General features: G+C 29.3%; 41 protein-coding genes, 3 tRNA genes and 3 pseudogenes. 9 read left to right on the forward strand and 38 right to left on the reverse strand.

Going from position 1 to position 49,357, the window contains the following annotated elements; translation table 11 throughout:
• Positions 1-280 precede the first annotated feature (280 nt).
• Entirely contained in the window at positions 281-730 is a 450-nt protein-coding gene (dtd, locus tag OCV55_RS09750; protein WP_147580499.1) for a D-aminoacyl-tRNA deacylase, read from the reverse strand.
• Positions 731-807: 77 nt separating this feature from the next.
• On the opposite strand from dtd, the gene OCV55_RS09755 reads away from it, so the two are divergent.
• The gene (locus OCV55_RS09755; protein ID WP_147580500.1) at positions 808-2,076 is read left to right on the forward strand and encodes a replication-associated recombination protein A; all 1,269 of its coding nucleotides are present in this window, start codon (positions 808-810) and stop codon (positions 2,074-2,076) included.
• Here the strand turns inward: OCV55_RS09755 and miaA are convergent.
• From miaA to fucO, 17 genes are all read right to left on the reverse strand, one after another.
• Positions 2,073-2,996 carry a tRNA (adenosine(37)-N6)-dimethylallyltransferase MiaA gene (gene miaA, locus OCV55_RS09760; RefSeq protein ID WP_032089562.1) on the reverse strand — a complete coding sequence of 308 codons (924 nt, stop codon included), beginning with the start codon at positions 2,994-2,996 and terminating at the stop codon, positions 2,073-2,075. The two genes, OCV55_RS09755 and miaA, sit on opposite strands and share 4 nt — an antisense overlap.
• Positions 2,996-4,801 carry a DNA mismatch repair endonuclease MutL gene (mutL, locus tag OCV55_RS09765; protein WP_147580501.1) on the reverse strand — a complete coding sequence of 602 codons (1,806 nt, stop codon included), beginning with the start codon at positions 4,799-4,801 and terminating at the stop codon, positions 2,996-2,998. Before mutL ends, miaA begins: the two co-directional genes overlap by 1 nt.
• A gap of 9 nt (positions 4,802-4,810) precedes the next feature.
• Positions 4,811-7,318: a DNA mismatch repair protein MutS gene (gene mutS, locus OCV55_RS09770; RefSeq protein WP_119362845.1), complete on the reverse strand. Its 2,508-nt coding sequence runs from the start codon at positions 7,316-7,318 to the stop codon at positions 4,811-4,813.
• A gap of 54 nt (positions 7,319-7,372) precedes the next feature.
• Positions 7,373-7,852 carry an outer spore coat protein CotE gene (cotE, locus tag OCV55_RS09775; RefSeq protein ID WP_032089559.1) on the reverse strand — a complete coding sequence of 160 codons (480 nt, stop codon included), beginning with the start codon at positions 7,850-7,852 and terminating at the stop codon, positions 7,373-7,375.
• A gap of 56 nt (positions 7,853-7,908) precedes the next feature.
• On the reverse strand, positions 7,909-9,411 hold the full coding sequence (locus OCV55_RS09780) for an IMP dehydrogenase (RefSeq protein ID WP_032089558.1): 1,503 nt from the start codon (positions 9,409-9,411) through the stop codon (positions 7,909-7,911).
• Positions 9,412-9,501: 90 nt separating this feature from the next.
• The gene (locus tag OCV55_RS09785) at positions 9,502-9,837 is read right to left on the reverse strand and encodes a YlbF family regulator (RefSeq protein ID WP_107030555.1); all 336 of its coding nucleotides are present in this window, start codon (positions 9,835-9,837) and stop codon (positions 9,502-9,504) included.
• On the reverse strand, positions 9,821-11,263 hold the full coding sequence (gene miaB, locus OCV55_RS09790) for a tRNA (N6-isopentenyl adenosine(37)-C2)-methylthiotransferase MiaB (RefSeq protein WP_119364319.1): 1,443 nt from the start codon (positions 11,261-11,263) through the stop codon (positions 9,821-9,823). Before miaB ends, OCV55_RS09785 begins: the two co-directional genes overlap by 17 nt.
• 90 nt (positions 11,264-11,353) lie before the next feature.
• Positions 11,354-11,599 (reverse strand): hypothetical protein, encoded by a 246-nt coding sequence (locus tag OCV55_RS09795; protein WP_032089556.1) that lies wholly within the window; start codon positions 11,597-11,599, stop codon positions 11,354-11,356.
• A 73-nt stretch (positions 11,600-11,672) separates the two neighbouring features.
• On the reverse strand, positions 11,673-11,933 hold the full coding sequence (locus tag OCV55_RS09800) for a stage V sporulation protein S (RefSeq protein ID WP_022000710.1): 261 nt from the start codon (positions 11,931-11,933) through the stop codon (positions 11,673-11,675).
• Positions 11,934-11,992: 59 nt separating this feature from the next.
• Positions 11,993-12,778: a TIGR00282 family metallophosphoesterase gene (locus OCV55_RS09805; protein ID WP_032089555.1), complete on the reverse strand. Its 786-nt coding sequence runs from the start codon at positions 12,776-12,778 to the stop codon at positions 11,993-11,995.
• 64 nt (positions 12,779-12,842) lie between these two features.
• A complete protein-coding gene (gene rny, locus OCV55_RS09810) occupies positions 12,843-14,399 on the reverse strand; it encodes a ribonuclease Y (protein ID WP_032089554.1) in 1,557 nt (518 codons plus the stop codon).
• Positions 14,400-14,585: 186 nt separating this feature from the next.
• Entirely contained in the window at positions 14,586-15,617 is a 1,032-nt protein-coding gene (gene recA / locus OCV55_RS09815) for a recombinase RecA (protein WP_032089553.1), read from the reverse strand.
• Between the two features lie 48 nt (positions 15,618-15,665).
• Positions 15,666-16,124 carry a CinA family protein gene (locus tag OCV55_RS09820; protein ID WP_032089552.1) on the reverse strand — a complete coding sequence of 153 codons (459 nt, stop codon included), beginning with the start codon at positions 16,122-16,124 and terminating at the stop codon, positions 15,666-15,668.
• Entirely contained in the window at positions 16,124-16,717 is a 594-nt protein-coding gene (pgsA, locus tag OCV55_RS09825) for a CDP-diacylglycerol--glycerol-3-phosphate 3-phosphatidyltransferase (protein WP_022000715.1), read from the reverse strand. Before pgsA ends, OCV55_RS09820 begins: the two co-directional genes overlap by 1 nt.
• On the reverse strand, positions 16,717-17,721 hold the full coding sequence (locus OCV55_RS09830; protein ID WP_147580502.1) for a helix-turn-helix domain-containing protein: 1,005 nt from the start codon (positions 17,719-17,721) through the stop codon (positions 16,717-16,719). The genes pgsA and OCV55_RS09830 overlap by 1 nt, the downstream gene beginning before the upstream one ends.
• Before the next feature lie 160 nt (positions 17,722-17,881).
• On the reverse strand, positions 17,882-19,237 hold the full coding sequence (locus tag OCV55_RS09835) for a sodium-dependent transporter (protein ID WP_032089549.1): 1,356 nt from the start codon (positions 19,235-19,237) through the stop codon (positions 17,882-17,884).
• Between the two features lie 141 nt (positions 19,238-19,378).
• Complete coding sequence (gene fucO, locus OCV55_RS09840) at positions 19,379-20,524, reverse strand: lactaldehyde reductase (protein WP_147580503.1); 1,146 nt, start codon at positions 20,522-20,524, stop codon at positions 19,379-19,381.
• 147 nt (positions 20,525-20,671) lie between these two features.
• Here fucO and OCV55_RS09845 point away from each other — a divergent pair, with 147 nt between their 5' ends.
• From OCV55_RS09845 to istB, 5 genes and pseudogenes are all read left to right on the forward strand, one after another.
• On the forward strand, positions 20,672-22,261 hold the full coding sequence (locus OCV55_RS09845; RefSeq protein WP_147580504.1) for a ribonuclease H1 domain-containing protein: 1,590 nt from the start codon (positions 20,672-20,674) through the stop codon (positions 22,259-22,261).
• Positions 22,262-22,403: 142 nt separating this feature from the next.
• Positions 22,404-22,463: pseudogene (locus OCV55_RS14110) on the forward strand (ATP-binding protein); the annotation flags it as partial.
• 179 nt (positions 22,464-22,642) lie between these two features.
• Positions 22,643-23,434, forward strand: coding sequence for a hypothetical protein (locus OCV55_RS09850; RefSeq protein ID WP_267309898.1), 792 nt, complete (start codon positions 22,643-22,645; stop codon positions 23,432-23,434).
• Complete coding sequence (locus OCV55_RS09855; RefSeq protein WP_267309899.1) at positions 23,415-24,200, forward strand: Mu transposase domain-containing protein; 786 nt, start codon at positions 23,415-23,417, stop codon at positions 24,198-24,200. The genes OCV55_RS09850 and OCV55_RS09855 overlap by 20 nt, the downstream gene beginning before the upstream one ends.
• Complete coding sequence (istB, locus tag OCV55_RS09860) at positions 24,193-24,918, forward strand: IS21-like element helper ATPase IstB (protein WP_147580505.1); 726 nt, start codon at positions 24,193-24,195, stop codon at positions 24,916-24,918. Before OCV55_RS09855 ends, istB begins: the two co-directional genes overlap by 8 nt.
• Positions 24,919-25,295: 377 nt before the next feature.
• Here the strand turns inward: istB and tnpA are convergent, their stop codons facing one another.
• The 3 genes from tnpA to OCV55_RS09875 all read right to left on the reverse strand — a co-directional run bounded on the left by tnpA (position 25,296) and on the right by OCV55_RS09875 (position 29,884).
• Positions 25,296-25,550, reverse strand: a complete 255-nt coding sequence (gene tnpA, locus OCV55_RS09865) for an IS66 family insertion sequence element accessory protein TnpA (protein ID WP_394802864.1) — start codon at positions 25,548-25,550, stop codon at positions 25,296-25,298.
• Positions 25,551-25,982: 432 nt separating this feature from the next.
• Entirely contained in the window at positions 25,983-27,722 is a 1,740-nt protein-coding gene (locus OCV55_RS09870) for a UvrD-helicase domain-containing protein (RefSeq protein WP_147580507.1), read from the reverse strand.
• 8 nt (positions 27,723-27,730) lie between these two features.
• Entirely contained in the window at positions 27,731-29,884 is a 2,154-nt protein-coding gene (locus OCV55_RS09875; RefSeq protein ID WP_147580508.1) for an ATP-dependent nuclease, read from the reverse strand.
• A gap of 177 nt (positions 29,885-30,061) precedes the next feature.
• Between OCV55_RS09875 and OCV55_RS09880 the strand changes: the two genes are divergently transcribed.
• Positions 30,062-31,318: a transposase gene (locus OCV55_RS09880; RefSeq protein ID WP_147580509.1), complete on the forward strand. Its 1,257-nt coding sequence runs from the start codon at positions 30,062-30,064 to the stop codon at positions 31,316-31,318.
• A 1,082-nt stretch (positions 31,319-32,400) separates the two neighbouring features.
• Here OCV55_RS09880 and OCV55_RS09885 read toward each other — a convergent pair.
• The 14 genes and pseudogenes from OCV55_RS09885 to OCV55_RS09945 form a co-directional block, all read right to left on the reverse strand.
• A complete protein-coding gene (locus OCV55_RS09885) occupies positions 32,401-32,937 on the reverse strand; it encodes a hypothetical protein (RefSeq protein WP_147580510.1) in 537 nt (178 codons plus the stop codon).
• Positions 32,938-33,021: 84 nt separating this feature from the next.
• Positions 33,022-33,267 carry a hypothetical protein gene (locus OCV55_RS09890; protein WP_147580511.1) on the reverse strand — a complete coding sequence of 82 codons (246 nt, stop codon included), beginning with the start codon at positions 33,265-33,267 and terminating at the stop codon, positions 33,022-33,024.
• A 145-nt stretch (positions 33,268-33,412) separates the two neighbouring features.
• On the reverse strand, positions 33,413-35,155 hold the full coding sequence (locus OCV55_RS09895) for a hypothetical protein (RefSeq protein WP_147580512.1): 1,743 nt from the start codon (positions 35,153-35,155) through the stop codon (positions 33,413-33,415).
• Between the two features lie 62 nt (positions 35,156-35,217).
• Positions 35,218-36,288 (reverse strand): dsDNA nuclease domain-containing protein, encoded by a 1,071-nt coding sequence (locus OCV55_RS09900; RefSeq protein WP_147580513.1) that lies wholly within the window; start codon positions 36,286-36,288, stop codon positions 35,218-35,220.
• A 147-nt stretch (positions 36,289-36,435) separates the two neighbouring features.
• Entirely contained in the window at positions 36,436-36,987 is a 552-nt protein-coding gene (locus OCV55_RS09905) for a VanZ family protein (RefSeq protein WP_267309900.1), read from the reverse strand.
• A gap of 157 nt (positions 36,988-37,144) precedes the next feature.
• On the reverse strand, positions 37,145-37,693 hold the full coding sequence (locus OCV55_RS09910) for a VanZ family protein (protein ID WP_147580514.1): 549 nt from the start codon (positions 37,691-37,693) through the stop codon (positions 37,145-37,147).
• 20 nt (positions 37,694-37,713) lie between these two features.
• Positions 37,714-38,598 (reverse strand): annotated as a pseudogene (gene galU, locus OCV55_RS09915) (UTP--glucose-1-phosphate uridylyltransferase GalU).
• A 472-nt stretch (positions 38,599-39,070) separates the two neighbouring features.
• Positions 39,071-39,466 (reverse strand): DUF4143 domain-containing protein, encoded by a 396-nt coding sequence (locus OCV55_RS14115; protein ID WP_394802861.1) that lies wholly within the window; start codon positions 39,464-39,466, stop codon positions 39,071-39,073.
• Positions 39,467-39,501: 35 nt separating this feature from the next.
• Entirely contained in the window at positions 39,502-40,095 is a 594-nt protein-coding gene (locus OCV55_RS14120) for an ATP-binding protein (RefSeq protein WP_256187431.1), read from the reverse strand.
• Positions 40,096-40,208: 113 nt separating this feature from the next.
• Positions 40,209-42,188 (reverse strand): bilirubin reductase, long form, encoded by a 1,980-nt coding sequence (gene bilR, locus OCV55_RS09925; RefSeq protein ID WP_147580515.1) that lies wholly within the window; start codon positions 42,186-42,188, stop codon positions 40,209-40,211.
• A gap of 4 nt (positions 42,189-42,192) precedes the next feature.
• Positions 42,193-44,103: an oxidoreductase gene (locus tag OCV55_RS09930; protein WP_147580516.1), complete on the reverse strand. Its 1,911-nt coding sequence runs from the start codon at positions 44,101-44,103 to the stop codon at positions 42,193-42,195.
• A 138-nt stretch (positions 44,104-44,241) separates the two neighbouring features.
• Positions 44,242-45,207: a hypothetical protein gene (locus tag OCV55_RS09935; protein ID WP_147580517.1), complete on the reverse strand. Its 966-nt coding sequence runs from the start codon at positions 45,205-45,207 to the stop codon at positions 44,242-44,244.
• Between the two features lie 101 nt (positions 45,208-45,308).
• Positions 45,309-46,355: a helix-turn-helix transcriptional regulator gene (locus OCV55_RS09940; RefSeq protein ID WP_267309901.1), complete on the reverse strand. Its 1,047-nt coding sequence runs from the start codon at positions 46,353-46,355 to the stop codon at positions 45,309-45,311.
• Between the two features lie 45 nt (positions 46,356-46,400).
• Positions 46,401-47,504, reverse strand: coding sequence for a GGDEF domain-containing protein (locus OCV55_RS09945; RefSeq protein WP_267309902.1), 1,104 nt, complete (start codon positions 47,502-47,504; stop codon positions 46,401-46,403).
• Positions 47,505-47,975: 471 nt separating this feature from the next.
• Here OCV55_RS09945 and OCV55_RS09950 point away from each other — a divergent pair, with 471 nt between their 5' ends.
• Entirely contained in the window at positions 47,976-48,155 is a 180-nt protein-coding gene (locus OCV55_RS09950) for a hypothetical protein (RefSeq protein WP_147580520.1), read from the forward strand.
• Positions 48,156-48,194: 39 nt separating this feature from the next.
• Positions 48,195-48,557 (forward strand): annotated as a pseudogene (locus OCV55_RS14125) (transposase); the annotation flags it as partial.
• A gap of 472 nt (positions 48,558-49,029) precedes the next feature.
• Here the strand turns inward: OCV55_RS14125 and OCV55_RS09955 are convergent.
• From OCV55_RS09955 to OCV55_RS09965, 3 genes are all read right to left on the reverse strand, one after another.
• A tRNA-Asp gene (locus tag OCV55_RS09955) sits at positions 49,030-49,106 on the reverse strand.
• 15 nt (positions 49,107-49,121) lie between these two features.
• Positions 49,122-49,197: transfer RNA gene (locus OCV55_RS09960), tRNA-Phe, on the reverse strand.
• A gap of 6 nt (positions 49,198-49,203) precedes the next feature.
• Positions 49,204-49,280, reverse strand: a tRNA-Asp gene (locus tag OCV55_RS09965).
• Positions 49,281-49,357: the final 77 nt, after the last annotated feature.

Here is a 49,357-nt window from a genome sequence, read left to right on the forward strand (position 1 = left end):
AACTTTGGTCTGTTTAGCTCTTTTTTATTTCTTAAACTTAATTGACGTTGTGTTTTATTCTTTCCTGTTCAGTTTTCAATGTCCTCTCACTTAACTCTCTCGTCGAGTGCCCATTTATATTACCATCCTCTCTCCCTTTTGTAAAGCTTTTTCTTGTCCTTTTTTTATTTTTTTCTCTTTTTCACTCTTTTTCTGCCTTTATATCAACGTTTTTTTATCTGTATTTTTTTTGTCATGATTAAAAGAAACGATCTTTACAGAACGTTTCTTTGCCTTATGACTATATGATTTCTTTGCTGTCCAGGATGATCGTTGTTGGTCCATCATTGATCAGTGAGACTTTCATCATCGCTCCAAAGATTCCTGTTTCTGTATGGACCCCTGCATTTTCTAATGCTTTATTAAAATATTTATATAATGGTTTTGATATTTCTGGTTTAGCAGCATCTAAAAAACTAGGTCTCCTTCCTTTTTTACAATTTGCATATAAAGTAAATTGTGAAATAGAAAGAATTTCTCCTTTGATATCCATCAATGATAAATTCAATTTTTCATTTTCATCTTCAAAAATTCTTAAATTGATAAGCTTATTAACCATCTTATCAACAATTTCTTCATTATCATCATTCGTAATACCTACTAATACCATAAATCCTTGTTTGATTTGTCCATTTATTTTTCCTTCAATTTCCACGCTTGCTTCACTTACTCTTTGTACAACTAATCTCATATTCATTTCTACCTTTCTTTTTATAAAAGTGTTATAATCATTATAATTCATTTTGTATTAAGGAGGAAGATTTTTTTATGAGTGGAACTTTAGCTTATAATATGAGACCTCAATCTCTTTTAGATATATTAGGACAAAAACATATTATAGGTAAAAATGGTTTATTTACTAAATTTGTAGAAAAGAATCATCCAATGTCTGTTATTTTATATGGCCCACCAGGTTGTGGTAAAACAACTCTTGCAATGGCTTTGGTTCATGATTTAAATATGCCTTGTCGTACTTTTAATGCATCTACAGGAAATAAAAAAGAAATGGATTTGATTATTGAAGAAGCTAAATTATCCAATGGTCTTTTTGTCATTATCGATGAAATTCATCGTATGAATAAAATGAAACAAGATAATTTACTTCCTTATGTAGAAAGTGGTCTATTGATTATTGTTGGATGTACAACAGCTAATCCTTATCATTCAATCAATCCTGCCATTCGTTCAAGATGTCAAATCATTGAAGTTAAGCCTTTAACTCAAGAAGATATTATTCAAGGTTTACATCACGCTTTAGATAGCGAAAAGGGCTATCATCATCAATATCAATGTGATGAAGAAGTCTTGCAACATATTGCTCGTCTTTCATCAGGAGATATTCGTTTTGCATATAATTGTTTAGAAGTATGTACAATTATCTCTCATGATAATCATATTACTATTGAAGATGCTAAAAATGCTTTAACACAAGCCAATGGTCAATTTGATAAAGATGAAGATCAATATTATGATACTTTAAGTGGTTTACAAAAATCTATTCGTGGAAGCGATCCTAATGGAGCTATGTATTATTTTGCAAAGTTGATAGAATATAATGATATTGAATCTTTAGAAAGACGTGTTCTTGTTTGTGCATATGAAGATGTTGGACTTGCTAATCCAAATGCTTGTATGCGTACTGTTGCTGCTTTTCAAGCTGCCAGAACAGTAGGATTTCCTGAGGCAAGAATTCCTATTGCAAGTGCTATTATTGATTTATGTCTTTCACCTAAATCTAAATCATCAGAAGCAGCTATTGATGCTGCCTTAGCTTCTTTAAGACAACAATCTTTGCCTGCACCTGAATATTTAAGATTAACACCTGTTGGTCTAGAAGAGGATGAAAAATATAATTATGATCGTCCTGAGTTATGGGAATATATTCAATATTTACCTGATCAAATCGCAAATAATCAATTCTATGTACCTTGGATGACAAGTCAATATGAAAAAGCTTTAGCTGAAAATTATCGACGTATTTTAAAACATGGTCGTACAAGTAATATTAAAAAATTAAATCATACAAAAAAATCCTAAACTTTTAGGATTTTTTCTATATCATCTGTTACTTGTTCAATGGTTTGTTCAAAGTTTTCTAAATTCACATCATACCAATGAACATCAAATTGGTTTTTAAACCAAGTATACTGTCTTTTAGCGTATTGTCTTGAATGTTTTTTTATTAACTCTAAAACATCATTTAAATCAATTTGATGATCATAATAATCAAACCATTCTTTATAACCAATCGCTTTCATACTTTGATGATTTCTTGTAAGTCCTTGACTATAAAGACGCTCCATTTCTTCTTTTAAACCATTTTCCATCATCACATCAACACGTTTGTTAATTCTTTCATATAAAACATCTCTAGGAAGCGTTAATCCCACAAAATAAGCATCATATAAACAAATATGCTCTTGTTCTTCTAACATTTCACTTTTTCTTTTACCTGTTGTTTCATAGATTTCAATAGCTCTTAAAACACGTCGACGGTTATTGAAATGCAATATTTTTGCACTTTCTTCATCGATTGATTTTAAATGATCATGTAATTGTTCATTTGTATAATCTTTATATTTTTCATTTATTGCATGATGATCATTTTCCATTTCATCAAATTGATAATCATATAATGCTGCTTTTATATATAAGCCTGTTCCTCCAACAATTATTGGAACATGTCCTCTTTGGGTAATTTCTGTTATCTTTTTTCTTACTGTTTGTTGAAAATCATGAACACTGTATGTTTCATCAGGATTTAAAATGTCTACACAATGATGAATAATACCTTCTTTTTCTTCTTCTGTGACTTTAGCAGTTCCTATATCCATCTGTTTATAAATTTGCATAGAGTCTCCACTAATAACTTCTCCATTGAACTTTTTAGCAAGAGCTACTCCCATTTTTGTTTTACCAACACTTGTTGGTCCAATTACAACAATTACTTTTTCCATTATACGACCCTCTTAAACAATTTTTCTAATTCATATGCTGAATAATGAATAATCGTTGGTCTTCCATGTGGACAAACATAAGGATTATCACAACGCATTAAATTATCAACAATTGTTTGCATTGACTCAATTGATAGATGACTATTTCCTTTTAAAGATGCTTTGCAACTTAATGTTGCTATAGCATGTTCTTGTAAAGAAAGTAAATCAATTTTATTATCTTTTAATATTTGTTGAATCATATCTTCAATAAATAAATGTTCATTAATTTGATTCATCCACATTGGCAGTTGTTTAATAATAAAACCATTACCAAAAGGCTCTAAATCAATGCCAACTTCTTTTAATAAGTCTTTTCTTTCTTCAATCATCATACATTCACTTAAAGGATATTCAACTGTAATAGGTACTAATAAATCTCTCATTGTCATATCTGGATGACTATATTTTTCCAGAAAATATTCATAATTGATTCTTTCTTGTGCAGCATGTTGATCTATCAAATACATTCCACTATCATCTTCACCTACAATATAAGTTCCATGAATTTGTGCTTTTACAAATATTTTCTTTTTCATTTCTTTTAAAGACACTTCAACTTTTTCAAGTTGGATAGGTTCTTCAACAAGCTTTTCTACAGGTTCTGTTATATATTCATTTTTTTCTTCATGTACAAATAGTGGTTGTTTTTTTTCTTGAATAAATGAAGCTTGTGGTTTTTCTTGAACCTTTGTAGGAATTTCTTGTCTAAAATCAATATCTAGATCCATTTGATCTAGTTGTGGTTTAAAGATTGGTCTTTCTTCTTTAACTTGATAGGTTAAATTTACATTTTCTAAAGTTTTAGATACCGCATCAAAAATTAATTGTTTTAATTCGTATTCTTTAGAAAACTTAACTTCTAACTTGCTTGGATGAACATTGACATCCACTAAATAAGGATCAATTTCAATATTGATGACTGCAATAGGATAACGATTATCTGCTAAATATTTACGATATGCTTGATTAATAGCATCGATTGCTACTTGATTTTTAACAATACGATGATTGACCATCGTAACAATATGATTCTTACTTGCCCTATTCACTTCAATTTTGCCAATAAAACCTTCTATTTGAAATTCATCATTTCCAGCTTTTAAATTCAACATATTTTTAACCACAGATAACCCATAAATCTGATGAATAACTTCTAATAAATTTCCATTTCCATTTGTTTTATAAGTCATCTTATCATTATGTATTAAAGTAAAAGCAATATCTGGATGAGATAAAGAAAGTCTTTCTACATAATTTTGTATATGTGCAAATTCAGCATTGACAGATTTTACATATTTTAATCTTGCTGGTACATTTTGAAAAAGCTTTGAAACAGAAATATTTGTTCCTCTATTAAGATCACTTTGTTTTTGTTCAATAAATTTACCAAATTCATAAATTACTGTTGATCCTTGACTTCCATCACTGGTTTTTAAAACAAAACGAGAAATAGAAGCAATGGAAGGAATAGCTTCGCCTCTAAAGCCTAATGTTTGAATACAAAATAAATCTTGATCATTATAGATTTTACTTGTTGCATGTCTTGAAAAACAAAGACATGCATCTTCTTTATCCATTCCTGATCCATCATCAATAATTTGAATTAAATTCATTCCTCCTTCTTCTATAATAATATCTATTTTAGAAGAAGAGGCATCAATACTATTTTCAACTAATTCTTTGACAACATTTGCTGGTCTTTCAATGACTTCACCAGCTGCTATTTTATTTGCTAAAATATCATCAAGTTGTTTTATTTTCATAGGCCACCTCTACTTTACTAATTTCTTTAATTCGATTAAAGTTGACAAAGCATCTAATGGTGATAAAGCCATTGGATCAATTGTCTTTAAATATTTTTCAACTTCACTTTCTTTTTCAATAACTTGAACTTGTTTTTCTTCAATTAAACAATCTTCTACGTTATTTTCTTCAAGTGTTTCTAATACTAAATTAGCACGATTGATTACTTCATCTGGTAATTTAGCAAGTTTAGCCACATTGACCCCATAAGATTTATTAGAACGTCCTTTTTTAATTAAATATTCAAATACTAAATGATCATTATCTACTCTAGCACTGGCATGAACATTTTGGATACCAAGACCTTTATCTTCTAAAAATGTAAGTTCATGGTAGTGGGTTGAAAATAATGTCATACAATGAATTTCACTGGCAATATATTCAATCATTGCCTGGGCAATAGCCATTCCATCAAAAGTTGCTGTTCCTCGACCAATTTCATCAAATAAAATCAACGATTTTTCACTAGCAAAACGTAAAGCATTATTCGCTTCTAACATTTCTACCATGAAAGTTGATTGACCACTAATTAAATCATCACTTGCTCCAATACGCGTAAAGATTTGATCAAAGATTGTAAGATTCGCATATTTAGCAGGAACAAACGAACCAATTTGTGCCATAATAACAATTAAAGCTACTTGTCTCATATAAGTCGATTTACCACCCATATTTGGCCCTGTAATTAAGACAACTGGTGAATTTTCATCAATTGAAACATCGTTAGGTACATATTTACCATGCCCCATGACTTTTTCAATGACACCATGTCTACCTTCTTTAATATCCATGATTTTTTGATCATTAAAGACAGGTCTTACATAACTATTTTCACTTGCTAACATTGCAAGAGATTGATAAACATCTACACGCGCGATAATTTTCGAAACATCTTGAATCAAATGGACTTCTTTTTTGATTTCATTTCTAACTTGAGTAAATAAAACATATTCTAATTTTTGAATTTTATCTTGTGCCGATAAAATCTTACTTTCCATATCTTTTAATTCAGGCGTAATAAATCTTTCTGCATTCGATAAACTTTGTTTTCTTGTATATTCGAATTCATCTTTAACAAGATCTAAACTTCCTTTTGTAACTTCAATATAATAACCAAAGACACGATTATACCCAACTTTTAAGTTTTTAATACCTGTTTTTTCTCTTTCTTTTTGTTCAAAATCAACTAACCATTGTTTTCCATGATCTCTTAAATAACGTAATTCATCTAATTCTTCATTAAAATGATCTTTGATAATATTTCCTTCTTTAATCGTAAGAGGAGGATTATCAATAATAGCATCATCAATGAGTTTTGTAATATGTGATAGATCAATGATTTGATTGGCTAATTGATCTGTTAAAGGTTCATTGAATGAATAAAGTTGTTGTTTTAATTCTGGTAAGACTTTTAAAGAAGAAGCAATCCATTTTAAATCTCTTGCATTAATGTTTCCAAAAGCAATACGACTTGATAGTCTTTCTAAGTCATAGATTTCTTTTAATATTTCTTTAATACTTTCTCTTTGAATAAATTGTTGAGTAAAGATTTCAACAATATCTAATCTTTCTTCAATGGCTTCTTTTTTTAAAAGTGGTCTATCAATATAATTTTTTAAAAGTCTTGCTCCCATTGCTGATTTTGTCATATCTAATAACCAAAATAAGGAACCATATTTTTCATGATCTTTAGAATTTTCAGTTAATTCTAATGATTTTTTAGTATAAAGATCCATTGTCATAAAATCTTGATTATTGATTTCTTCAATCATTTGAAGATGTTCCAAGTCTCTTTTTTGTGTTTCAATTAAATAATTTAGTAATAAAGTAGATACTTTGATTTCTTTTAAATCTTTTATATTATGAAAAATATCTCGATATTTTTCATTAAATGTTTCATTATCATAATGAGATACCATAATTGAATCATTAAAGTTATATGTACAATCACTTTTAACAACAATTTCTTTAACTTCCATCGAAGCTAATTGATTATTTAAAAGATGATCCTTTTTATCAATATTGATGACTTGAAATTCACCTGTTGTAATATCACAAAAAGCAAGCGTATAAACAAAATCAAAAATCATCATACACGCGATATAATTATTTTTATTCTTTGTCATCGATTCATCAAAAATAGTACCTGGTGTGACAATTTGAACAACACCACGTTCAACAATACCTTTTTTTCCAGGATCTGTTAATTGTTCAACAATCGCGACTTTATGTCCATTATCTACTAATTTTTGAATATATCCACTCGCACTATGAAAAGGAACCCCACACATTGGAACTCTTTCTTTAGCGCCGGCATTTTTCCCTGTTAAAGCAAGTTCTAGTTCTTTAGAAACAATCATCGCATCATCAAAGAACATTTCATAAAAATCCCCTAATCTAAACATCACAATAGCATCTTTATTTTGTTCCTTGATACCTAAATATTGCATCATCATTGGACTGTATTTTTGTTTCATTTTTACACCTCATTCTAATTCGTTGATTATTATAACATAGAAAGAAACATCTTTCTATGTTATGAAATCGGGATTAATTTTCATTTCAAGTTCTTCATCATTTGTTTTACTTTCTACAAGAATTGTTGTATTACCAATGATTTTTAAAGACATTTGTTTTTCTATTTCGATGTGCATTGTTTTATTTTCTAAGGTTGCATGGATACATCGAGGTAAGTATTGACTTTCAACAATAATTTGATCATTTTGACTGAGTTGATGATCTTTCATATTTAAATCAATAGCATCTTGGTAATGCACTTGTTGTTTTAATAAATAACTTTCATTTAAATGACTATACCAAATATGCAAATCAAAACTTCCTTCTATAAATGGTTGATGCTCCCTAATGATTCCTTGATATTGATGATTACAAATCCAACATCCTAGTATTTTATCAATCTCATTAACAACATAATCATATTTAGAAATCGTTTTTTTCGTTCCTTTTGATAAAGTTGCCTTGGTCATGATTTCATACACTTTACCAGCCATTTTGTCACCCCATATAACAATATGTCTAAAAATAAAAAAAAGACTTCAACGAAGTCTTATTTTTGTTCTTTAGCGTCTTTTAACACAACATCATGTGCGCCACCTTCAACAATTGAAGTAGCTGATACTAAAGTGATTTTAGCTTTTTGTTGTAATTCAGGGATTGTTAAAGCACCACAGTTACACATTGTATGTTTAATTTTTGATAATGATAAACCAACGTTATCTTTTAAACTTCCAGCATATGGTACATAAGAATCTACGCCTTCTTCAAAAGAAAGTTTAGCATCTCCACCCATATCATAACGTTGCCAGTTACGAGCACGAGCAGAACCTTCACCCCAATATTCTTTCATATATTGTCCATTAATTTGAACTTTATTTGTAGGAGATTCATCAAATCTTGAGAAATATCTACCTAGCATAATAAAATCAGAACCCATCGCTAAGGCTAATGTCATATGATAATCATGAACGATACCACCATCTGAACAAATTGGTACATAAATTCCTGTTTCTTTAAAGTATTCATCTCTTGCTTTAGCTACTTCGATTGTTGCTGTAGCTTGTCCACGACCAATACCTTTTTGTTCACGAGTGATACAAATTGATCCTCCACCGATACCAATTTTAACGAAATCAGCACCACATTCAGCTAAGAATCTAAATCCTTCTGCATCAACAACGTTACCGGCACCTACTTTAACAGTATCACCATAATTTTCTCTAATCCAATCGATTGTTAATTTTTGCCATTCTGAGAATCCTTCAGATGAATCGATACATAAAACATCAGCACCAGCTTCTACTAATGCAGGAACACGTGTAGCATAGTCACGTGTGTTGATTCCAGCACCAACAATGTAACGTTTATTTTCATCTAATAATTCATTTGGATTATTTTTTCTATTTTCATAGTCTTTTCTAAATACGAAATAATGTAATCTTTGTTCAGCATCTACTACAGGTAATGAATTTAATTTGTTATCCCAAATCATATCATTACATTCTTTAAGAGATGTTCCTAAATCTGCACAAATTAGTTTATCATATGGTGTCATAAAAGTTTCAACTTTTGTATCCATTGATAAACGAGAAATACGATAATCTCTTCCAGTAACAACTCCTAATAATTTACCGTTAGCAGTTCCATCTGCTGTAACTGCCATTGTTGAATGTCCAGTTTTTTCTTTTAAATCTAAAACATCTTTTAAAGTTGATTCAGGTGATAAGTTTGAATCACTTGGAACGAATCCAGCTTTATAATTTTTAACACGTCTTACCATAGCTGCTTGGCTTTCGATTGATTGAGATCCATAAATAAATGAAACTCCACCTTCTTTAGCTAAGGCAATTGCCATATTGTCATCAGATACAGCTTGCATAATTGCTGAAACTAATGGAACATTTAGTGATAATGCAGGTTCTTCACCTTTTTTAAATTTAACTAATGGTGTTTTTAAACTTACGTTTTCAGCACGACACTCAGCTGATGAGTATCCTGGAACTAATAAATATTCATTAAAAGTACGCGATGGTTCTTCAAAGTAAAATGCCATTTTTTTATCTCCTTATTCTTTCTATATTTTTGAAAAATTATAATCCCCAAATTTAAATAAGTCAATAATAAAAAGAAAAAGTAGGTTTCCCTACTTTAAAGCATTATTCATTTGTTGATTGATTGTTTGTAAGATTTCATTCACTTCATTTTGTAAATATAAATAATTAACAACTAATGGATGATTTTCATAATATGCTTTTTTTTCTTGATATTCTTGAATTGTTTTTGTAACTCGATCATCCTGTTTTGCTTTTTGATTGACAATCTTTTTTTGTAATACTTTTAATTCTTTTTCTAATTGTTTAAGTTTTTCATCATTTAAAACAAGTTTTTCATACTTTTGATATTCTTGAACAACTTCTAAAGCTAAAATTTCTTGATTTAATTTTCTAGCAAGCTCTTCAATTCTAGTCAACTTGTTCACCTTTTAAAGCCCAAGTTTTTACTTCTGTGACTTTTACAGGCACAATTTTACCAATATCTTCTTTACGCCCTTTGAAGTTGATCAATTTTTGATGTGCAGTATATCCTGTCATCATTGTTTCATCACGTTTAGATGGACCATCTACTAAAACATCCACAACTTGATTTAAGAAACGTTGATTTTGTTTTAAAGCTTTTTCTTTAACAACTTCATTTAATCTTTCTAAACGGTCTTGTTTTTGTTCAAATGGCACATTGTCTTGCATTTTAGCAGCAGGTGTTCCTTCACGAGGAGAATAGATAAATGTATAGGCTAAATCGTATTCACATTCTTCATATAAAGAAAGTGTATCTTGGAATTGTTCTTCTGTTTCATTTGGGAAACCAACAATAATATCTGTTGTAATTGAACAATCTGGCATCACTTCTTTAATCATGTGGAAAAGTTCTAAATATTGTTCTCTTGTATATCTTCTACCCATTAATTTCAAGATTTCTGTATTTCCTGATTGTACTGGTAAATGGATATAAGGCATGATGTTATCATATTGATTAATGATTTCAATCATTTCTCTAGAGAAGTCCCATGGATGACTTGTTGTAAAACGAATACGTGCAATTCCAGTTTTAGCAACTTCTTCTAAAAGAGTCGCAAAATCATAGTCTTCTTCTAAATCTTTTCCATAACTATTGACATTTTGTCCAAGTAAAGTGATTTCTTGATACCCATCTGCTTTTAATCCTTTAACTTCTTCAATAATATCATCCATTAATCGAGAACGTTCTTTTCCTCTTGTATAAGGCACAATACAATACGTACAGAATTTATTACATCCATACATGATATTGACCCATGCTTTATGTCCATTAGCACGTGTAACAGGCGTATTTTCAATAACATCCCCTTCTTTAGACCATACTTCTACAACCATTTCTTTACTAAACATTGCTTCTTTTAATAAAGTTGGTAAACGATGAATATTATGTGTTCCAAAGATTAAGTCTATATGTGGGTGTTTTTCTAATATTCTTTTAATAACAACTTCTTCTTGTGCCATACAACCGCATAAACCAAAAATAAGATTTGGTTTTTTCTTCTTTAAGTTTTTAACATAACCTACTTTCCCAAATACTTTTTCTTCTGCATTTTCTCTAATAGCACAAGTATTTAATAAAATGACATCTGCCTCTTCGATTTCTTTAGCAACTGTATATCCCATCATTTCAAAAATACCTGCTAATGTTTCACCATCACGTTCATTCGCTTGACAACCATAAGTATGAATATAATAAGTTTTTCCTTTACCTACACTTACCATATCACTAGGTATTTCAAAAGCATCTTTTAAATGATCAACTTGTTTTCTACTTCTTTTTTGAGCCTCTTTTAAATTTGGCCCTTTAAAATATTCACTATAATCTTTCATTTTTTCACCACATTTCTTTCCTATTATATACATAAAGTTATCTTTTGGCTAGAAAAAAATAAGGACTTATCAGTCCTTATCATTTTTATCTTATCCAAAGAATCCGTCTGGTTGAATTGAGAAGTATAATACTTTACCTTCTGGAGTTCCTTTAAATACTCCTTTACAATGACCTGCTGCTTCTTCAGGTGATAATTCAGTTTCACATTCAAATTCAGCTTTGATTCCTACTTTTTTAATATATTTACATGATACTTTATCATCTGAATATCCATCAAAGAAATCAATAATTTTTTGAACTTGTCCTGTTTGCATTAATAATTTACATTTTGCCATTTTAAAAAACCTCCATTTACATGTCAGTATTATACAATGAATTTTTAAAAAAAGAAACCCTTTTCACTAAAAATTAACGTAATTCTATTACAAGTCTTAAGGCAGTAATCCTTTTATCATCGACCATTAAATCATGAAAAGAAGGAATACAGATAAGCTCTTTACCTGTCGGTATAATATATCCTCTAGCAATTGCAATTGATTTAATTGCTTGATTAAGTGCTGCTGCACCAATTGTTTGAATCATAAGTTTATCTTGTTCCCTCATTAATGATGCTATTGCTCCTGCAACGTGATTAGGAACAGATGTTGAAGATACTTTAATTATTTCCATATTTTTGCCTCCTAATTCACTATATGAATTATCATTAAAAAAATAACAAAAAAAGCATCCTAAGATGCTCGATATAGGTGATCATCATTGATCAAAACTCTTTCAATAGAGATAGGTTGGTGTTTGTCATTAAATTCAATCACGACACCTGCAAACTGTCCTGAATTTTCAGAAATTAAAAATTTTGAACTTAAACCTCTCATACGCGTAATCACACTATCTAAATCACACCCTAAAGAACTTAAATAAGGTCCTGTCATTCCTACATCAGAAATAAATGCTACTTTTTTATCAATAATTCTTTCATCTGCTGTTTGTACATGTGTATGTGTTCCTAAGACCGCTTGTACTTTATCTTTACAATAATAAGCTAAACCTATTTTTTCACTGGTTGCTTCTGCATGAATATCAATAATATGAATATCTTGTTCAAGGTTTAGATAATCATCAATATGATCAAAAGGATTCGAATAACGGTTATCCATAAAGACACATCCAAGTGCATTGGTTACTCTTATTTTTGTACCTTTAACATTAAATACTCTTGTATGGACTCCTGGTAAAATACTTGGTTGATTGAAAGGAACAACAAGGCGATCAGCTTCATCAATAAAATCAAGAAGTTCTTTTTTATCAAAAGTATGATTCCCCATTGTCATACAATCAACACCTTCAAAAGTAAAGAAATCATAATGTTTTCTATTTAATCCTTTACCATGTGTCGCATTTTCAACATTTGCGATTACAAAATCAATTTGATAATCTTTTCGAATACGATAAAGATAATCTTCTATCATTTGTCGTCCTACATTTCCAACGATATCTCCTATAAATAAAACTTTCATTTTCTTTCCTCATTTCGTAAAGACATTTTAACATATATAAAAAAAAAGGGAATTGATTTCCCTTTTATTTTGCAATTTCACTCGCACGAATTTCTCTTATAACAGTAACTTTAATATGTCCTGGATAAGTTAATTCTTCTTCAATCTTTGTCTTAATATCACGTGCAATCTTATGACTTGCTAGATCATCCACTTTATCAGGTTTTACAACGATACGAATTTCACGTCCTGCTTGAATTGCATAGACACGATCGACACCATCAAAGCTTTTAGCCATTTCTTCAAGTTTTTCAAGTCTTTGAATATAATTTTCAATTGTTTCACTTCGACTTCCTGGTCTAGCAGCTGATAATGTATCAGCAGCAGCTACTAAAATAGAAATAACACTTGTTGCTGGCACATCCCCATGATGTGAAGCAATTGCATTAATAACAGTTGGATGTTCTCCATGTTTTTTCGCGAATTTTGCACCTAATTCAACATGGCTACCTTCCATTTCATGATCCATTGCTTTACCAATATCATGTAATAGACCTGCACGTTTAGCTAATTGTTGATTTAATCCTAATTCAGCAGCCATAATCCCTGCTAAATGTGCAACTTCTAATGAATGTTGAAGCGCATTTTGACCATAGCTTGTACGATATTTTAATTTACCAATTTGTTTAACAATTTCTTTATCAATACGAGAAATACCTAATTCAAAAATTGCATTTTCTCCAGTTTTACTAATAACTTCATCTAATTCTTTTCTTGTTTTATCAACAACTTCTTCGATTCTTCCTGGTTGAATACGTCCATCTCTAATTAAAGTTTCTAATGATAAACGAGCAACTTCTCTTCTTACTGGATCAAAGCAAGAAATCGTAATTGCTTCAGGTGTATCATCAATAATTAAATCTGCACCTGTTGCTTGTTCGATTGCTTTAATATTACGACCTTCACGTCCAATGATACGTCCTTTCATTTCTTCACTTGGAAGATCAACAACAGTTACTGTTCTTTCAGTAACTTCTTCTTGAGCGTATCGATTAATTGCATTGGCAATAATGTCTCTAGACATATCAGCAGCTTTACTTTTAGCTTCTTCTTCTTGTTCTTTTATGTAAGCAGACATTTCTAATGAAATTTGTTGTTCAACTTGTTTGAACAATTCTTCCTTAGCTTCTCTTGCTGACATAGCGGCAACTTTTTCTAATTCAACAACTTTAGAATCAATTTTATCTTTTAATTCAGCCTCTAATTTATCTATTCCAGCTTCTTTAATATCTAATTGTTTAATTCTTTGTTCAAGAACGTCTTCTTTACCTTGAACAGCAATATCTCTTCGTTCAATACCTTTTTCACGTTCTGAAAGATTATTTTCAAGTTCAGTAATTTCTTGTTTTTGTTCTTTAATTTCTTTTTCTGCTTCTAATTTTAATTCATAAGCTTGAGTTTTAGCATCTAAAATAGCTTCTTTAACTAGATTATCAGCTTTACTCGTTGCATCATCAATAATCTTTTGAGCACTTACATTAGCTTTTGAAATATTTAGTTTTGCATATACAAAATAAATAAGAACCCCAACAGCGACAGCTAGAACATAGGATAAAATAGTGGCAATATTTAAACCTGGCATATTCCACCCTCCATTTTCTCTATGCACATTTTTTATGATTGATTATCCAATCATTCACCGTTTGTTTCGGTTATAATAATTAATATTTACATAGTCTTTACTATGTTTATTAAACGTGTTTTGCGCACAAGTATATTATATGTCAAATTGCTTATTTTGACAATAACAAGTTAAAAAGAGGAATTTTTACAATTCCTCTTCTTCTACAGGCATTAATGAAGCTTTAATTGCTTCCGTAATTTCATTCATTATATCAGGATGTTCAACAAGATATCGTTTTGCATTTTCACGTCCTTGTCCAATCTTTTCACCCTTATAAGCATACCAAGCACCGGATTTATCAACAATATCTTTATCAACTGCTAAATCCAAGACTTCACCATCTCTTGAAATACCTTTACCATAAATAATATCGACTTGTGTTGATTTAAATGGTGGTGCCACTTTATTTTTAACAACTTTGATATTGACTTTATTCCCAACAATTTCCGTACCATTTTTAATTACTTCACTTCTTCTGATTTCTACTCGCACAGAAGAATAGAATTTTAAAGCTCTTCCTCCAGTAGTCGTTTCTGGATTTCCAAACATAACACCAATTTTTTCACGTAATTGGTTAATGAAAATAATTGTACAATCTGTTTTATTCATAACCCCTGAAAGTTTACGTAAAGCTTTAGACATCAATCTTGCTTGCAATCCCATTTGTTGATCAGCCATTTCGCCATCTAATTCCACTTGAGGAACAAGTGCAGCAACAGAGTCAACAACTACTAAGTCAATAGCTCCAGAACGTACAAGTGTTTCAGCAATTTCTAAACCTTGTTCACCACTATCTGGTTGTGAAAGAATCAATTCATCAATATTAACTCCTAGATTTTTAGCATAAACAGGATCAATGGCATGTTCGGCATCAATAAACGCAGCTGTACCACCTTGTTTTTGCACTTCAGCAATCGCATGTAATGTAAGTGTTGTCTTACCACTTGATTCTGGACCATAAATCTCAATAATTCTTCCTTTAGGATAACCACCTATTCCTAAAGCCATGTCAAGTGTTAAAGAACCTGTTGGAATAACAGCCACATCAACAGCTGCACGATCTCCAAGCTTCATAACAGAACCTTTTCCAAATTGCTTTTCAATTTGTTTGATTGCATCATTCAATGCTTGTGCTTTTTTAGCATCTTTTGTTTCTACTTCTTTTTTTCCAGCCATAAATAATACCTCCTATTCCTATATATGCTTTATTTTTCATTTTTTCTTTTATTTTTTTAAAATTTTTTCAATTACTTTCTTTTGAGCAAAATCTATTGCCTTTAAAGCAATCTCTTTTCGACTACCCTCTAAATTCAATTTATAAACAACAACATCTTCATAAGCAATACCAATATAGACTTCTCCTACTGGTTTTCCTTCCATTGCATCCGGTCCAGCATTTCCTGTAAAAGAAACACATAGATCAACATCTAAAATGCTTTTACCATTAACACACATTAAAGTAGCAATTTCTTTAGAAACAACACCGTACTTTTCAATCAATGGATGTTCAATTCCTAAAAGCCTTTCTTTCGTTTCACTTTGATAAGTGACTAAAGAACCCTTATAAACCTTAGAAATGCCAGGAATATTTCCTAGCATTGTCGCAAAATTTCCTACTGTAAAACTTTCTACAGTTCCAATAGAAATATTATTTTTTATTAATAATTCAGCAAGTTCATTCATTACATTGACTCCGTTAACATATCTTTACTATCCATAAAATAATCAATACCACTTACTATTGAAATCACGCAAGCAATCCATACACTTATTTGACCAATTGGTAAATGAATGATTGAAAAAGGAAAATCATTTAATAATAAGAATATCACACTGATCATTTGTGTCACAGTTTTTAATTTTCCTAAATATTTTGCTGCAATAACAACTTGTTTATTAGCAGCCACCAAACGAATGGCATCTACAATCGTATCCCTAGAAATCATAATAATAGGAATAATGATAGAAATTGTTCCATCACTTGCTAGTAAAAGAAAAATCGTATTAATTAATAGTTTATCTGCAATCGGATCAGCAAACTTACCAAAAGTCGTAATTAATTTAGATTTTCTTGCAATTTGTCCATCAAAATAATCAGTTAACGAAGCAACTGCAAAAATAATAAAGATAACAATATTAACAAGTGAAATATCAGCATTCAAAATATGATACATAGGTACATTGATTCCAAACGTTGCATAAGGAAACATATAAATAAGAATAAGAATTGGAACGAGGATTATTCTTGTAATCGTTAATTTATTAGGTAAATTCATTATTTGACCATCGTTAATTTAAATGTTCTTACTCTACCATTAGAGCTTGTTCCATAATGATCATTTTCTTCTAATGGAATTTTTTGATCATTAATATAATAACGATGTCCTAAGTTCCAACTATATGAAAATTCCAAATATTGGAAATCATTCACATTAAATTCTAATTCAACACTTTCACATGCAGAATCATCTTTTAAAGCATCTGATGCTGAAATATTAGCAAGATTACTACTATAAACACCTTTTTTAAATGTATCAGTTTGATAACTGTTAGAATCACCATTAACATGTAGATCAACAGTTGTCGCAAATGTAAAGTCTACTTTTAATTTAAAAGTTTCTTGATCATATCCATCAGGTAATTTAAAACTATAATCACCATCAGCATTTTTAGTAAAAGTTATTTCAGTAGATGTTTGTTCATCTTTTTTCGTTGTATCAGATTTTGTTGTTTTCTTTTTATCTGTTTCTGTTGTTTTCTTCTTTAAAGTTTCACTTGTTTCTGTTTTAGATGTATTACTATTTTTAAATGATGAATCATTTGATTTCATAAAGACAAATGAATATCCAAGTACAATAATAATAGCAATGACAATAATAATGACAATTGCATATTTAACATATCTTAAGATATAGTGATCTTCATAAACTCCCTTTCTTGTCGGTTGTTTTTTAGTTGGTTGAATATTTTTTACTTTATCTACAAAAGTAACAGATCCTATATCTTCTTTTTTATTTTCTAAATCTTTTAAATCAGCCTTTTTAATTTCTCTCGTAATTGCATAATAATCATCAGCAATCGTCTCATCTATTTCTAAGTATCTTGCTATTTTTTTAAGATACATTTTTACATATAGCTCGTCTCCAACAAATCGTTCAAAAGCACCGTCTTCTATATCTTTAATGATATTAACAGATAACAATGTTGCTTCTGCGACTTCCTCTATTGTAACGCCTTTGGCAATGCGGGCTGCTTTTATCTTTTCACTTATTTTGTCCATAAAGACATCCTCCTTTACACTTAGGCATAATTAAACAAATAAATTATAGCACAAATGTTTTATTTGACAAATACAAAAGCTCATTTTATTTCTAATATATTATATACATAAAAAATGTCTTTTTTATGTCCAAAAAGAAAAAAAGCTTAAAAAAGCTTTTTTATAACGTAATAATTCCAAATGTTGATAAAATATAACTTAATAAAATAATTAATAATGTTGGAATACAAATATATTTCATCACAAAATTATAGACTTTTTCTCTTTTAAAAGCAGATGATATCTTAATTTCATCTGAAATTGTTTTTAATTTTGTTACAAAAATAATTAATAAAGCTGTACATAACGCTGAAATTGGCATCATACATGAATTTGTGACAAAATCAAAGAAATCTAATAAAGTCATTCCTAATGGTTGAATCCATCCTAAAACACCATAGCCAAGTGAAATAGGAATTCCTAAAGCTAACATTTCAATAATCATTGCTAAAGCTGCTTTTTTTCTAGAAATATGGAATTGTTCCATTAAAGTTGCGACTGAACATTCCATTAAAGAAATAGCTGATGTTAAAGCAGCAAATAAGACAAGTAAAAAGAATACACCACCAATAAATCCACCTAATTGAAGTGAATTAAATACTTTTGGCATTGTAATAAACATTAAAGACGCTCCAGCATTTAAACTATCTTTTCCTGAAAATGCAAAGACTGCAGGAATAATCATTAACCCCGCTAAAAAAGCAATCAACGTATCCATAATTTCTACTTGAGAAATTGCTTTTTCCATATCAACATCTTTTTTCATATAAGAACCATAAGTAAATAAAATTCCCATTCCAATCGATAAAGAATAGAACATTTGCCCCATCGCAGCAATGACTGTCATAATACTGAATTTAGAAAAATCAGGAATGATATAATATTTTAAACCTTCAATAGCCCCTGGTGTCATTAAACCATAAATTGAAATAAAAATAGCTATCACTACTAAAATAGGCATTAAGATCTTACTTACTTTTTCAATTCCTTTTTCTACACCTTTAATAACCACAATAAAAGTTAATACTGCAAAAACAACTAACCAAAAAGCTGGACTAATTGGATTAGCAATAAAATTTGAAAAATAGGTATCTTGTGTCAAGATTTGACTTGATCCTCTTAAATATTCAAATAAGTATTTACATACCCAACCACCAACAACACAGTAATAAGGAACTATCAACATTGGAATAATTGAATTCAACCAACCACCAATCTTTAATTTTTTTGCTCCTAAGATTTTATATGCTTTGATTGGATTGTTTCCGGTCTTTCTTCCTAATGCTGTTTCACTTACAAGTAAAGCAAAACCAACTGTTAACGCTAAAATAATGTAAGTAAATAAAAAAGTACCTCCACCATATTTAGCCGCAAGATATGGAAAACGCCAAATGTTTCCTAATCCAACAGCCGAACCAGCAACCGCCATAACATATCCTAAACGGCCTGAAAAACTTGATTTTTTATTTTTTTCCATCGAATTTCCCCTTTTTAACATGTAAAAAAAATTATATTGAAACCTCATAAAAAGTCAACTTTATTGTGAAATTAATAACAAAATTTTCTTTTTTTACATTTTAAAACAAAAAAACAGCCCTCATTGAGGACTGTCTTATTATTATAATAATGATTTATATAATTCTTTGATTTCTTCTACACTTGTATCTCTTGGGTTACCTGGACAGCAAGCATCAGCTAAAGCAGATTCACTTAAGAATTGTAAATCTTCTTCTTTAACGATTTCTTTTAAGTCAGCTGGAATACCAACATCTTTAGATAATTGTTTAACTGCATCTACAGCTGCTTTACGATATTCTTCTTGAGACATACCAGTAGTATCTACACCCATTGCTTCTGCAATATCTTTATATTTTTCACCAGTATATGGTGCATTATATTCCATAACTGTTGGTAAGATGATAGCATTAGCAACACCATGAGGTGTATCATATAAAGCTCCAAGTGGATGAGCCATTGAGTGAACTAATCCTAAACCTACGTTAGAGAATCCCATACCTGCAACATATTGACCTAAAGCCATACCTTCTCTACCTTCAGGCGTATTTTCTACTGCACCTCTTAATGATTTAGAAATAATTTCGATAGCTTTGATATGGAACATATCTGACATTTCCCAAGCACCTTTAGTAATATAACCTTCGATAGCATGAGTTAAGGCATCCATACCTGTAGCAGCAGTTAATCCTTTAGGCATTGATGACATCATATCTGGGTCAACGAATGCTACAACTGGAATATCATGTACGTCTACACATACCATTTTACGATCTTTTTCAACATCTGTGATTACATAGTTGATTGTTACTTCAGCAGCAGTACCAGCTGTTGTAGGAACTGCAAAGATTGGTGTACAAGGATTTTTAGTTGGTGCAACACCTTCTAGGCTTCTTACATCAGCAAATTCAGGGTTTTTATCAATAATACCTACTGCTTTTGCTGTATCCATTGATGAACCACCACCAATAGCAATCATATAATCTGCTCCAGCATCATGTAATGCTTTAACACCTTGTTGAACATTTTCAATTGTTGGATTCGGTTTGATATTAGAATATAGTTCATAAGCTAATCCTGCTTTATCTAATAAATCAGTAACTTTTGATGTTACTCCAAATTTTACTAAGTCTGGATCTGAACATACTAAAGCTTTTTTGAATCCTCTTGCTTTTGCTTCTTCAGGAATTGATTCAATTGCTCCTTTTCCATGATAACTTGTTTCATTTAATACAAATCTGTTTGCCATAATTAAATCTCCTCTTTTCTAACTACACATATTTTAGTATCATGTGAAAATAAAAACAAGTTACACATAAGGCTATGTGTAACATTTCACAAGTTTTATTTAAAATATTTTTATAATATGTCATAATAATAAACATGGAGGAATATCATGAAATATTATGCTGTAAAAAAAGGAAGACATCCAGGTATTTATACTACTTGGAAAGATTGTCAAAAAGAAATCGATCATTTTAAAGATGCTAAATTCAAAAGCTTTGATTCTAAAAAAGAAGCTTTAGCCTATTTAAAACAAAATAATCAAAAAAGTTCATTACATTCAAAACAAGAAACAACAAATCAAAGAAAACAAAATAAAGATAAAATATCATTAAGTAAAGATCAATATAAAGCTTATCAACAATTATTATCTGGAAATAATGTTTTTTTAACAGGTGGCGCAGGTACTGGTAAATCTTTTGTTTTACAACTTTTTATTAATGAAATGGAAAAACAAAATAAAAATGTTATTGTTTGTGCTCCTACCGGTATTGCTGCTATTAATATTCAAGGTGTTACTATCCATCGTTGTTTTCAAGTATCTCCAGAGCCTCAAGTAGTTAAACATATTAAAAAAGTTCCTCAAGTGGTAAAAGAAAGTGACATTATTGTTATTGATGAAATTAGTATGTGTCGTATTGATCTATTTGATTTTGTTGTAAGAACAATTATGAAAGCAGAAGAAAACTCATTATCTCGTAAACAAATCGTCGTTGTTGGAGACTTTTTCCAACTACCTCCTGTTACTACAGATAATGATTTAGAAGTATTAAAAGAAATTTATGAAAATTATCATAAAGGTTATGCTTTTGAATCAACAAACTGGCAAGATTTAAATTTTCAAACAGTTGAATTAAAACAAGTCATACGACAAAAGAATCCTGAATTTATTCATGAACTGAATAAAGCACGTATTGGTGATTATTCATGTGTTCATTATTTTAATACGCATTGTCAAAAGACTCTTTTTGAAAATGGTATTATTCTTACAGCAACTAATAGAAAAGCTGAACAAATCAATCATGATAGACTTTCCAAAATACCTTATAAAGCTAAAGTCTATCATTCAAGAATTGTTGGTGATGTTAAAAATTCTGATAAACCTACTCTAGATGAACTTCATTTAAAAATTGGTGCTCGTGTGATGGTTTTAATTAACGATACAGAACAAAATCTTTATCAAAATGGTTCATTTGGAAAAGTTTATAAATTAGAAGATGAAAGTGTTACTGTTATTTTAGATACAAATAAAACACTTGTGACCTTTGGTTATCATGAATGGGCCATAGAAAACTATGTACTTTCTAAAAGAAAAGAAGGAGATATTGAAGATAATCATTTATCTAAAGAAAAAGTAGGTGCTTTTTATCAAATTCCTTTAAAACTTGCTTACGCTATTACAATGCATAAAAGCCAAGGTCAAACTTATGATCAAGTCAATCTTATTCCTTATTCATTTGATAATGGCCAACTCTATGTTGCCTTAAGTCGTGTTAAATCTATTGAAGGACTTTGTTTAATTAATCAATTAAGACAAGAAAATCTTATTTGTAGTCAGGAAGTAAAAGACTTTTATCATATTGGTTCATCTAAATCAAAAGACAAGCTAATCTATGAGTTAGGTAAAAAAGTTTTAAATAGTCATTTAACTTATCCAAAAGAAATACAAGATTTAATTGAGTATATTCATAAAATGAGTTAATACGTAATCATTTAAATTCTTCTAAAAGCAAAAGAGAACTACGTCCGATAGTTCTCTTTTAGACTGTTGATAAATAACGATTGGCTAATTTTTTATAATACACTAACTTAATACAACCAATATTGCATTTTCTAAATAGCCAGAAGTATTTGGTGATCCAGTGCTGACGAATGCATTGTTGGACAGATTGCTTCATCACTGATTATTATAGCGTAGCTGACCAGTAATTCCGATTTATCCTGATCATCAATTCCGATACACCTGATCAACCATTCCGATTAGGCTGAACAATCATATAACATAGACTCCTTTTCTTGTAAAATTAAGGTGTAGATAGGCATCGCATCTACAAAATATTTTACAGGAAAGGAGTTTTTTATTTTGAAACAATATGAGGAAAAATATAAAGAGATTTTTAGGTATCTGTCACTGGGTATATCTAAAAATGAAATCTCTAAATTATTAAAGACTTCAAGAAATACAATTAGAAAAGTTGAAAATGCAGTTGAATCTTTAAGGTTGACTTGGAATGATGCAAGTTCTATGACAAGTGAAGAATTTGCCAATAAGTTATTTCCAAAATCAACTGATGATAATGACAATCTTCAACCTAAACCTGATTGTGAAATGATGTATCTTGAATTACAAAGACCTGGTGTAAACAAAATGCTATTATGGCAAGAATATTCCAATGAAGTGAGAGCCGCTGGAAAGATTCCACTTCAGTACTCTCAATTCTGTAATTACTTTAATCAGTATATCGAAAAAAACAAAGCAACGATGCACTTTGATCATAAGGTAGCTGAAAGAATTGAAGTGGATTGGGCAGGTACAACTGTTCCTATTGTTGATGAACTAACTGGTGAAGTAAGCAAAGGTTATCTTTTTGTCGCAACTTTGCCTTACAGCCAATATACCTATGTTGAACTTATGTGTGATATAAAACAAGAAAATTGGATCAATGCTCATGTTAACATGTTCGAATATTTTGGAGGAACAACACCTTTACTCATTCCCGATAATTTAAAAACAGGTGTTATAAAACATCCTAAAAATGATGATGCTATTCTAAATAAATGCTATCAGGAAATGGGAGACTATTATGATGTGGCTATTGTTCCAACACTTGTTAAATCACCTAAAGGAAAACCAAGTGTTGAAGGTAGTTGGTAAAGTAACGTCTTCTATAATTGCACGCCTTAGAAAAGAAGAATTTCATTCTGTTAAGGAAGCCAATATAAAAATAAGAAAATATCTTGATGAATTCAATGCAAGATCTTTTCAAAAAAGAGATGGTAGTCGCAAGGAAATATTTGAAAATGAAGAAAAAATGTTTTTAAGACCATTACCTAAAGAGCTCTATGAATTTGCTGTATGGAAAAAAGCAACAGTTCAGTACAACTATCATGTTGCTTTTGACAAAATGTATTATTCTGTTCCATATGAATATATCAAACAAAAAGTTGATATCAGAATAACTAAAAATATAATTGAAGTTTATTATAAACATCAGCGCATTTGTTCTCACAGAAGATTATATGGCTATCCCGGTCAATATTCTACCAATACAGATCATATGCCATTGAATCATCAAAAAGCTGGTGAATGGAATGGTGACAGACTTAGAAACTGGGCAAATAAGATTGGTCCTCATACCTATAAGGTCATTGATCAGTTATTAAATCATTATAGAGCGGAACAACAAGCATATAATGGCTGCAGATCGATTTTAAAGTTGGCAGACTCTTATTCATCTAGGCAGCTTGAAGAAGCATGTGAAATGGCACTTCATCATTTAGCTTTGCCCCGCTACAAGAATATTAAATTAATCATTGCACATAATCAAGATGTTAGAAAAACAATGGATGAAGAAACGAGTGATGAAAGCTATGCGATTATTAGAGGTTCATCATATTATGGAGAAAATGAAAATGAATAGAGATACATATGGCAAAATGTTATTATTAAGATTACCTGGTATGGCAAAAGCATATAAGGAACAGGTTGATTCAGCAGATATAAATGATTTGACTTTTGATCAAAGACTTGAACTTCTTGTTGATGCTGAAGTAGATAGTCAACATAATCATAGAATTGAAAGATTGATTGCCAATGCAAAATTCGTAGAATCTAAAGCATCTGTTACTCAAATCAAATACTATGCAGATAGACAATTGGATAAGAATCAGATTGTAAATCTTGCAACGAATGAATACATTAAAAAACAAGAAAATATTGTTATAGTTGGTGCTACAGGAAGTGGTAAATCGTATATTGCCTGTGCTCTTGGTGTAGAAGCCTGCAATGCAGGATTAAAAGTAAAATATGTAAGACTTCCGGATTTATTATCTGAATTAGAATTATCAAGAATCCAAGGAACTTACAGAAATAAAATAAGACAGTATGAAAGATGTGATCTTTTGATATTGGACGAATGGTTGTTGGTAACGACAAACAACATTGAACAACAAGATATTCTAGAAGTATTAGAAAAAAGATATCGAGTACATTCAACGATTCTATGTTCTCAATTTGATGTTGCAGGATGGCACAGTAAACTTGGCGGAGGTGCATTAGCTGACGCTATATTGGATAGAATTGTATCAAAATCACAAACAATAAAAATCAAAGGTGACAAGTCAATGAGAAGCAGATAAAAATAAGTCCTGGCTGGTATTATACAGTCAGGATTTTTAGATGGTCAGGTGCATCGGAATAATTGATCAACCTCATCGGAATTTAATGAAAAATAGCAGTTGATCAAGTCTATCGGAATAGTTAGTCAACCTAATCGGAATGAGTGATCAACTAGAGTGGAATAATCAATCACTGTTCAATATTAAACATAAATGGTCCATCATATAAGTTAAAGGATCAAATTCAATATATGACATATAACGATTAAAAAAGACTAAATAAAAATGTAAGAAAACCTACAAAATTATTTAGTCCAAAACCTACATTTTTATATTGACTTTTGCATCACAAAACTGCTTGGCAACATAAATATTTTTGATTTCATCGGTATTGATAATCATAGCAGGTTCTCCAATAAAATCTTAAGATTTTGTTTGGAACAGGAAATATGATGGTCAATATCAAAATCAATAACATCATTACTTTTATCAATGATGACAGGTAGAAAAGTATTTTCTTCTTCAAGAATCAAAGTCTTTTGTTTATAGAAGCTGGAAATACAAATATGATTATCGTTACAATACTTTTTAATTGTTAAATCACTTTGTTTCTGTGCTTCGATAACTTCCCTCCATTTTTCTTTTCCTCTCATTATCAAAAAAGATGCACCTCCTTATTAAGTACATCCTTATTGTATTGAATTCATCAATTATTTATAATCGCTTATTTATTTGACGCTTACTTTCCATATAGTTTTTGGAGAATATAAAAACTACAATATAGTTTATGGAGTCTCCACATTCTATATTGTAATTCCTAGAGTTCTATATTTTTATCCACTATTTTATTTGGCGCTTACAATATGGCATAATATGTTAAAAAGGATTATGCCTTTTCCAAAATTGCTATAAACTTCTTTTTAATAAGGTGAATTTGTCTTGAACATTGGATGATTTTCTACTAGTAAAGTACTTAACAACCTCTCGTTATTTTAAATTACCCACATAATTATAATATTTACTTATAGCCATTTTATCATTGCTACTCTTTTCAATCTTTTATGCAACTACAATTATTTCCTAATCTATTTTAAATCGTCGTATTCATAATCAATTTCTACTATCTCATCAGTTGATTTAAGAAACATTCCTTTTTTTGTTGTACGTCCCTGTTCAGAAAAGAGATATAAATTTTTTTTAGCACGTGAACAAACAACATATAATAATTTTTTTGTTTCACTTTCTCGATAATCATGGGATTTATTTATTATAGTATTCCAATGAGGAATATACCCATTTAATATTACAAACGCAATAACTGTAGTATATTCCTCACCTTTTACCCCATGAAACGTATTGATAACCACACCATCTTTTTCTTTAAAATATTGCTTAAAGGTATCAATATCTGTAGATAGTTTGTTCTTTTTTACTCTATCCTCAATCTTTGAAATGAAATCTTTATACGCCTTTTGTAAACTCAACTCTATTTTTAAATTAACACCTATTCCAATCAAAAAATCATTTATTGCTTTTTTTAAATATACTATACCATTTTCATCTACTTCAGATATAGAATTAATTATTTTCAAAATTTTATAACTATCTATTTTTTCAGATAAATAAATCTTATATTCTTCTGTTAAAATATCAATAATTTCATTTGCTATTTTCTTCCTTAAATGTATTTTTCTCCCAGGTTCAGTGAATAATAATTTTGAGGTCAAACAAAAGACATTCATTGGATCATATTTTATTGGTGTGATATCGGGTGCATCAAATTTTACATTTGGCAATAATTCTTTAATTTTCTTAGATAATGGAAAAAGTAGCCACCACTGCGGTGCAATAATACATATTTCCTTATCTGGAACACCTCGTGAAAGCTCTTTTTTTACGATATAAGCAATTTTTTCATACAAATCAGACTTAGCTATAGTATTATTATAAACCAAAATTCCATTCTCGTCCTTTATGTCTGAACTTGCATATATTTTCATACTTTTTGATTGAAAATTTGAATAATAATCAACTAAACGTTGCGTTGTACGATAGCAACCATCTAGCCTTTTTTCTTGGAAATTTACGCCAAACTCCTCTTGCAATTCATCACAGTTCTTTGCAACTCCACCAAGTCCCCCATATATAGCTTGATCTGTATCTCCCACGAATGTTACCTGTATGTTCTTGTTAGATTTTACAATACTGCTCAGTATTTTGTACTGAAGTTCATTTGTATCTTGATATTCATCAACCAAAATCGTTCTCACTATTCCTGAAATATTATCCGCAATAAACTTATTCTTATTTACTAAATCATAGGATATTTTTAAAATATCATCAAAATCTATCTCTTTTTCATTTAATAATTTTGTCTGATATTTCTTAAATATTTCCGGATATTCAAGTGGTTCATCATACCCAATATCAATTCCCAATTCTTCTATAATTTCTTTAGTATATTGTTTAGTAACATATTCATCTATAATATGGTACCCTTTTCGCAAACGATTATGATACATTGTATAAGGTCTAATAATAAATTCAAGACAAAATTGATGTATTGTTCCTACCCAAAACTTATCTTCAGCAATATCTATTTGTTCTAATCTTTCCTTAATTTCATCAGCAGCCCTATTCGTATAGGTTATCGCAATATTAAGTTTTTTTGAAGTATTATTTTTTTTGACAGAATATGCTAATTTATAGGTCAATGTTCTTGTTTTTCCACTTCCTGGACAAGCCTTAAGCAATATATTTTCTTCACTAACACAAACTTGCCTCTGTTGCTGATTTAATTTATCTAAAAAAGTTATGTTATCCATTATTCACATCAATCCTTACAATATTTTTCAACTTCTCTTAGGAATTTTGTAACAACATCGTTCTCATATTCGCTTTTAAATTTTTTTATAATCTCATTTTTTTCATCATTTGTTTTAATTTCTTTATTTTCTTTTTTCAAGTCTATTACTGTATTACCATCATATTTACTTAATGAATACTCTATCATTTTAAGAATAATATCTAATGAAATTACTTCTTTACTTGCAAACGCAATTGCTTCCAAAATATATTTTGGAATAGTAGTTGCATTATCAATGTAATTAGAAAGAGTGGTTGCATACCAACCCTTTCCCATATTTCCAGCTAATGTTAAAATTGTATTTGCACATTTTGCTTCTGTTCCAGATTTTAAATTTTTCTTATGTCTCTCAACTGTATCAGTATCAACATAATTTAATTCTATAACGTTACTGATATAGTCACTATTTGCACGTGTATCAGCTAATGCAAAATCAACTTCTAATGTATGTGGTGCAAAAAAAGACTTTACCCAAGGATTCGTACCATATAATTTTGTTAACTTGTCCTTCCGCTTTTGTCCTCTTTCCTCTGCTTCAGCTTTATAAAACGTACTTTCCTTTTCTACAATTTGTACATCTTCATCGGTAATAATAGCACATTTTCTCCTAATTCTTTCATTACCGAACAAACTAGCAATATATTCAAACGACACACTTCCTACATTAATCAAACCGATTCCAATTTCATCCAAAGATACCCCTAATGTCTTTTTGATAATATTTGGAATTAATATTTCCTCACCGTCTCCTTCCACTAAAACAACTCCTTTTGAAAAAAGTAAAACCGATCGTTTAGAATCCAAATATCGCTCAATGCAATCAGATAATTTTAAATTTTTTAACTTCAAATTTTGCTTTCCAAATTCATCAAGTCCCTGACTCGGTTGCATTGAAATACTATTACTACTAATGGATTTCATAATATTAATATTTTTTACTTCTGATACTTCCGCCAAATGGGTAGAGTGCGTTGTTGTTATAATTTGGGTATAGTCCTTTGTTACTTTTAATTTATCAAATAGCGTTCTCTGAATATGAGTATGTATATGAGCTTCCGGCTCTTCTATTATCATAATATTTATCAACTCTCGTGTTCTATTGATCTCATACTCTACAATTTTTAAAGCTATATAAATCATATTTAAATGTCCTAATCCCAAAGAATCTATATCATTTTGTTTTGATGGCTTCATAAATAAGTATCGTGACAAAGAATTAATATCATCTTTCAATCCAGATTGTAAAATTATCTCTGGCGAATAAACCATACCTATCATGTCAAGTAGTTTTTCATTGATTTTTCGCCCTACTAATTCAACTTGTTCCACTTTTGAAATAGAAATATTTAATTGAACAATTTCTGATTTAATTGTATCTAGCTCAGATTCTTTTATTAATGATTCAACAGATTCTATAATTCTTCTAATTGGATTTTTAGGCTTTCCCAATTCACTCGCAACATCACGCAATGCATCAATAAATACAACCGAAATGTGATCTTGTACATCAGCAATATTCAATTTACATCCTAAAATACTGTCATCGTCTTCATCAGGATTTGAACATTTTCCATTTTCTAAATCCCCAACAATTTTTGCATAAATATCATTATTTGTAAAATCAGTTTGTGCTCTACTTGTATAATAAAACTCATAATCTGATATTTTTATCTTTCTTCTCTCTTTCTCAAATTCAGCAGTATCTGTTATTTCACTTAATTTTTTTCTCACATGCTTTTGTGGGCGAATAAAAAGAGAAATAACACCAATATCATCTTCCCCGCTCTTTATATATGACTTTAAAAACTCTTCGTCCTCATTTTCTGGCACAATCCCAGCACAAACTTCTGTTTTCTTATCTTCAGAAGTAATTTTGCCAAATACTGCCGAGAGAATAATCCAATGCCCTTTCCAATTTTCTAACGAATCCGAAAAGTCATTTTCTTTTAATCTCTTGGTATTATAATAATATGTATCATCTAACAAAATTCTCAAAGCTGTCATTGCATTAGATTTTCCCGAATCATTTTCACCAATAACTGTATTAACTCCTTCAACAAAAGAAAATCGCGTAGATTTAAGATTTTTATAATTGACTATCTGTAAATATTTTAAAAACATAGTTCAATCCCCCTTTTGATAACAGGCGGTTCGAAAACTCCAACTCATTGATATACAAAGAATTTTCTTCCCGCTTTTTTTCTTACCCTCCCTCTTTTTTTCATAAAAAGCCTTGACTTTTTCATCATTTTTGCGGCGCTTCTCGCCCTTTGTTTAAGGTATTGGGAGGGCTTTGCTATGATACCTTATTTTCAATCTTATAATGATTTTATCAATCATCTTAATTCTCACTATATCTCTTATCGTCGACTGTTCGATTTCTCTCTTCTCAACGATGATTTCCAATCCGCTTTTTTTAAAATGATTTGGCTCGATGTTGACAATACTTTCGATATCTTGAGACCTTTATATTCTAATACTGGCAGACCAACTAAGAATCAAATTCAATTCCTTCGTTCTTTTATCCTTATGGCTCATTTTAAATACTTTTCTATTAAAAAATGGGTTAAAAGATTAAAAAAACATAATGCTTTGGCTATCATTTGTGGTTTTGATCCACTTGATGTCCCTAGTTTCAGTTCACATTACGATTTTATTCATCGTCTTTTTCTCAAAAAGAAATATTCTCGCAATGATTTTGTTTGCGAAAACAGACCCTATAAAAACATTGATACCAAGTCTAAACCTAAAAACGGCTCTAAACTTGAAAATTTCAATATGTCTGCCACTGATGAACCCCTTTACATTTTCACTGATAACAGTAACCCTGTTAATGAACTTGAAGAAAAAATCCTTCTTCAGCTTTTTAATGTTTTGGCTGTCAATTTCAGTTTCAACCATCATCTTATCGAAAATCATATTATCATTTCGGGTGACGGTACTTGTTTACATACCCACGCTTCCAAATATGGCACTAAGATTGATGATAGCCACAGATGTTATTCTGATCTTGATGCCAATATCGGTTGGGATTCTGATCTTAATACTTTCTACTATGGTTATACTGCTTATTCTATAAGCACCATCAATCACAAATACAATATCAATCTGCCTATGTTTTTGTCTATTGCATCTGCCTCTCAACATGATGCAATCACTTCTATGACAGCCTTGGCACAACTTTGTGCAGTTAACAATCTTATCTCTTTCGATCATTACTGCCTTGATTGTGCCAGTGATAATGTTGCAACTCATAAACTATGTTACTCTCTAGGCATATTGCCTGTTATCGACATAAACAAACGAAGTTCCAACAAAAATCTATATTTGCCTTATAAAGATATTTCAAAAAATGGCAGGCCTATTTGTGCTGCTGGATTTGAATGTATTCGTGATGGTTTTGAAAAAGCCAGAAACCGACATAAATTCAGATGCCCATTTGCTTTTAAAAAAGATAATTCGTGTCCTTTAAAAGATAAATGTACTAAATCTAAATATGGTTGTGTTTTTCAAATAAAAGTAGAAAATGATCTTCGACTGTTTGGGGTGATTTAATACAATTCCCAAAAGTGGAAGACCATTTACAAAGATAGAACATCCTGTGAACGTATGAACAATCGCATTCTCAACGATTATAAATTCAAGGACTGTTATATGCATGGAGAATCTCGCACTTTCTTCATGCTTGTAATGATTGGAATAAACATTCATTTTGATGCTTATCTCAAAGTTACATCTTTATAATAATCTATTTTTTTAAAAATTGCACTTCATTCTATTTTTTCTTGCGCTCTTTTTTTGAACGCTTTTTGTTTTAAAATAGGATTACATCATTCCCATCCTTTTTCTAACAAAATTATCACTTATTTCTCTCTAAGTTTTCAAACCTACTCATAATATTCAGTAGAATTTATTTGAATTATAACATACAGTATAATTATTTAATTAATAATTACTTTTTCTCATTAGAAATGAAACCCAATCCTATCACCTTATAATTTCTTTTTTATCTTTTCTTTCAAAAAATCTAACGTGTCCTGTGATTTCTTCCCATATACACTCTCAGGTATCTAAACCATTTTCCCTTGTCAATATCCATCTTCAAAAAAATCCACTATCTTCTTTACATTTTTTGTCTTACATGGTTCATTATCATATGCCTATCCACTAAAACAATCAAATTATCAAGATGATTGACCACCATTATTGGAATTTAATAAAAAAACAGCAATACTCATCCCAATTTGGAACAAGTAATCAATTGAGGTGAAAATAACCAATAATATTGGATACTTATTTTCTAACTAATAAATTCATCTTGAATAAAAAAATCAATAAATCATCAAATCAAAACAATTTTAATTATATTTTGAATTTTAATATTATCTTTAGCATTTATCACATGAAAAGAATAATTATTCTTTACTTTTATTTATTAACTTAATTAAAACCATATGATATATCTTTTTAAATAAAATTTGAATTTATAAAAGTAAAATTATGAGTTTTATATTTACAAAACTTAACGGATAATCATTACCTGTTTCAGATAGTCAATTAAGCTTATTAATAAAAAACGAACAAAACACTAAAATATTCCACTAGAATACCTTATTCAATTAAACGTTGTATTTAAATCATTTTTTATTTTTCGTTAATAAATATTGCCCATCTTCTTCTTTTTTTTCCACTTCATTTCCTTGTTGAATAATAGAAGTAATCAAATTATTCATACCACTTGTCAATTCATTTCCATCATATAAATATTTATTTATATTTTCTAAAATTGGTTGAATAATATTTACTGGTAGTACTTCATATGATGCATACATAAGATATAGTCGTCTTTCTCCTTCAATATAGTTTTTCTTTAAGAAATAATAAGTTGCTGCCATATTATGTGCTTCCTTTATACCAAGATCAGATGCCCGAATCATAAATTCACCGTAACAATCATAATTTTTTTCAATTTTCAAATATCTATCCATATATATTTTTAGCGTATCACACCATTTTTCTTTTCTTTCTTTCTCATTTTTGCAATCTAAAACTCGTTGTATATCTCGATCCATCATATTATTTTTTTGAATCAAATCAATTTTTTCGTTATCTATAATATATTTTAAATCATTTATTTTCTTTGTATATTTTTTTCTATATTCTAAACGTGTCAAATCAGCTATTTGTATTTCAAATCTATAAACACACTCAACAAACTTTTTTAAATTACAAAGATTCAACAAAGCTATTAAACATAATTATTCATCATCTTCATTTTCATTAATATGTTGTATAGTATTCCTATCCTCTATTAATTTTTCAATATTTACTCTGGTTTTTAAATTTGTTGTCACAATATTCTTACACCTATGAACAATAAGAGAAATAAGCGTCATATCCATATTATCAATAGAATAATTTTCTATTCCAATTTCCCTCATTTTTTCATAAGCAACTATAAATTTATCTTTATATTTTCCATTATTATCTATTTCTTTTTTCACATCATTTTAAAAACATGTTGCCAATCATCTACAATTACCATTTTCAAAAAATATTAATAAGTATGACAATTTAATTTTATAACATCAGCTACCCTATTCCTAATATTCAACTTACTTACCTACTTTTACCAACATGTAAAATTCATTAATTTTCAATTTCTTTTCTTTTAATATATTCTGTAATTATCTGTTGATAACTTTGCAATTGATTTATATGTTCGTTATATTTTTCACTATTTAAACATTTTCTTTTTGTCGATAAATTAATTATATTATTAGCCTTTTCCTCTAGGCCTGTTTTCCTTTCAGTACCAACAATCACTTGCCCTTTATTAGATAACAAAAGTTCCATAGATTTGAAAATACATTCCAAATTATCTTCATCTTGTCCTTGCTGATTTGGAGTATCTATAACATAAAAATTAAATGGATTTTCTCCTCTTTCTAAATTATACAAATATAGCGCTGATTGATACATATAAACCAATCTTGGTGTTTCACTACCAGTATGATCAATAACTTGAACTAGATCTCTAAATTTTATGTATGTTAATGGAAGATTAATTTTTTCTGCAAATGTTTTACATTTATCTTTTAATTGCATAGTAATTTCATTTTTACGTTTTTTAGATTTTATTTCTTTTATTTGTTCATCTAATGCTCCTATTTCACCTATTAAATTCTTATATTTACTTTCTATTTTTACTAACTCTTGTTTACATTTATTATATAATTCATACTTTCCCTTATTCTTATATAATTCTTCATATGATAACATTTCTTTACTATCTTTTATTAATTCTTCATTTTTTAAAATTTTATTTTTTATGTCTTCATATTCATTATTAAAATTCATTAACTGTTCTTTAAAGTTATTTATTTTATCTTCTAATATATTTCTTAATTTTTCACTATTCTCTAAACCAGCACTCAAGTTTAATTGCTCATTTAAAGAATTTTTGTGCTTTGTACCACATATTGGACAAATTATTTCTTCATCTTGCTCCATTGCAAACGAAATATCTTTTTGCGTTTCTTCTATATTTTTATAAATATTATTTAATTCTATTTTTTTCATAAAAATATTATTATCAAGTTTAATCATTTTTTCTTTAATTGAATATTCTTTTTTTCTTAAATCATCTGTATCATTTCTTAATTTTATTAATTTTTTTTGAACGTCATCAACCGTATTCAATTGATTTAAGTTTTCTAGTTGACTTTTCTTTTTTAAATCATGAGATATACTATTCACAAACATTTCATTGCTTTTGAGTTCCTTCAATTTTTCTTCTTTATCATTGCTAAGTTGTATTTTTTTTGCCTTCAATTTATAATAATCATTATTTAAGTATCCTGTAATAAATTTATTTGTATCGCCTTTCCAATCTTTGATATATCTTACATTTTTGAATTCATTTCCTATATCAGACCATCCATCATCCTGATCAATATATTGAAATCTAAACAAAAGAGGTGTAGTTACATTAATTATCTCTGAATTATTTGATATAACACATTGCATATTAACTTCGAATATTTCCATCAATTTATCGCAAAATAGTTGAAATTTTTCAGTATTAATTACACAAGTATAATTGTTTTTTTCTTCCTTCATAATACTAAACTCTTTACCACATCTAAGTACGCAGTATTGTTCATCTCCATACTTAAAATACAACAAATATGTTGATATCAAATTTTTCCAATCCTTTTCAATTTTAGAGCAATCACAACCAAGTGCAGTAAAAATACTTTTTATAAGAGATGATTTCCCTGTTTTATTTCCTCCAAGTATTATATTTAAACCTTTTTTAAAAGGTACTTCTAAAGAAGATTGCTCACTTCTACTTATGACTATTAACTTTTTTAATAATAATCTTTTCATTATTTTTTTCCTCTTGCTTTCTTAAATTTCTTATTAATAAACGATATTGTCTTTCTTTTATATTATCTCTTACTATATTCATATTCATAATAAAGTACCTCAACCAACTTTCTTAAGTTATCTATTTGTATTTTATATTCATATTTATTATCATTTAATTTTTTTACACATGATTCATATACCTGATCTATCCCTCTTTCAAAATTATTATCAATAACTTCTTTCAATGCTAATATAATTTGCTGATATTTAAGCATTGACATATTTTGCCATTTCAAATCATGCTGATTTTTTTCATCTAAAATTCTATTAACATCTTCGTTACTTATTCCTTTATCAATTAAAAAGAAATAAAATCCCCCTATATCATTTTGCTTTATTATTTTTGAATCTATTTGATTCTTAATTCTACTAATATCTATTCCTTTTTTATCAATAAGTTTTCTAAAACTAATAGGAGGATATACCTTTTCTTTACTTTTTTTCCTAACATCTTCAACCAATTGATTATAAATAGCTTGAGCTGTTATCATAGATATATTTTTAGTAATATTATCAAAAAATTCACCTTTTGTCTGTGATTCATATGTATCTAGCTGTAAATTTGATTTTGATACAAATGTGTTCTGAATAAACTTATCAAATACATTATCAAAATTATCAATTTTATCATTTTTATATTCATCTTTAATTCTAAATTTTATTTTATTATATAGTTCATTATCTTCTTCTTTTATATTCTTTTTATCTTCGATACATGCTTGCCATTTTTTTACATCGCTATCAAAATCTATATTCGAAATAAAAAAACATGATTTACACTCTGACCCAAAAGTTAAAAAATTATAAAAAATAAATCCAAGGAATGACTTTTTATTTTTCGCTTTTTTTGACATTTCAGAAATAGTCCAATTATTATTTTTCTCTTTTGTTTTAATTTGAAAAAAACTATAATTTTTATCTTTATCGTATTCAGCCATATCATCATGATATTCACAAAAAACTGTACACATTTTTTCATTTTTGAAATTTTCAATAATATGATAAACAATCCAATGTACTTGATATTCAAATCTATTATATGAATCTGATCCTGCCTGTTCTCTTTGATTTGTATCCAATACTTTACTCATTTTCGTTACTCCTTTTTTGTATCCGTTTTTATTTCTATAAAAAAAGAAATAGATAACACTTATTATTATTATACAACTTGTGTTATCTATTTACTGTTTTCGTTCACGAACGGCTACTTTTCGTGCGTGAACGACATGTATTTACTTTTATTTACAACTTTTTCTTAATATTCTATTGCTTATCAATATGCCCATTAAAAAACCTAAACTATTATGAATAATATCATCAAACTCAAATAAACCTCTACATAAAACTAATTGCAATAACTCAATAGAAAAAGAAATACCAATACCTATCAATAATCCTACCTTCCAATCTATCTTTTTACCATATGCTAATGGTAAAAAGATCCCAATTGGTAAAAGCATAACAATATTTAATATATTTTCCAATAACAAATCATATCTAGAAGCAGTTCCTAATCTCCCTATAGGATGAATAATCTCTTTCCAAGACCAAAATACTTCCAATTGATATTTTCTAGTACTTGGTAATCTAGAAAATACTGTCGATCCATAAACATGTAAAAGATAAATAATAAATAAGATACTAAAACACATTTGTGTTTTAGTTATCTTATTCTTTTTATAATATCTTTCTAATATGATAAAACTGATAATCATTACAATAATTACAGTTATTAATTCTATTTTACTCCATTTAGGATAATGAGAAATAATGGTTTGAAATATATCCAATGTTTTAACTACTAATATACTGTATATTTATACAATATACTTTTTCCTTTCTACCAACCTTGGTCATTATTTGTATCTTATTATTGTACAAGATACAAATAATGTAAACATAAAATTTAGATCAAATAGCAAAAAAGCAGCCCTAAATTTAAGGCTGCTAGCTTATTTTATTCATTAATACTACTTTGTTTATAATCACTATTCCTATTAAAAAACCTAAACTATTATGAATAATATCATCAACATCAAACATTCCTCTACATAAAACCAATTGCATCAACTCAATAGAAAAAGAAATACAAAAACCTATCAATAAACCTACCTTCCAATTTATCTTTTTACCATATACTAATGGTAAAAAGATACCTAAAGGTAAAAGCATAATAACATTTAATATATTCTCCAAGAACAATTCATATTTTGGATATGTCGTATTCATTGAATTTAATATTTCTTTCCATGACCAAAATACTTCTAACTTACATATTCTTTTACTTGGTAATCTAGAAAAAACAGTAGATCCATAAACATGTAATAAATAGATAATAAATAAAATACAAAAAAACATTTGTATTTTATTTATTTTATCTTTTTTATAAAATCTATCTAAAATAATAAAGCTTATAATCATTACTATAACTACAGCAATTAATTCTATTTTACTCCAATGAGGATAATGAGAAATAACAGTTTGATATATATCCAATTTAATTTACCTTCCTATCACTACTTATTATTGACAATATCTTGAATATGTTTACTTACTTGATCATGTAAATCTTCTCTATCTAAAGAAAAATCGATTGTTGCTTTGATAAATCCAAATTTATCTCCTACATCATATCTCTTTCCTTCAAAATCATACGCATACGCTGCTTGTCTATCTAATAATCTTTTAATGGCATCTGTTAATTGGATTTCTCCTCCTGCTCCCTTTCCTTGTGTTTCTAACAATTCAAAGATTTCAGGTGTCAATACATATCTCCCTAAGACTGCTAGTTGACTTGGTGCTTTCTCTACTGCTGGTTTTTCTACCATATCTGTTAGTTTTACCAGTCTTCCTTTTGCTGGATGTGATTTTGATGGTTCTACGATTCCATATTTGCTGACATCTTTTTTATCGACTGTTTGTAATAATCAGGATCTCTTCGAGGTCTTTCCATATTGTTCTATTAATTGTTTTAAAGCTGGTTTCCCTTCTTTATTGACAACAACATCATCTCCTAATAAGACTGCAAATGGTTCATCTCCAATGAATGATTTAGCACATAGAACTGCATGTCCTAATCCTTTTGGTTCCTTTTGTCTGATATAGTAGATATTGGCCATATCTGCTATATCTTGGATCATTTTTACTTGTTCTAGTTTTCCTGATTCTTTTAATCTTTCTTCCAGTTCATAGTTTTTATCAAAATGATTTTCCATTGCATGTTTATTACTGTTTGTAATAATCAGGATCTCTTCTATTCCACTGTCTACTGCTTCTTGAATGATATATTGGATTGTTGGAATATCTACAATTGGTAACATTTCTTTGGCGATTGCTTTTGTTGCTGGTAGAAATCTTGTTCCTAATCCTGCTGCTGGTATAATTGCTTTTCTTACTTTCATAACTTCCTCCTCAATATAATAATCAACAGTTATAAATTATTATTTTTTATTTTTTTGACATAAAAAAATAAAGTAATGTCGCTGAGTAAAAAATACTGCTGGTTAGTAATGATATAAATAAAAAGTTTTGTTTTTTTACTTATTATCGAATATCGATAATAAGTAAATAAGCTAATTGTATGATGCAGAAAAAAGACAAAATAAATATGTTGGAAAACTTACATACTTATTTTGTCTTTTTCATATTTTGAAGTACTTAAAAATTATAAGTCACTATTTTATAGTTCTAAAATTAAATATTTTTAATCAGTTAAACCTAATAACCAGTCTCTTGCATTAATACGTCTAATACCATCATATTGAATTTCTGGATCTTCATCCATTGTTAAAATAACTTTAGGATAATGATCACGAATAGCTTGGAGTGGTCTTAATTCTCTTTGAAGTGTTTTTTCATCTCTTACAGTAAGAGCTACCTGATAATAAATTGTACCTTTATGATTTTGTGCAACAAAATTAACTTCATAATTATCAATTTTACCAACATATACATCATATCCTCTTCTAAATACACAACATTTTCTAAAATATGTCCTGTATCCATCATTTTAGAGCCCAATAACATATATCTCATCCCAATATCCACAATATAATATTTTTCTAGTGATTTTAAATACTCTTTTCCTTTAATATTATATCTTTTAGCTGGATATATAATATAACTTTCACTGAAAGCCTCTAAATACTTTTCTACGGTCCTTGAATTTATTTTTCTTCCCAATGATGTCATTGTATCTGAAATTTTTTTAGATGATAAAGGATTGCCTATATTATCAAATACAAATTTTAAAACGCTCTTTAACATCATTGTATCTGTTATATTTTTTCTATGGACAATGTCTTTTACAACAATTGTATTATAAATACCTTCAAGGTATCACGTATTTCATCAGGTTGATTCTTTAACTGAAGAGCATATGGAAATGAACTATTTTGTAAATACTCTGTATATTTTATTCCTCTATCATTCATATTTCCTGTACTTTCCATATATTCTTTAAAAGATAACGGCAACATTTCTATTTGAATATATCTTCCTGAAATCATTGTCGCTATTTCACTTGATAACATATAAGCATTAGACCCTGTTACATAAATATCTACATTATCTTTAATATAAAGACTATCTAATACTTTTGGAAATTGATCTACATTTTGACTTTCGTCCAAAAAGATATACGTCATTTTATTTGGTATAAGTTTTTCTTTTAAATAATTATATAATTTTTTATAATTTGTTAATTCTTCATAATCCAAATCTTCAAAGTTAATAGTTACAATTTGACTTTCTTTAACTCCGTTATTTTTTAAATAATCTTGATACATTTTTAAAAGTACTGATTTTCCACATCGTCTTACCCCTGTTACAATTTTAATCAATTGTTTATCTTTCCATGTTATTAACTTGTTTAGATACTCTTTTCCTTCGATAATCATAAATGCATCACCTCTTTATCACATTGTAATACAATAAATATTTAAAATTAAAAAGTTTTTGTACTGTGATACAAAAACTTTCAAAACTATACATTCTATTACATTATTATCTATTAACCTATTTCATTAGCAGCATGATAAGCTGTTCTAATAGCACTTGCTATATCAGCAGTTCTTTCACCAGAACAATCACCTACATATACATGAGGAATTGTAATAGATGAATCATCAAAGATATTTTTCTTTGATCCTAAAGCATTAATAATTGTATCAGCTTTGATTTGTTCATTTGCTGTATAAACAATATTATTTTCAATATGATCTACTTTTGTATTCACTAATTGTTTTACATTATGATCTGCAAAGTCTTTCATCATTAATGGTAAAACAGTTGTAGATTCACCAGCAGCAATTTTATCCATCATTTCTACAATTGTCACTTGATGACCTTTATTTGCTAGATATTCAGCAGTTTCAGCACCTACTAAACCTCCACCAATAACCACACAATCACCAGTAACTTCTTGTCCGTTTAAAACATCCCAACTTGAAACAATATTGCTGTTATCATGAGGAATTGGCATTTCCATATTATGTGCCCCTACAGCAATAATAGCATAATCATAACTATTGATATCTTTTGCTTCTTCATTTAAATGAATATCTACATTTAATGTAGGTAAGACTTTTTGATAATATTCAACACTTCTTAAGATTTCATTTTTTCTTGGTGGAACAGAGGCAATATTGATTTGTCCTCCTAAATGATCTGCTTTTTCAAATAAAGTCACCGTATGTCCTTTAACAGCAGCAACTCTTGCTGCTTCTAACCCAGCAATTCCTCCACCAATAACAACAACTTTTTGAGGATTATTTGTTGGTTTAATTGAAACAGTTGCTTCATTTCCATTTTCAGCATTTAAAACGCATGAAATGTATTGTCTATTTTGAATTGCATCAACGCATCCTTTATTACAGTTTAAACATTCTCTAATACATTCACCTTTTTTCACTTTTAAAGCAATATCAGGATCAGTTAATAAAGAACGTCCATAACCAATCATATCAGCATCTCCATCATTTAAGATCTTTTCACCAGCTTCTACACTTACCACTCTACCTACTGTTGCTACTGGAACAGAAACAACTTCTTTAACTTTTCTAGCAACTGGTAATGTCCAATTATAAGGAACATCTCCCATTGGCGGAATCGTATCACCCATATTTCCTGTATGGTTGGCTTGAGCTACTTGAATCATGTCAACGCCTGCTTCTTCTAATTCTTTAGCAAAAGCAATTCCTTCAGCTTCTTTTAAACCACCTTTACCTCTCAAACTTCCATCTTTATTTAAAGTAATAATTGGAAGTTTATATTCAATTGTTAAATCAGGTGCAGCTTCTTTAATTGCTTTAACAACTTCTAAAGCATAACGAATTCTATTTTCAAAAGAACCACCATATGCATCACTTCGATGATTTAATACTTCAGAACATAAAGAACCTAACAAACGATCGCCATGAACTTCAATCGCATCAATACCAGCAAGCATTGCTTTATGCGCACAACTCGCAATACTTTCTTTAATTTGATTTAATTGTTCAACTGTTGCTTCATTTACAAAATGTTGCATATCATGATGTAATTTAGCATAAGCATCTTTGGTCATCTTTTGTGCTAATTCAGTTTGTTTTACAGCTTCTTCTTCATTTCCTTCAGCTTTTGCTTTAGCCGCATTTTGACGAGCTATTCCTGCTTCCATAATCATTTTTCCAACACCAGGAACATCATATTCTGGATGGAAGATTTGTAAAGCCACTTTACAATCATATTGATGTAATGTATCCGCAAGTTTTTTAAAGGCTGGTATTTGTTCTTCACTATAAAGTTTTGGTGTTGGTGATGCTGTACGTACAGGAGCTACGTCACCAATAACAACATAAGAAGCCCCGCCTTTCGCTAATCTTTCATAAAAACTTAAACTTCTTTGACCAATAGATCCATCTCTTTCTTCATACCCTGTTGTAAGAGGTGGAAACATAATTCTGTTTTTTAATGTCATTTTCCCTACTTGGATTGGTTCTAATAGTTTCATATTATTATATCTCCTTTGTTATTTGATATGCATTTGTAATAGCATCTTTTAATGTTCCTACTTTTTGACAATCACCAATTAAATGCGCATTTTCAATTGGTGAAGCAACTGGATTATAACCAACTGCAAAAACTAATGTATCAACATCATCTAAAACATATTCTTGATGATTCTTTTCATATTTAATTGTATTTTCATCTACATAAGTGATCTTTGAATTTAATTCAATTTTCACACCTTTTTCCATCATACGTCTTGTAAGCAATGATTTCGTTGCTCCAGATTCCCCTGTCATTAATCCTTTAGTCATTTCAATTAAAGTAATATCTCTATTTGTAGGGAATAAATCATTAATCAATGGTGCTAAATAATCTGCTGTTTCACAACCAACAGAACCACCACCAATAATTACGATCTTTCTACCTGGAAATTTTTTACCAGATAAAATATCATCAGCCGTCATTGTTTGTTTAAAGACTTTATAAGGTTCGATTTCTTTAGGTGTTGCTCCTACTGTTGTAATAATTTCATAATCTTTAAATTCATTTTCAATCATTTCTTTAGTCACTGTTGTATTTAAACGAACATCAACACCTGTTAATTGGCTCTTCATATATTTAACTACTTTAGTAATTTCTTGTTTACCAATAGGCACACAAGCAATATTTAATTGACCACCTAAACGATCACTTTGTTCACATAAAACAACTTCATGTCCACGTTTTTTAGCGACATAAGCAGCTTCCATTCCTGCTGGTCCACCACCAACAACAAGTACATTTTTCTTAACAGGAGCTTCATCAATTTCTTCTTTTTCAACAGCTGGATTGACTGTACAACTAATTGGTTTACCAAACATAATTCCTGTTAAACATCTTCCACAACCAATACATGGTCTAATTTCATCTATTTTTCCTGCTTTTGCTTTGTTCGCAAATTCACTATCACATAAATTAGGACGACCAATCATACACGCATCACAAACACCATTAGCGATTAACTCATCTGCTACCCAAGGTTCGTTGATACGCGAAACTGTTGCCACTGGAATAGATACATGTTTTTTAATTTCTTCACTTGCATGTTTATGTGGTGCCGGAGCTGTTCCACTTGCTGGCATTGAACTTCCTTTTTTAATGGTATTTCCTCCAGAAACATGAATAAAGTCAACGGTTGCTTTTTCTAATTGTTTAGAGACATAGATCATATCATTAAGTGTTAAACCACCATCACTGTATTCATCTCCTGAAATACGCACATCAATGATAAAATCTCTACCACATTGTTTTCTTACTTCTTCAATAACTTCTAAAGTTAAACGTAATCTTCCATGAATATCTCCACCATATTCATCTGTTCTTTTATTATATAAAGGTGTTAAAAATCCTCCTAATAAACCATGTGCATGAGCAGCTTGGATTTCTACACCATCTCCCCCTGCTTTTTTAAAACGTAAAGCAGCTTCACCAAATTGTTTAACAATTACTTTTAATTCTTCTTTTGTTACTTCTCGAGGGGCACTTTTAGCATAATATGGTCCTACATTTGAAGGAGCAATCAATTGTGGTGTCCCAGGAATTGGAAAAGCCATATAAGCTGGATGAAAGAGTTGTGATAAGATTTTAGTATCATATTGATGTACTGCATCTACAAGTTTTTTCCATCCAGGAATATAAGAATCATCATAGATTGACATATCTCCTGGTAAATATGTATATGTAGGTTCTACAGTTGTAACTTCAGTTACAATAAGTCCTACTCCACCTTTTGCTCTAGCTGCATAGTGCTTTACTAACGCATCTGTTACATAACCTTTATCTGCAAGATTAGTTGATAAAGGTGGCATAAAAATACGATTTTTTACTGTTGTATTTCCTATTTTAATAGGTGTAAATAAATGTTCATAAGTATTCATAATACATCTCCTTTTTCCTCATGTTTATTTTATCACAAGTATTTCCCAAAAACGTTATCATTTCTAGCTATTTACATCTATTTTTTGTCATCAAAAATAAAAGCAAGGACAAAATATCGTCCTTGCCAGCAAATACCATTAAGCTTCAAAATATTTTTTTATTTCTAAAACTTCATCTTCAGAAACTTTTAACAATTCAACTGCTTTTGAAAACGAAATACTTAAGCTATTCATCAAATTTGTTATTAATTCAATATTTTTCTTTCTTCTTTCCAATTTTTGTCCTTGTACTAGTCCTTGTTCAAGCCCCATAGAATGTCCTTTTTCTATATTTTCTCTGGCTATCATTTCCCCTAAATTACACATCTTTTTAACCTCCTTCTCTATTTCTTCAAATCCATATTCTTTCATAACTTCTTTCTTTATCAAAAGATCGTATGTATTATTTAAAAATATGACTAATGGTGTCTTGATCCAATCACTATCTTCATACTTATCTTTGATATCATGATCTTTATTTAAGTATATCATAATCTGTTCGCTTTTATCATAACTTTCTAACCTTTCAATAGTACTTCCGCTGATATTGTGTTCATTTGTTTTATAACAATTGACATGTCCATCTCGCTTTTTAGCAGCTTGTGGAAGTATCCATATGACATAGGTCTTTTTCATTCCATCATAGTTTCTATAATCATATTCCTTTCCATTTTGACTGGTAATCATTCTTGAAAGATAATCATTTCCTCTTGTTAGTGGGGCATAGCCGGGATTCTCTACATTTTGTATCTCTACATCTAGATAAATTCTTTTCATTGTTACATCAGCTTGTGGCAGATTGATACAGCAGAAATAATCGAATTCCACTCTTCCATGATGAGCAATATCGATGACATTATTTAGCTGTTGGAAATAAGAATTCCCTTCCTGATCCTTCTTTCCTTTAATAAGTTCAATGATTTCTTCTAAAGATACATCCTCAGCTTCTTTAATAAATCCTTTAATGATCCTTCCTAAGATTTCAGGATGTCCTAATATTCTTTTACAGAGTTTATCAATCATGATGATATGATCATTTGATGTGATTTCTAATACTTTTTCCATTTAATTTTTCCTCCTATTATTATATAGACAATTTTTTGATCTTTTTCTTTTTATTTTTTAAAAAAAGTAAAAAAAATAACAATAAATGATTGTTTTTATTGTTATTTCTTTGGTTTAATAGTTAAAATGTTATTTTCTTGTAATAAAGAGAGTTGATCTATATTTTTAAATAAATATATGCTTTGTTGATTTTCTTTATCTATATCAAGATATTCATCTTGATATAGATGATGATCATTTATTAAATGTTGAATCAAGGCAATTTGTTTTTGATCCAAATGCATTCTTTGTTCCTTATTTTCCTTATTATATTTCAAGTTTTTTTGAAATTGTTTACGATAAACACTTGGTGTAATCCCATATAAATCTTTAAATGCTTGACTATAAGCCTTTGCAGACATTCCACAAGAAAATGCAATCTCATCAATTGAATCCTTTCCTGCTAACAGTTTTTCTAATGAATGTCGTATTCTTACCATTGATAAATATTTTACAAAACTAACACCTGTATATTTTTTAAATAAACGTGAAGCATAGGAGATACTAAAAGAAAGATTTTGAGCAACATCTTCTAAATGAATATCTTCTTGGTAATGTTGATCAATGAATAAAATAGCTTTCATATAATTTTCATGATTTTTAGAAGAAAGTGGTAAATTTTCTAAAGAAAATTCTTGATCTTGACTTATCATATAAATCAAATTAGAGATTACTAAATTTAATAAATAAATATTATCTTTGTTTTCAATAAAATGTAGAAGCAATATTCCTAATTGTTGTTTTATTTGAAATAATAGAGATTTATTTTGATTTTCTCTACAAATAAGAGATTGAAAACTATGATCTATATCTCCTACCATATAATGAGGTAAATAAGAAAAATCAATATGTAATGTTAAAATAATACTTTCTTTTTCATTCATCTTTAACATATGAATATCATTAGGAGCAATAATAGCTAATTCATGTTCATAAATAACAGTCGACATTTTTTCTGTAATAACTTCATAACTTCCTTTTAAAACATAAGAAATTTCTAAAGAAGATTGTCTTGAAAAAACTTGTCGATCAAATTGATTAATACTTAGACTTAATGGATATTCAAATTTTTGACCCGAAAAGTCATAATAATAATTCATATTTTGCATAGTCTCATCTCTTTTCATTAACATTATTATATCATAAAAAAATGGTTAGTTTTCAATACCAACCATTTCATTTTCATAAAAATTTGCTTTATTTTCATACATTTTAGTATCTGCTTCTTTGATGAGTTCATCAACATCGTTTATATTATAGCACCAAGAAACACCTACAGAACACGAAATACCATTTTGTTCTAAATACTTCTTTGATTGTTCAACTTGCTTTATAAAGCTAGCTTCTTTAACATCTACTGAAAGAACAACAAATTCATCCCCACCAAAACGATAAGCTTTTCTAGGAAAACACTCATTGATCAAATAAGCAGTTTTCTTTAAAACGGCATCACCTTCTAAATGTCCTTGTAAGTCATTGATCTTTTTTAATCCATTTAAATCAAAATAAGCAATACCAATATCCTTATTTTGACTTTCTTTAATCTTATCAATTCGTTCTATCAAAGCATTACGATTAAAAATATGTGTCATTGAATCTAAATAACTCATTGCTTTTAACTTTTGTTCCTGTTGTTTTCTATTCATACTCTCAGAAACAAAGAAAACAACCGAAGATAATAAGCTACTATTATCACATCTTCTTCGTGGATTATCAACACCCAAAAATCCAGTAATAATTTCATTTTCTATCAAAGGCACTGCAATAAGACTCGTTATATTTTGTAATTTTAAAAGACGATAGGTTTCAGAATTTTTATCAACCTCATCTTCTAAACTTTTTAAATAAAATGTTCCATCAACCTTAAAACGATCTAACCAATATTGAATAGTTTCTAAAGAAACGTTTTGCAAATTATTTATTTCCGGAGTTGCCCCTTCTTCTGTATACTCAAAAAGATTAGATGTCGTATTTTGTTCATAGTCTATTTGAAAAATATAGGCACGATCACCTTGAAAAAACTCAGTAATAAGACATAACAAATCATTAATAGCATCATCGATTTCACTATGATAAGTTAAAGCATGAATACATCTATTTAATGTCGTTGCTGCAAGTAAAGATTCTTTTAATTCTATTTGACTTTTTTCATACTTTTTTGACATTCGATAATAAACAATTACAAAAGTCATCACAAGTAATAAAACAAGCATAAAAATAACAAGTAACGGATATTTTTCTATTGCTTCAACTATCATACTAACAACCCCTTTCATTATAGATTATATTCACATGTCAATTAAAAAAATGTCGGTTTTAGACTAAATAATTTTATAGTTTTTCCTACATTTTTATTTTATTCTTTACAGCAACCATCAATATTTATTACAAATATAAGTGTCTGCTGCAAATACATTAGCAGGCACTTGTGTAAAGATTATCATAACGTAAGTATACTTGCCATTATTATACTTATCCTTACATTCATTTTTTCTTTTTTTGCTCTGGTATTTAAAATAGATTATAGTAAATAATTCCATGTACATCTTTATTTTACTATTTATAGCACCTTATTTTTAAATTAGGTGCGAAATGTCGTTTTTGAGGTGTGAAATGCAAAAAATAAATATCATATTTTTATGATAAAAAAGGGACAAAATAAATTTTGTCCACATGGTAATAATCTTTGAAGATTATTACCTTTTTTTAAAATGTTAGTTGGTGATTTTATGATTGATGATACTAACTATGCTGACTGCCTTGCTTGTGAAGAAGCTTTTGATACCAAAAAAAATAAAATGAAGAACTTTTCTTTTATTTACTATGAAAAACTCAGAAAGACATGGATGTATCAGGCTCTTGGTCTTCTTTCTAAACAAAAGCTCAAACATTTTCATTATCTTAAATAGAGATTCTATGATGAACTTGTAAACGGCTTTTATGTCTACGCTAAAAAGAAAGAAAAAGACAATGATGACAATAATATTGATGATTGCGTCAACTACATTACCAGATACACTTCCAGACCTCCCATGGCTGAAAACCGCATCATCAAATATGAAGATGACAAAAAGATGATCAGATGGTGGTACAACCGTCATGAGGATGAAAAATATATCGAAGTATATGAAAATGCTGAAAACTTTATAAACAATCTTATCCTTCACTGTCCTGATGAAAACTTTAAAATGATCAGATGCTATGGTTTCTATTCAAACCGGAATAAAAAGTTGCTTGAAAAGATATATGAACTTTATGGCATAAAAAAGAAAAAGCGCATCAGAAATCTGAAAGAAAGAAAAAAGATTTAAAAAACAAACTTGACCATCTAAAATACCGCACACACATGATAGAATCATTTCAAAAAAATACTCTTTTATGTTCATGTGGCAATCTCATGAAATGTGAATATACATAGGTACCCCTAATGACAGACTCTACAGTGAAAAATGCATCAATGATTGCAGAAGATACACTTATCAAAATGAAACATACTGCTTATGGCCATATTGCCAATGTTCCTAACTGAATCATTGGTGAATTGGCAGAAGAAGACAGAATCTCCAGTAAACATGGTGAAGTTGAAATAGAATGTCCTGTATGCAATGGTCCTAAGAGAAGAATCAAATAACCACTGTATGATTGCAGGATAAAAAAATTTATACCAGATCACACAAATATATCATGGTATTTTAGTATGAATTTTTATATGCTATTTCCCACGCATTCAAATTCTTAATAAACAAAAAAAGAGTCATGAATGACTCTCTTAATTACAATTACTGGCGGTCTGGACGGGACTCGAACCCGCGACCTCCGCCGTGACAGGGCGGCATTCTAACCAGCTGAACTACCAGACCAGTAATCTATTCAAATGGTGGTTCCGGGCGGAATCGAACCACCGACACGAGGATTTTCAGTCCTCTGCTCTACCGACTGAGCTACGGAACCATTAATTGGCGGTCTGGACGGGACTCGAACCCGCGACCTCCGCCGTGACAGGGCGGCATTCTAACCAACTGAACTACCAGACCAAAAGATAAAAATGGCGGAGATTGAGGGATTCGAACCCCCGCAGGACGTTAATCCTCTGCTGGTTTTCAAGACCAGT

It is taken from the genome of [Clostridium] ammoniilyticum (genome assembly GCF_025566905.1).
In the GTDB taxonomy this organism is placed as follows: domain Bacteria; phylum Bacillota_I; class Bacilli_A; order Erysipelotrichales; family Coprobacillaceae; genus Faecalibacillus; species Faecalibacillus intestinalis.

What these genes read in the sequence shown, in the direction of transcription:
- miaB (WP_119364319.1), bottom strand. Translation starts at nt 11,263, where the DNA reads ATGAAAGATTATAGTGAATATTTTAAAGGGCCAAATTTAAAAGAGGCT.
- OCV55_RS09835 (WP_032089549.1), bottom strand. Translation starts at nt 19,237, where the DNA reads ATGGAAAAAAATAAAAAATCAAGTTTTTCAGGCCGTTTAGGATATGTT.
- OCV55_RS09895 (WP_147580512.1), bottom strand. Translation starts at nt 35,155, where the DNA reads ATGAAAAGATTATTATTAAAAAAGTTAATAGTCATAAGTAGAAGTGAG.
- OCV55_RS09950 (WP_147580520.1), top strand. Translation starts at nt 47,976, where the DNA reads ATGATTGATGATACTAACTATGCTGACTGCCTTGCTTGTGAAGAAGCT.
- OCV55_RS09900 (WP_147580513.1), bottom strand. Translation starts at nt 36,288, where the DNA reads ATGAGTAAAGTATTGGATACAAATCAAAGAGAACAGGCAGGATCAGAT.
- OCV55_RS09820 (WP_032089552.1), bottom strand. Translation starts at nt 16,124, where the DNA reads ATGAATGAACTTGCTGAATTATTAATAAAAAATAATATTTCTATTGGA.
- cotE (WP_032089559.1), bottom strand. Translation starts at nt 7,852, where the DNA reads ATGGCTGGTAAAGTGTATGAAATCATGACCAAGGCAACTTTATCAAAA.
- OCV55_RS09845 (WP_147580504.1), top strand. Translation starts at nt 20,672, where the DNA reads ATGAAATATTATGCTGTAAAAAAAGGAAGACATCCAGGTATTTATACT.
- OCV55_RS09805 (WP_032089555.1), bottom strand. Translation starts at nt 12,778, where the DNA reads ATGAAAGTTTTATTTATAGGAGATATCGTTGGAAATGTAGGACGACAA.
- OCV55_RS09880 (WP_147580509.1), top strand. Translation starts at nt 30,062, where the DNA reads ATGATACCTTATTTTCAATCTTATAATGATTTTATCAATCATCTTAAT.
- mutL (WP_147580501.1), bottom strand. Translation starts at nt 4,801, where the DNA reads ATGAAAATAAAACAACTTGATGATATTTTAGCAAATAAAATAGCAGCT.
- recA (WP_032089553.1), bottom strand. Translation starts at nt 15,617, where the DNA reads ATGGCTGGAAAAAAAGAAGTAGAAACAAAAGATGCTAAAAAAGCACAA.
- OCV55_RS14115 (WP_394802861.1), bottom strand. Translation starts at nt 39,466, where the DNA reads ATGATGTTAAAGAGCGTTTTAAAATTTGTATTTGATAATATAGGCAAT.
- OCV55_RS09830 (WP_147580502.1), bottom strand. Translation starts at nt 17,721, where the DNA reads ATGGACAAAATAAGTGAAAAGATAAAAGCAGCCCGCATTGCCAAAGGC.
- pgsA (WP_022000715.1), bottom strand. Translation starts at nt 16,717, where the DNA reads ATGAATTTACCTAATAAATTAACGATTACAAGAATAATCCTCGTTCCA.
- OCV55_RS09780 (WP_032089558.1), bottom strand. Translation starts at nt 9,411, where the DNA reads ATGGCATTTTACTTTGAAGAACCATCGCGTACTTTTAATGAATATTTA.
- mutS (WP_119362845.1), bottom strand. Translation starts at nt 7,318, where the DNA reads ATGAAACAAAAATACAGTCCAATGATGATGCAATATTTAGGTATCAAG.
- tnpA (WP_394802864.1), bottom strand. Translation starts at nt 25,550, where the DNA reads ATGAGAGGAAAAGAAAAATGGAGGGAAGTTATCGAAGCACAGAAACAA.
- fucO (WP_147580503.1), bottom strand. Translation starts at nt 20,524, where the DNA reads ATGGCAAACAGATTTGTATTAAATGAAACAAGTTATCATGGAAAAGGA.
- OCV55_RS09755 (WP_147580500.1), top strand. Translation starts at nt 808, where the DNA reads ATGAGTGGAACTTTAGCTTATAATATGAGACCTCAATCTCTTTTAGAT.
- istB (WP_147580505.1), top strand. Translation starts at nt 24,193, where the DNA reads ATGAATAGAGATACATATGGCAAAATGTTATTATTAAGATTACCTGGT.
- OCV55_RS09870 (WP_147580507.1), bottom strand. Translation starts at nt 27,722, where the DNA reads ATGGATAACATAACTTTTTTAGATAAATTAAATCAGCAACAGAGGCAA.
- bilR (WP_147580515.1), bottom strand. Translation starts at nt 42,188, where the DNA reads ATGAAACTATTAGAACCAATCCAAGTAGGGAAAATGACATTAAAAAAC.
- OCV55_RS09945 (WP_267309902.1), bottom strand. Translation starts at nt 47,504, where the DNA reads ATGATAGTTGAAGCAATAGAAAAATATCCGTTACTTGTTATTTTTATG.
- OCV55_RS09795 (WP_032089556.1), bottom strand. Translation starts at nt 11,599, where the DNA reads ATGGCAAAATGTAAATTATTAATGCAAACAGGACAAGTTCAAAAAATT.
- OCV55_RS09875 (WP_147580508.1), bottom strand. Translation starts at nt 29,884, where the DNA reads ATGTTTTTAAAATATTTACAGATAGTCAATTATAAAAATCTTAAATCT.
- OCV55_RS09800 (WP_022000710.1), bottom strand. Translation starts at nt 11,933, where the DNA reads ATGGAAATAATTAAAGTATCTTCAACATCTGTTCCTAATCACGTTGCA.
- dtd (WP_147580499.1), bottom strand. Translation starts at nt 730, where the DNA reads ATGAGATTAGTTGTACAAAGAGTAAGTGAAGCAAGCGTGGAAATTGAA.
- OCV55_RS09935 (WP_147580517.1), bottom strand. Translation starts at nt 45,207, where the DNA reads ATGGAAAAAGTATTAGAAATCACATCAAATGATCATATCATCATGATT.
- OCV55_RS09940 (WP_267309901.1), bottom strand. Translation starts at nt 46,355, where the DNA reads ATGCAAAATATGAATTATTATTATGACTTTTCGGGTCAAAAATTTGAA.
- OCV55_RS14120 (WP_256187431.1), bottom strand. Translation starts at nt 40,095, where the DNA reads ATGATTATCGAAGGAAAAGAGTATCTAAACAAGTTAATAACATGGAAA.
- miaA (WP_032089562.1), bottom strand. Translation starts at nt 2,996, where the DNA reads ATGGAAAAAGTAATTGTTGTAATTGGACCAACAAGTGTTGGTAAAACA.
- OCV55_RS09930 (WP_147580516.1), bottom strand. Translation starts at nt 44,103, where the DNA reads ATGAATACTTATGAACATTTATTTACACCTATTAAAATAGGAAATACA.
- rny (WP_032089554.1), bottom strand. Translation starts at nt 14,399, where the DNA reads ATGCCAGGTTTAAATATTGCCACTATTTTATCCTATGTTCTAGCTGTC.